General features: G+C 61.3%; 55 protein-coding genes and 1 riboswitch. Of the genes, 22 read left to right on the top strand and 33 right to left on the bottom strand.

The features are described 5' to 3' along the window. Positions 1-47: 47 nt before the first annotated feature. Positions 48-1,061 carry a DUF4424 domain-containing protein gene (locus IP76_RS02350; RefSeq protein WP_054156579.1) on the bottom strand — a complete coding sequence of 338 codons (1,014 nt, stop codon included), beginning with the start codon at positions 1,059-1,061 and terminating at the stop codon, positions 48-50. Positions 1,062-1,683: 622 nt separating this feature from the next. Between IP76_RS02350 and IP76_RS02345 the strand changes: the two genes are divergently transcribed. Both IP76_RS02345 and IP76_RS02340 read left to right on the top strand, forming a co-directional pair. Then, positions 1,684-2,538, top strand: coding sequence for a TlyA family RNA methyltransferase (locus tag IP76_RS02345; protein ID WP_054156578.1), 855 nt, complete (start codon positions 1,684-1,686; stop codon positions 2,536-2,538). After that, the gene (locus IP76_RS02340) at positions 2,535-3,785 is read left to right on the top strand and encodes a class I SAM-dependent RNA methyltransferase (RefSeq protein WP_054156577.1); all 1,251 of its coding nucleotides are present in this window, start codon (positions 2,535-2,537) and stop codon (positions 3,783-3,785) included. Before IP76_RS02345 ends, IP76_RS02340 begins: the two co-directional genes overlap by 4 nt. 41 nt (positions 3,786-3,826) lie before the next feature. Here the strand turns inward: IP76_RS02340 and IP76_RS02335 are convergent, their stop codons facing one another. The 4 genes from IP76_RS02335 to IP76_RS02320 form a co-directional block, all read right to left on the bottom strand. Then, on the bottom strand, positions 3,827-4,648 hold the full coding sequence (locus IP76_RS02335) for an alpha/beta fold hydrolase (protein ID WP_054156576.1): 822 nt from the start codon (positions 4,646-4,648) through the stop codon (positions 3,827-3,829). A 109-nt stretch (positions 4,649-4,757) separates the two neighbouring features. Next, positions 4,758-5,060, bottom strand: coding sequence for a hypothetical protein (locus IP76_RS02330; RefSeq protein ID WP_054156575.1), 303 nt, complete (start codon positions 5,058-5,060; stop codon positions 4,758-4,760). A gap of 218 nt (positions 5,061-5,278) precedes the next feature. Next, positions 5,279-6,040, bottom strand: a complete 762-nt coding sequence (locus tag IP76_RS02325) for a crotonase/enoyl-CoA hydratase family protein (RefSeq protein WP_054156574.1) — start codon at positions 6,038-6,040, stop codon at positions 5,279-5,281. Between the two features lie 165 nt (positions 6,041-6,205). After that, positions 6,206-7,984 carry an acyl-CoA dehydrogenase gene (locus IP76_RS02320; RefSeq protein ID WP_054156573.1) on the bottom strand — a complete coding sequence of 593 codons (1,779 nt, stop codon included), beginning with the start codon at positions 7,982-7,984 and terminating at the stop codon, positions 6,206-6,208. A 270-nt stretch (positions 7,985-8,254) separates the two neighbouring features. On the opposite strand from IP76_RS02320, the gene IP76_RS02315 reads away from it, so the two are divergent. The 3 genes from IP76_RS02315 (at position 8,255) to IP76_RS02305 (ending at position 12,425) form a co-directional block, all read left to right on the top strand. Continuing rightward, entirely contained in the window at positions 8,255-9,367 is a 1,113-nt protein-coding gene (locus IP76_RS02315) for a cache domain-containing protein (RefSeq protein ID WP_054156572.1), read from the top strand. 11 nt (positions 9,368-9,378) lie between these two features. Continuing rightward, positions 9,379-10,443, top strand: coding sequence for a hypothetical protein (locus IP76_RS02310; RefSeq protein ID WP_054156571.1), 1,065 nt, complete (start codon positions 9,379-9,381; stop codon positions 10,441-10,443). A gap of 74 nt (positions 10,444-10,517) precedes the next feature. Next, positions 10,518-12,425, top strand: coding sequence for a PhoX family phosphatase (locus IP76_RS02305; RefSeq protein WP_054156570.1), 1,908 nt, complete (start codon positions 10,518-10,520; stop codon positions 12,423-12,425). A gap of 108 nt (positions 12,426-12,533) precedes the next feature. Here the strand turns inward: IP76_RS02305 and minE are convergent, their stop codons facing one another. From minE to IP76_RS02275, 6 genes are all read right to left on the bottom strand, one after another. Further along, on the bottom strand, positions 12,534-12,794 hold the full coding sequence (minE, locus tag IP76_RS02300; protein ID WP_054156569.1) for a cell division topological specificity factor MinE: 261 nt from the start codon (positions 12,792-12,794) through the stop codon (positions 12,534-12,536). Further along, entirely contained in the window at positions 12,791-13,606 is an 816-nt protein-coding gene (gene minD / locus IP76_RS02295) for a septum site-determining protein MinD (RefSeq protein ID WP_054156796.1), read from the bottom strand. Before minD ends, minE begins: the two co-directional genes overlap by 4 nt. A gap of 29 nt (positions 13,607-13,635) precedes the next feature. Then, positions 13,636-14,388, bottom strand: coding sequence for a septum site-determining protein MinC (gene minC, locus IP76_RS02290; RefSeq protein WP_054156568.1), 753 nt, complete (start codon positions 14,386-14,388; stop codon positions 13,636-13,638). Positions 14,389-14,576: 188 nt separating this feature from the next. Continuing rightward, the gene (locus IP76_RS02285; protein ID WP_054156567.1) at positions 14,577-15,032 is read right to left on the bottom strand and encodes a BA14K family protein; all 456 of its coding nucleotides are present in this window, start codon (positions 15,030-15,032) and stop codon (positions 14,577-14,579) included. Between the two features lie 281 nt (positions 15,033-15,313). Beyond that, positions 15,314-16,399 (bottom strand): hybrid-cluster NAD(P)-dependent oxidoreductase, encoded by a 1,086-nt coding sequence (locus IP76_RS02280; protein WP_054156566.1) that lies wholly within the window; start codon positions 16,397-16,399, stop codon positions 15,314-15,316. A 1-nt stretch (position 16,400) separates the two neighbouring features. Further along, positions 16,401-17,645 carry an aromatic ring-hydroxylating dioxygenase subunit alpha gene (locus IP76_RS02275; protein WP_054156565.1) on the bottom strand — a complete coding sequence of 415 codons (1,245 nt, stop codon included), beginning with the start codon at positions 17,643-17,645 and terminating at the stop codon, positions 16,401-16,403. Positions 17,646-17,744: 99 nt separating this feature from the next. Continuing rightward, positions 17,745-17,947, bottom strand: a riboswitch (cobalamin riboswitch). Positions 17,948-18,251: 304 nt separating this feature from the next. Between IP76_RS02275 and IP76_RS02270 the strand changes: the two genes are divergently transcribed. Further along, positions 18,252-18,854 carry a DUF6656 family protein gene (locus IP76_RS02270; protein ID WP_054156564.1) on the top strand — a complete coding sequence of 201 codons (603 nt, stop codon included), beginning with the start codon at positions 18,252-18,254 and terminating at the stop codon, positions 18,852-18,854. 233 nt (positions 18,855-19,087) lie between these two features. Next, a complete protein-coding gene (locus tag IP76_RS02265) occupies positions 19,088-19,684 on the top strand; it encodes a DUF6656 family protein (protein WP_054156563.1) in 597 nt (198 codons plus the stop codon). Between the two features lie 30 nt (positions 19,685-19,714). On the opposite strand, the gene IP76_RS02260 is transcribed toward IP76_RS02265, so the two are convergent. Next, a complete protein-coding gene (locus IP76_RS02260; protein WP_054156562.1) occupies positions 19,715-20,794 on the bottom strand; it encodes a diguanylate cyclase in 1,080 nt (359 codons plus the stop codon). Between the two features lie 215 nt (positions 20,795-21,009). Here IP76_RS02260 and IP76_RS02255 point away from each other — a divergent pair, with 215 nt between their 5' ends. Genes IP76_RS02255 through IP76_RS02245 form a run of 3 tightly spaced genes read left to right on the top strand, consistent with a single transcriptional unit; the run spans position 21,010 to position 23,885 of the window. Beyond that, a complete protein-coding gene (locus IP76_RS02255; protein ID WP_054156561.1) occupies positions 21,010-22,029 on the top strand; it encodes an L-threonylcarbamoyladenylate synthase in 1,020 nt (339 codons plus the stop codon). Next, positions 22,026-23,474, top strand: coding sequence for an FAD-binding oxidoreductase (locus IP76_RS02250; RefSeq protein ID WP_245281364.1), 1,449 nt, complete (start codon positions 22,026-22,028; stop codon positions 23,472-23,474). Before IP76_RS02255 ends, IP76_RS02250 begins: the two co-directional genes overlap by 4 nt. A gap of 18 nt (positions 23,475-23,492) precedes the next feature. Next, complete coding sequence (locus tag IP76_RS02245) at positions 23,493-23,885, top strand: winged helix-turn-helix domain-containing protein (protein WP_054156560.1); 393 nt, start codon at positions 23,493-23,495, stop codon at positions 23,883-23,885. 6 nt (positions 23,886-23,891) lie between these two features. Here IP76_RS02245 and modC read toward each other — a convergent pair whose 3' ends face one another. The 4 genes from modC to IP76_RS02225 form a co-directional block, all read right to left on the bottom strand. Further along, the gene (modC, locus tag IP76_RS02240; protein ID WP_054156559.1) at positions 23,892-24,992 is read right to left on the bottom strand and encodes a molybdenum ABC transporter ATP-binding protein; all 1,101 of its coding nucleotides are present in this window, start codon (positions 24,990-24,992) and stop codon (positions 23,892-23,894) included. Beyond that, positions 24,992-25,693, bottom strand: coding sequence for a molybdate ABC transporter permease subunit (gene modB / locus IP76_RS02235; protein WP_054156558.1), 702 nt, complete (start codon positions 25,691-25,693; stop codon positions 24,992-24,994). The genes modC and modB overlap by 1 nt, the downstream gene beginning before the upstream one ends. A 25-nt stretch (positions 25,694-25,718) precedes the next feature. Beyond that, on the bottom strand, positions 25,719-26,465 hold the full coding sequence (gene modA / locus IP76_RS02230; RefSeq protein WP_054156794.1) for a molybdate ABC transporter substrate-binding protein: 747 nt from the start codon (positions 26,463-26,465) through the stop codon (positions 25,719-25,721). Between the two features lie 129 nt (positions 26,466-26,594). Further along, positions 26,595-28,781 (bottom strand): DUF1217 domain-containing protein, encoded by a 2,187-nt coding sequence (locus IP76_RS02225; protein ID WP_054156557.1) that lies wholly within the window; start codon positions 28,779-28,781, stop codon positions 26,595-26,597. 352 nt (positions 28,782-29,133) lie between these two features. Here IP76_RS02225 and IP76_RS02220 point away from each other — a divergent pair, with 352 nt between their 5' ends. Beyond that, positions 29,134-29,700, top strand: coding sequence for a DUF6101 family protein (locus IP76_RS02220; protein ID WP_054156793.1), 567 nt, complete (start codon positions 29,134-29,136; stop codon positions 29,698-29,700). 162 nt (positions 29,701-29,862) lie between these two features. Here the strand turns inward: IP76_RS02220 and ubiA are convergent, their stop codons facing one another. Then, positions 29,863-30,816, bottom strand: a complete 954-nt coding sequence (ubiA, locus tag IP76_RS02215; protein WP_054156792.1) for a 4-hydroxybenzoate octaprenyltransferase — start codon at positions 30,814-30,816, stop codon at positions 29,863-29,865. A gap of 79 nt (positions 30,817-30,895) precedes the next feature. Further along, on the bottom strand, positions 30,896-31,693 hold the full coding sequence (locus IP76_RS02210) for a MipA/OmpV family protein (protein WP_054156556.1): 798 nt from the start codon (positions 31,691-31,693) through the stop codon (positions 30,896-30,898). A 286-nt stretch (positions 31,694-31,979) separates the two neighbouring features. Between IP76_RS02210 and IP76_RS02205 the strand changes: the two genes are divergently transcribed. Next, the gene (locus IP76_RS02205) at positions 31,980-32,867 is read left to right on the top strand and encodes a branched-chain amino acid aminotransferase (protein WP_054156555.1); all 888 of its coding nucleotides are present in this window, start codon (positions 31,980-31,982) and stop codon (positions 32,865-32,867) included. Between the two features lie 18 nt (positions 32,868-32,885). Here the strand turns inward: IP76_RS02205 and IP76_RS02200 are convergent, their stop codons facing one another. Continuing rightward, a complete protein-coding gene (locus IP76_RS02200; protein ID WP_245281363.1) occupies positions 32,886-33,689 on the bottom strand; it encodes a polysaccharide deacetylase family protein in 804 nt (267 codons plus the stop codon). A gap of 131 nt (positions 33,690-33,820) precedes the next feature. Between IP76_RS02200 and IP76_RS02195 the strand changes: the two genes are divergently transcribed. Then, the gene (locus IP76_RS02195) at positions 33,821-35,929 is read left to right on the top strand and encodes a S9 family peptidase (RefSeq protein ID WP_054156554.1); all 2,109 of its coding nucleotides are present in this window, start codon (positions 33,821-33,823) and stop codon (positions 35,927-35,929) included. 198 nt (positions 35,930-36,127) lie between these two features. Next, positions 36,128-36,445, top strand: coding sequence for a hypothetical protein (locus tag IP76_RS02190; protein WP_054156553.1), 318 nt, complete (start codon positions 36,128-36,130; stop codon positions 36,443-36,445). A gap of 69 nt (positions 36,446-36,514) precedes the next feature. Here IP76_RS02190 and IP76_RS02185 read toward each other — a convergent pair whose 3' ends face one another. Beyond that, entirely contained in the window at positions 36,515-37,240 is a 726-nt protein-coding gene (locus IP76_RS02185; RefSeq protein WP_054156552.1) for a cation transporter, read from the bottom strand. Between the two features lie 80 nt (positions 37,241-37,320). On the opposite strand from IP76_RS02185, the gene IP76_RS02180 reads away from it, so the two are divergent. The 3 genes from IP76_RS02180 (at position 37,321) to IP76_RS02170 (ending at position 39,314) form a co-directional block, all read left to right on the top strand. After that, positions 37,321-37,734: a helix-turn-helix domain-containing protein gene (locus IP76_RS02180; RefSeq protein WP_054156551.1), complete on the top strand. Its 414-nt coding sequence runs from the start codon at positions 37,321-37,323 to the stop codon at positions 37,732-37,734. Positions 37,735-38,215: 481 nt separating this feature from the next. Further along, positions 38,216-38,704, top strand: coding sequence for a GNAT family N-acetyltransferase (locus IP76_RS02175; RefSeq protein WP_054156550.1), 489 nt, complete (start codon positions 38,216-38,218; stop codon positions 38,702-38,704). A 34-nt stretch (positions 38,705-38,738) separates the two neighbouring features. After that, positions 38,739-39,314: a DJ-1/PfpI family protein gene (locus IP76_RS02170; RefSeq protein WP_054156549.1), complete on the top strand. Its 576-nt coding sequence runs from the start codon at positions 38,739-38,741 to the stop codon at positions 39,312-39,314. Positions 39,315-39,324: 10 nt separating this feature from the next. Here the strand turns inward: IP76_RS02170 and IP76_RS02165 are convergent, their stop codons facing one another. From IP76_RS02165 to IP76_RS02140, 6 genes are all read right to left on the bottom strand, one after another. Continuing rightward, positions 39,325-39,549: a hypothetical protein gene (locus IP76_RS02165; RefSeq protein ID WP_054156548.1), complete on the bottom strand. Its 225-nt coding sequence runs from the start codon at positions 39,547-39,549 to the stop codon at positions 39,325-39,327. 82 nt (positions 39,550-39,631) lie between these two features. Beyond that, complete coding sequence (locus IP76_RS02160) at positions 39,632-40,549, bottom strand: cytochrome c (protein ID WP_054156547.1); 918 nt, start codon at positions 40,547-40,549, stop codon at positions 39,632-39,634. A gap of 94 nt (positions 40,550-40,643) precedes the next feature. Next, positions 40,644-41,087 carry a cytochrome c gene (locus tag IP76_RS02155; RefSeq protein ID WP_054156546.1) on the bottom strand — a complete coding sequence of 148 codons (444 nt, stop codon included), beginning with the start codon at positions 41,085-41,087 and terminating at the stop codon, positions 40,644-40,646. Positions 41,088-41,241: 154 nt separating this feature from the next. Beyond that, entirely contained in the window at positions 41,242-42,129 is an 888-nt protein-coding gene (locus IP76_RS02150; RefSeq protein ID WP_054156545.1) for a metallophosphoesterase, read from the bottom strand. Positions 42,130-42,212: 83 nt separating this feature from the next. After that, entirely contained in the window at positions 42,213-43,289 is a 1,077-nt protein-coding gene (locus IP76_RS02145) for an AI-2E family transporter (protein ID WP_054156790.1), read from the bottom strand. A gap of 149 nt (positions 43,290-43,438) precedes the next feature. Then, positions 43,439-44,329, bottom strand: coding sequence for a VOC family protein (locus IP76_RS02140; RefSeq protein WP_082352388.1), 891 nt, complete (start codon positions 44,327-44,329; stop codon positions 43,439-43,441). A gap of 215 nt (positions 44,330-44,544) precedes the next feature. On the opposite strand from IP76_RS02140, the gene IP76_RS02135 reads away from it, so the two are divergent. Both IP76_RS02135 and IP76_RS02130 read left to right on the top strand, forming a co-directional pair. Beyond that, positions 44,545-44,955 (top strand): universal stress protein, encoded by a 411-nt coding sequence (locus tag IP76_RS02135; protein ID WP_054156544.1) that lies wholly within the window; start codon positions 44,545-44,547, stop codon positions 44,953-44,955. 25 nt (positions 44,956-44,980) lie between these two features. After that, the gene (locus IP76_RS02130) at positions 44,981-45,301 is read left to right on the top strand and encodes a TraR/DksA C4-type zinc finger protein (protein WP_054156543.1); all 321 of its coding nucleotides are present in this window, start codon (positions 44,981-44,983) and stop codon (positions 45,299-45,301) included. Positions 45,302-45,370: 69 nt separating this feature from the next. Here the strand turns inward: IP76_RS02130 and IP76_RS02125 are convergent, their stop codons facing one another. The 3 genes from IP76_RS02125 to IP76_RS22680 all read right to left on the bottom strand — a co-directional run bounded on the left by IP76_RS02125 (position 45,371) and on the right by IP76_RS22680 (position 48,476). Further along, entirely contained in the window at positions 45,371-47,689 is a 2,319-nt protein-coding gene (locus tag IP76_RS02125; protein WP_054156542.1) for a Tex family protein, read from the bottom strand. Positions 47,690-47,857: 168 nt separating this feature from the next. Further along, a complete protein-coding gene (locus tag IP76_RS02120; RefSeq protein ID WP_054156541.1) occupies positions 47,858-48,277 on the bottom strand; it encodes a type II toxin-antitoxin system HicB family antitoxin in 420 nt (139 codons plus the stop codon). A gap of 4 nt (positions 48,278-48,281) precedes the next feature. After that, complete coding sequence (locus tag IP76_RS22680; RefSeq protein ID WP_082352372.1) at positions 48,282-48,476, bottom strand: type II toxin-antitoxin system HicA family toxin; 195 nt, start codon at positions 48,474-48,476, stop codon at positions 48,282-48,284. Positions 48,477-48,626: 150 nt separating this feature from the next. On the opposite strand from IP76_RS22680, the gene purD reads away from it, so the two are divergent. From purD to IP76_RS02105, 3 genes are all read left to right on the top strand, one after another. Next, entirely contained in the window at positions 48,627-49,898 is a 1,272-nt protein-coding gene (purD, locus tag IP76_RS02115) for a phosphoribosylamine--glycine ligase (RefSeq protein WP_054156540.1), read from the top strand. A 137-nt stretch (positions 49,899-50,035) separates the two neighbouring features. After that, positions 50,036-50,485, top strand: coding sequence for a plant virulence effector HPE1-like domain-containing protein (locus IP76_RS02110; protein WP_054156539.1), 450 nt, complete (start codon positions 50,036-50,038; stop codon positions 50,483-50,485). A 292-nt stretch (positions 50,486-50,777) separates the two neighbouring features. Then, on the top strand, positions 50,778-52,598 hold the full coding sequence (locus IP76_RS02105) for a methyl-accepting chemotaxis protein (RefSeq protein WP_054156538.1): 1,821 nt from the start codon (positions 50,778-50,780) through the stop codon (positions 52,596-52,598). A gap of 59 nt (positions 52,599-52,657) precedes the next feature. On the opposite strand, the gene IP76_RS02100 is transcribed toward IP76_RS02105, so the two are convergent. The 4 genes from IP76_RS02100 to glyS all read right to left on the bottom strand — a co-directional run bounded on the left by IP76_RS02100 (position 52,658) and on the right by glyS (position 55,968). Next, positions 52,658-53,161, bottom strand: coding sequence for a DUF523 domain-containing protein (locus tag IP76_RS02100; RefSeq protein WP_054156537.1), 504 nt, complete (start codon positions 53,159-53,161; stop codon positions 52,658-52,660). A gap of 5 nt (positions 53,162-53,166) precedes the next feature. Next, entirely contained in the window at positions 53,167-53,466 is a 300-nt protein-coding gene (locus IP76_RS02095) for a type II toxin-antitoxin system RelE/ParE family toxin (RefSeq protein ID WP_054156536.1), read from the bottom strand. Then, positions 53,459-53,710: a type II toxin-antitoxin system ParD family antitoxin gene (locus IP76_RS02090; RefSeq protein ID WP_054156535.1), complete on the bottom strand. Its 252-nt coding sequence runs from the start codon at positions 53,708-53,710 to the stop codon at positions 53,459-53,461. Before IP76_RS02090 ends, IP76_RS02095 begins: the two co-directional genes overlap by 8 nt. A 104-nt stretch (positions 53,711-53,814) precedes the next feature. Further along, on the bottom strand, positions 53,815-55,968 hold the full coding sequence (glyS, locus tag IP76_RS02085; protein WP_054156534.1) for a glycine--tRNA ligase subunit beta: 2,154 nt from the start codon (positions 55,966-55,968) through the stop codon (positions 53,815-53,817). Positions 55,969-56,124 lie beyond the last annotated feature (156 nt).

Raw genomic sequence — 56,124 nt, 5'->3', positions numbered from 1 at the left:
CGTAACCGTGTCATCGCATCGGGTGCATGACGCTCGCCGGGTCGATGTCACTGCTGGCTCGGGACCACCAGGAGGATGTCGAGATCCTTTTGCGGATAGAAGTCCGTCGCGGTCATCTCGAACGTGGTGGGGCCGGTCTTCTTCACGCCTTCGCCACAAAAGCTGACAATGTTCTTTTCACTGCCCTTGTCGACGGTCAGACGGAACTTCTCGATCGAGCCGAACCAGTTGCCGCCGGTGGTGAGAATGTAGGACAGCCAGTTCTCGAAATAGTAGATGCCCTTGTCGGCGTCCTGGCTCTTCTCGAGCTTCGCGGCAACCGCCATGAAGTCATCGTCCAGGCAGTAGCGCTGCTTGTAGTCCTCGAAATTGTCGGTCGGCTCGCCATCCTGGATGAACACCATGGCCGTCGTGCCGCCGAGACTGGGCTTGTAGTTGTGCTCGACCTTCACGTCGCGTCCGGCCGGAAATACGGTTTCCCACCAATAGACCGTATCCAGTTCCCAGGTCGGGTAGAATTCCGGCTCAGTGCTGCCATCCGGCGTGTAGTTCATGTCGACGATCAGGCCCTTGACCTGCCAATCCTTCAGGACGGCCGGATCGAGTTTTCCGATGGCCACCCTTGTCGCATCCGCAAGCGGCATCAGCGGCACGCCCTGCTTCTTCACCTCATCGGTGAAATCGATACCGTGAACCAGCGCACGCTGCTGCAGTTTGGGTTCAATTGCCGCGCCATCCTGCGTGACGGTGAAGTCCATGAAATTGTCCTGTTCCATATCCGGGACGCTGCCCATGAAGTCCACACCGCCGCCGATGCGGGGCATCGGAAAGGCAACAATGGTGGATACGGAATTGGCACTGGCATTGCGGAAGGTATAGTCGACCTTCACCTGTGTCGGCGAGATGTAGAGGTCCTCTTCTACCATGCTGATGTCATCGCTGCGGGTGAAGACAAGGCCGCCGGCACCCAGCACTGCCATGGTGTCATTGGCCACAGCCTGTCCGCCCATGCAGATGCTGGCTGCCAGTGTGAGCGTATAGATCCGTGTCCCGATAGTCATTTGCCTGTCCCCTCACACATGCCCGCGCCCCACGCGCTGTCTTGGAACAATTAGCGATGCCGCTGGCGGCTGGTCAATGGTGGCGGACAGGCCATTTCATGGTGCATTTCGATGGCAAATGCCATGCATGGATGGAAAAGGCACTCCTGCCCCAAACGGAAGCGCCTGGCTCTTTGGATCATCGGAACCACATCGACCTCAGGCGGCGCAATGCTTGGCATATACACGTGTTTGTCCGGTCGAGGCGACCAGTTTGAACTGGGCGAGAGCAGCAGCCCTCTCCTCAAGCGCTCGCTGCTGCTGCAGGACCAAGCGCTGTTCATCCGCCGTATTGGGCGCCCGAACGATGGCCTGACATGCAAAAGCCCTCCGGGCCCGAATCCGGAGGGCTTCTGCATGTCTGCTGCCAGGAAGGGTTCGGCTGCAGATATCTCGGTGCATTGCGTGTTGAGAGGAGGAGACGATCAAGCACCGACATCGTGAAATTAGCGATAATTGATTAATTCTTCTCTAATTCAATCGTTGAGAATAGAGGCGAAAAACGCAACCTGGCAGGCATTTCCGCAGACGCAATCCAAACAAAATGCTTGCACCACCTCGTGCGAGCCCTCATTGACAGGGTATGAAAAAGCTTCCCGAACCCCAGCGCCTCGACCAGCTTCTGGTCGCCCTTGGTCTCTTTGCCAGCCGGTCGCGGTCGCGTGACGCGATCCAGCGCGGTACGGTCAGGATCGACGGCAAGGTCGTCAGTAAAGCCAGCCTCGTCTTCAGCGCCGAGCACGACTTCCAGATCGACGATCCGGCCCAGGATTACGTCTCGCGCGCGGCCCTCAAACTGGTGGCAGCCCTTGACCATTTCGGGCTTTCGCCGGAAGGGCGCCGTTGCATGGATGTCGGCGCTTCGACCGGTGGATTCACCGAAGTGCTTTTGAAGCGCGGTGCCGAACACGTGGTATCCATCGATGTCGGCCACGACCAGCTGCATCCGCGCCTCGCCAACGATCCGCGGGTGACGAATATCGAGGGGCTGAACGCCCGCTATATGGAGTCCGAGGATATCGATGATGAGCCCTTCGATTTCCTCGTCTCCGACGTTTCCTTCATCTCGCTGAAGCTTGCGCTGGTGCCCGCACTCGACATGGCTGAGCCCGGGGCGCATTGCCTGCTTCTGGTCAAGCCGCAATTCGAAGCCGGCCGTGATGCGATCAGCAAGGCAGGCCTGCTCAAGGAACCGGAAACGGCACCCGCCGTTGCGGCCGAACTGGAGCGCTGGCTGACCGAAGACATGGGCTGGACGAGCCTTGGGATGATCCCCTCCCCGATTGCAGGCGGTGATGGCAACGAGGAATTCCTGCTGGCCGGGTTCAAGCCGGAAAGCGAGGCTGACGAAGCTGAAGACGAGGACATGGACGACGACGGGGACGACGTGCTCGAGGACGAATCCGAAGACGACGAAGCGGACGAGGATCGCGCATGAGCGCTGAAACAGTCACCATTTCCAGCCTCGGCGCCAAGGGCGACGGCGTGGCGCATGGCGCAGACGGTCCGATCTTCGTGCCGTTCGCGCTGCCCGGCGAGACGGTCTCGATCGCGCGTGTGAAGAACGCGGGCACGATCATGTCCTTCGCCTCCACCTCGCCAGATCGCGTAACCCCGCCTTGCAAGCATTTTGGCCCGGATGGGGTCGGCGGTACCTGTGGCGGCTGTTCGATGCAGCATTTGGCTGCCGCACCCTATAATGCGTTCAAGCGCCAGATCCTGATCGACGCCTTGAAGTCCAAAGGCATCGATGCGCCCGTGGCCGAGATTTTCGAGGCGCATCCGCATCAGAGGCGCCGTCTGGTGTTTTCGGCGCGGCGACGCGACAACGACATGGTCATCGGCTTCATGCAGGCGGAAACCCATCATGTCGTGGTCGTCGAAGAATGTCCCATCGCGTCACCGGGGCTGGTGTCCCGGCTCGACGCGCTGCAGATCATTGCCAGAGCCGCCGGCGCCGATCATTTCCGCATCACGGTGACGGAAACCCTGACCGGACTTGATATCTCGCTCGACGGGCTGCCCGGCGGGCTATCCGATCGCGCCCGGCGCGACGTGACCAATGCCGTGCTGAAGCTCAAGGACATTGCCCGCGTTTCGGCCAATGGCGAAATCATCATCGAGCCGCACAAGCCGCTTTTGGATTTTGACGGCGCACGCGTCGTTCTGCCGCCGGGCGGCTTTACCCAGGCGACGCTGGAGGCCGAAGCGCATATGGCAGCACTTGCTGCGGCGCATATTGGCAAGGCGAAAAAGATCGCCGACCTGTTTGCAGGCATTGGCACATTTGCGCTGCGACTGGCGCGCAAGATGGCCGTTCACGCGGTCGAATCCGACGAGAAGGCGATCAAGGCACTGGATTTCGCCGCCCGCAATACGCAAGGGCTGAAACCCGTGACGGCCGAGCGGCGCGACCTCTTCCGCCGTCCTCTGATGACCTCCGAGTTCAAGGCGTTTGATGCCGTCGTCTTCGATCCGCCGCGCGCCGGTGCGGAAGTACAGTGCACGGAGCTTGCGAAATCGCAGGTGAAGAAGGTGGTGGCGATCAGCTGCAATCCGCTGACGCTGGCGCGGGATCTCTCGATCCTGGTGGCCGGCGGCTACCGCGTGGACCAGGTGACGCCGATCGACCAGTTCCTCTGGTCTCCGCATGTCGAGGCGGTGGCTTTCCTGAGCAAGAAGTAAGGGTAAGCCCCTCTCCGTGAAACAGGAGAGGGGCAAGCCGGTCAGTGACGCAGGAACGCGACGACATCTTCGATGAAGCGCTGCTTGTGCGTGGCAAAGAGACCATGCGGTGCGCCGTCATATTCGAGCAGCGTTGCCTGTCGGATGCCGGCAGCGGCGGCGCGACCGGCCGCATCGATCGGCACCGTCTGGTCACTGGTGCCATGAATGATCAGGGTCGGCACCTCGAAGGCGGCAAGGTCCGGCCGGAAGTCGGTGCTGGAAAATGCCTTGGCGCAGGCAAGCGTCGGCTTGAGGCCAGCCATCATCGCCTGGCGTTCCGACCATTCCAGCACTTCATCGCTGACCGCCTTGTCGAACATGCCGACGCCATAGAAGTCCTTGAAGAAGCCAGCAAAGAAATGGGCGCGGTCGTCCTGCATGCCCTGTGCCATCTCGTCAAAGGTGGATTGGGGCGTGCCTTCCGGATTGTCATCGGTCTGCAGCATGTAGGGCACCACCGAAGCAACCAATGCGGCCGAGCGCAGATTGGCGCCGCCATGGCGGGACATGTAGCGCGCCACTTCACCGCCGCCCATCGAGAAGCCAATGATCGTCGCATCATTGCCGCCAGCCCATGCCAGCACATCCGCCAGATCGTCTGACAGGGTGTCGTAATCATAGCCATCAAAGTGCTGCTCGGAGCGGCCGAAACCGCGACGGTCATAGGAGATTGCCCGCATGCCGGCATCGGCGATGGCCAGCGACAGATCGTCAAAGGTGTCGGCGGTCAAAGGCCAGCCATGCAGCAGAACAACAGGGCGTCCCTGCCCCCAATCCTTGACGTAGAGTTCGACACCATCACGGGTCTTGATACGGGGCATGGGCAAGAACCTTTCTCTGTTTTAGGAAAGGTCAAAACGAGCCGAGACGTATCAAGTTCCCGAGAAAGCCGTGCGGCGGCATTGCCGCCACCCGTCGCATCCAGGCTCATCAATAGGTATAGAGCGTGCCCGATCCGGTGACATTGGCGCAGCGGCATCGCCCGCCGACACGGGCAGGCTTGGCCGGGCAAGACACCTGACCACCGCCGCCAATATTGCCCGACTGGTCGACAACACAGATATAGCGCTGTGGACGGACATGCGACTTGTTCGGCTTGCCAGCCTGCTCGGTAATGGCATCGTTGCTATCATTGATCAGCACATAGGGCGCGGCATCGGACTGACCGGCTTCCGCCTGGACGGAAACGCTGCTGACGAGAAGGGTGAGTGCGACACAGAACAAACGCAACATGGAAGCCTCGATCAAACGAAATGGTCCCGGTCAAACGGCCGAGACACGCAATGGTTTCGGACACTAGACCCAAAAGACTGAACGGAGACTGAACTCACATCCTATGTTGCAATGGAAAACGGCGCCGCAGCGGGCGCCGTTTCAAATCTCGTGGGGAGCATGCCGTGTCAGGCGGCGTAGCCGGCCTGTTCATCAGCGATGGCTGCGCACTCGGCAGTTCAGCCGCGCCCCTTCATGAAGCCTTCGAAGGCGGCCCTGGCTTCAGCGCTTTGCAGCTGGGCGACGAAGTGCACGAGCTCTTCCTGCATGCGAGCGCGCACCTCATCCGGGCTGCCCTTGACCAGCGCACGGGCGATCTTCATCGCCGCCGGTGGCTTTGAGGCGAGCGAGGAGGCGATCTTCAAGGTTTCGGCTTCCACCTGATCGGGCGCGACCACCTTCCAGATCAGGCCGGCCTCGCGCGCCTCAACTGCGGAGAAGCCTTCGCTGGCGGCAAGCATGGCAAAGGCGCGCTGGTGGCCCATGACACGCGGCGCGATCAAGCTGGAGGCGGCTTCCGGGACGAGTGCCAGATCGACGAAGGGGGTCTTGAACAGGCTGCGGTCGGAGGCAACCGTCAGGTCGCAATGCATGTTGAGCGTTGTGCCGATGCCGATGGCGAGGCCATCGACGCCTGACACGAGCGGCTTGGTGACATCCGTCAGCGCCCTGAGCAGGCCAAAGGCGGCGGGTTCGCCGACCGCGCCGGCCATGGCGAAGCCCAAGAAATCCGCCATGTCATTGCCGGCGGAGAAACAGCCCTCGGTGCCGAGAAAGACGATGGCACGGATGGTTTCATCCGCCTCGCCTTCGCGCAGCCCCGCAGTGAGTTTTTCGTACATGGCTTGCGTGATGGCGTTCTTCTTGTCCGGGCGATTGAAGCGCAGGACAAGCACGCCGGGATGGGCTTCTGGGCGGGTGATCTGGATGTGGTCGGTCATGCTTGTCCCTCTTTATCTGTGTCCATCGCTGCTAAGAGCCCCTCACCCCGCCTCCGCTTCGCTCGGCGCACCCTCTCCCCGTAAACGGGGCGAGGGTAACCGGAGACGCTGCGGCTTTCGCCCTTCTCCCCGCTTGCGGGGAGAAGAGGACCCGCGGCCAGCGTCTTATGCGAAAAGTGCCCGTGCCGCTTCAAGGCTTGCCGCGCCATACACGACGCGATCCTTGAGGGCGGCCGTTTCGGCGATCATGTTTTCGGCGGCAAAGCGGCAGAGTGCCAGGCGGTTGTCGCGGCCATGCGCTTCGTCCGCCAGCGCGCCCTTGGCGAGGTAAACGCCGGTGAGCACAAGACCGAAGAGGCGCTGATAGGGCGTGGCACCGGCCAAGGCTGCGGCGGCATTGCCATCTGCAAGCTGCGACAACAGCCACTCGGTCGTTTCCTCGAGATCGTCGAGGCTTGCTTCGAGGCGGTCGCCGGTTTCGCCGAAACCTTCGAGGTTGGAGGCGCGGACGTGGGTCACGATCTCCTTCAATTCGGCGATGAAGCCGCGCACCTGCGCGCCGTTCGACAGCGGCAGCTTGCGGGTGACGAGGTCGGCGGCCTGGATGCCGTTGGTGCCCTCGTAGATCGGAGCGATGCGGCTGTCGCGCCAGTAGCGGGCGGCACCGGTTTCCTCGATGAAGCCCATGCCGCCATGGGTCTGGATGCCAAGCGAGGCGACATCGACGCCGGCATCGGTGGCGAAGGACTTTGCGATCGGGGTCAGGAGGGCGGCGCGCTCGGCCCAGTGGCGGGCCTCATCGCCGTCAGCGTGGTGGCTCATATCGGTGGCATGGGCGCAGACATAGCAGATGGCGCGGGAGCCTTGTGTCAGCGCCTTCATCGTCACCAGCATGCGGGCGACGTCCGGATGCTCGATGATCGGCGACATGCCGGAGCCGGTCCAGCCGGGAGCTTTGCCCTGCGTGCGGTCCTTGGCGTATTGCACGGCCTTCTGGGTGGCGGCCTCGCAGATTGCGACCCCCTGCATCCCGACCGCAAGGCGGGCATTGTTCATCATCGTGAACATGCAGGCGAGGCCCTTGTTTTCCTCGCCGATCAAGTAGCCGATGGCGCCCGGCTCATCGCCATACTTGCCGTCGCCATAGATCATGGTGCAGGTCGGCGAGCCGTGAATGCCGAGCTTGTGCTCGAGCGAATGACAATGGAGATCGTTGCGGGGTCCAAGCGAACCGTCGTCGTTGACGAGGTATTTCGGCACGAGGAAGAGCGAGATGCCGCGCGTGCCGGCCGGCGCATCGGGAAGACGCGCGAGAACGAGATGGATGATGTTCTCGGTGATCTCGTGTTCGCCCCAGGTGATGTAAATCTTCTGGCCGAAGATCCGGTAGGTGCCGTCATCGCGACGCTCGGCGCGGGACTTCATGACGCCCAGATCGGAGCCGGCATGCGGCTCGGTCAGGTTCATCGTGCCGGTCCATTCGCCGGAGACCATCTTCGGCAGATACTTCGCCTTGAGGTCGTCCGAGCCGTGGGCGGTGACGGCATCGACCGCACCCATGGTGAGCGTCGGCCCCAGCGCGAAGGCCATGGAGCCGGAATTCCACATTTCGAGGGCGGCGACGTTGAGCATATGGGGAAGCCCCTGCCCGCCGAAGTCTTCTGACGCCGTCAGCGAGTTCCAGCCGCCTTCGGCCCAGGCGCGGTAGAGCGTATCCCAGCCCTCGGGCACGACGACTTTGCCATCGACCATGCGGGCACCCTGTTTGTCGCCGATCTCGGCAAGCGGGGCCACTTCATCGCTGGCAAAACGGCCGGCTTCTGTCAGGATGGCATCGACGAGGTCGTCGCTCAGGTCGCCAAGTTTGCCCTCTTCGATGGCTTTCGACAGGCCCGCGACGTGTTTGAGGGTGAACGCGATCTCTTCAACAGGCGCCTTGTACATAACGTGCTCCTCCAACTGGCGTATGCTCGTGGCCACGCCCAGTCTCCACCCAGGAGGCGCGGCTCATTCCCATTTCTGGCTAATTGATTTTTACGTAAACGTCAAATTATTTTGGCCATGGCCGCCCCCCTGGCATCTAGCCCAGCCCTTGAGACGAGGCCTGTGGGGCAGACGGGAGCCGAGCGAATTATGCGCCCAACTTTGGGCGATACAAGCGGGACTGCACTGGCTTACCACCTTGGAAAAGCCACCATCTGGAAAACTGCCGCCATGACGCTCGATCGCACCCTCGCCCTGGTCACGGCCACCTGCCTGACATTGGTTCTCGCTGCCGCCGCCACTGTGGTCATATCCGGCAGCCGACAACAGCTGGCGGAAGGCAAACGGCAGGAAATGCAGGCAACCGCCCTCCTCCTGACCTCGTCCATGGGCCAGGCTGCCAGTCTCTCGGCCACCCAGGCAGTCCAGATCGGGCGCGACGCGCAGGTGATTGCCCTTCTCAAGGCCCAGGACCGGGCCGCCCTCGCCGCCTATCTGAAGCCGAGCTATGAGGCGCTGGCGAGCGAGGCCGGCGTCAACATGCTTCACTTCCATACGCCCGACATCAAAAGCTATCTGCGCGTCCAGGACCCCAAAAATTTCGGCCAGGACTTGTCCAGCATCCGGCCGATGATCCTGGCCGCCAACCGCAGTCGCAAACTGCAGAAGGGTCTCGAAGTGGGGCTGGCGGGCCTCAGCCTGCGTGCGGTGGCCCCCGTCATGGACGGGGAAACGCTGATCGCCACGTTCGAGGTGGGCGTGGAATTGAAGACCCTGATGGATCTGGCCAAGTCCGCCTCGGGCGCCGACTTTGCGCTGTTCCTCAGCCCGGCCATGTCCGGCTATGTGCCGAAGGACAAGGCGGTATCGAAAGACAGCACCGAATTGCTGATCGAATCCTCGACCGATACCCGGCTTTTCGAAAAGCTGCAGGCTGCAGGCGAGATCGGCTTGCAGCGCGAGCCCGTCGAGGGCGATGTGACGCTGGATAGCCAGCGGTTCGGCACGCTGTCGCAGCCGCTTCTCGATTATTCCGGCCGCATGATCGGCACCATCGTCATTGCCCGCGACATCACCAATCTGGGAAGTCAGTTCAATCGCTCGCTGGTCACGGCGCTGACGGTCTGCATCCTCGGCTTTGTGCTTTGCTATGGCATGGTCATGGTGACCATTCGCGCTCTGGTTCTTCGGCCCATCGCAGACCTTGCCCGCTATGGGCAGGCCAATACGACCGGTCCTGCAGCGGCCATGGAGGCGGATGGCGATGGCGAGGAAACCGCCCTTCGCCAGGTGATCGGCCGTCTGTCGGCGCTGTCCTCCAGCTCGTCCGGACGGCTATCGTGAGGGGCGCCGCCATGCTGAAGCCTTTGGCGATCCTGCTGGTCATCGGCCTTGCTCTTTGCCTGCCACGTGCAACAAGCGCCGCAACGCCTCCTCCGCCGCCTTTGCCCGAGGGCGTCTTCCTGCCCATCCAGGTGCATGTCGGGGTGAGGATCCTCAACGTGTCGCGGATCGCGGAAACGGAGGGCGAGGCGTCGATGATGATCGAGCTGACGGAACGCTGGAGAAATCCGGCGCTTGCCTTCGATCCGAAAGTGAGCGGCTTTGGCCGCGTCGACACGGTCGGCGACCAGGCGGCGGACACGCTTTCGCGCATGTGGACGCCTGGAACCGAGATCGAGAACCAGATCAACAAGGCACGCACAGAGGCCATCGCGGTGTCGATCCGCGCCGATGGAACCGTCACCCGCATCCGTAAGATCGATGCCGACTTCCGCGTCGATATCAACATGACCTCCTTCCCCTTCGACCATCAGAACCTGACGCTGTCGATGGTCTCGCCGCGCCATCCGGCCGATGAGGTTATCTATGTGATGAACGATATCGACCGGGAGCTGTCGTCGATCGAAACCGATGTCTCGGCGTCGAATTGGTCGGGGAAGCGCCTGTCCGTTGTGATGGAGCGCTTTCATGGCTGGAACGCACGACCCTTCGTGCGGGTCAAGGCGACGGCTGCGGTCGAGCGTGCCTGGCAATATTATGTGCTGCCGCTGTTCGTGCCGTTTCTGGCGGTGACTTCGGTTGCGGTCTTCATCCTCTGGGCGCGGGTCAGCCTGATCGGTGATAAGGCGCCAATCACCTATTCGGCGCTTCTGGCGCTGGCAGCCCTCAGCTTCACCTATGAATCGAGCTTTCCGGGCTCGATCTCGATGAACTCGCCAATCGCGGTTATGGTGTCGCTCGGCTATTTCTATCTGATCGCGGTGCTCCTGATTGATATCGTGCTGATCTATGCCGATTATCCCGGAAAGCAGCGCTATCCGCATCTAGAACCCGAAATCCGAGCCTATATCCGGATCGGCATTCCGGTCGTCTTTCTCGCCGTCTGCCTTTCGGTGGCGCTGAACGCGCTGACCTGAGCCTCAGCGTCACAAGACTGTAATGCGGGCCGACTACCTCACACCCTGGAATTGTCCAAACCAAGGAGTGATCGATGACCGACACGAACAAGAACCATCTGTCGTGGGACGAGTGGGACGAATTGCAGAATCCGCCGCCTGCCGTCACCGACTTTGACCTCGTCGTTGAGCGCGCGGTCTCCCGTCGTGGCTTCCTCGGTATCCTCGCCATGGGCTCGGCAGCAGCTGCCATGGGCACCGTCGGCAACCTCCTGAACTCCACCTCGGCCCAGGCACAGGAAGCTGCATCGCGCTTTCCGTTCAAGCCGATCGCGATTGCGACCGATAACACCGTGCATGTTCCGGAAGGCTATAGCTGGCAGCCGCTGGCCAAGTGGGGCCAGCCGCTGTTTTCAGGCGTCGCCGATATCGATCCGGTCAACGGCGTGTCGCTCGAAGCCTCCGACAAGGTTTTTGGCGAAAACACCGACGGCATGGAACTGTTCATGGTCGGCAATAGCCAGCTCATCGCCGTCAACCATGAGTATGTGAACAACGAGACCAACCTGCCCCACAATGAAAAGGGCATGCCGAAGAGCCTCGACGACGTAAAGATCCTGCAGCACATGCAGGGCGTCACCGTCATGGAAGTGACCGAAGGCGAGAATGGCTGGCAGATCGTTGTCGACAGCAAGTTCAACCGCCGCATTCACCACAACACGCCGATGAGGCTGTCCGGCCCCGCCGCCGGCTCGGATCTGGTGAAGACCGCTGCTGATCCTGCCGGTATTGACTGTCTCGGGACCTTCAACAACTGCGGCGCCGGCAAGACGCCGTGGGGTACGTATCTGACCTGCGAAGAAAACTTCAACGGCTATTTCGGCACCACCACCGCCGACTTCAAGCTGCCTGACGACTACAAGCGCTACGGCATCGTCGCCGAGACCCGCTACGGCTATGAACTGTTCGACGAGCGCTTCGACGTGTCGAAGAACCCGAACGAGCCACGCCGCGCCGGTTACGTCGTCGAAATCGATCCGTCGGACGCCTCTTCGACCCCGATCAAGCGCACAGCACTCGGCCGCATCAAGCATGAGAACGCTGCCGTGGTGGAGGCCCGTGACGGTCGCGTGGTCGTTTATATGGGCGACGACGAGCGTGGCGAGTTCCTCTACAAGTATGTCTCCAACGGCATCTATGTTCCGGGTGGCGACACCTCGAAGCTGCTCGACGAAGGCACGCTTTACGTCGCCAAGTTCTCCGACGAAGGCACCGGCGAATGGCTTGCACTGACGCCTGAGACCACCGGCATGAAGCTGGACGAGATCTATGTCTTTACCCGCCAGGCAGCCTCCAAGGTCGGTGCCACCACCATGGACCGTCCGGAATGGGTTGCCACCAACCCGGTTGCCATCGAAGCCTATTGCTGCCTGACCAACAACAGCAATCGCGCTGTTCTGAAGGACGGCAAGATGAAGACCAATGCCGGCGGCGACGTGCTGGAACTCAACGCCGTCAACCCGCGCGAGGCCAATGAATACGGCCAGATCGTGCGCTGGTATCCTGAAAACAATGACCATGCCGATGGCAAGTTCAAGTGGGACCTGTTCCTGATGGCCGGCAACCCCGTTGTCCACAAGGACGCCTATGCCGGTTCTTCGAACATCAACGAAGGCAACATGTTCAACTCGCCTGACGGCATGATGTTCGATTCGACCGGTCTTCTGTGGATCCAGACCGATGGCGAAGACTCGAACGAAGGCGACTATGCCGGACAGGGCAACAACCAGATGCTGGCGGGCGATCCGGTGACCGGCCGCATCGAGCGCTTCCTGACCGCGCCGAAGGGTGCCGAAGTCACCGGCCAGACCTGGTCGGCCGACAAGCGCACGCATTTCGTCGGCATCCAGCATCCCGACGCGCCGTTCCCGGATGGCGAAGGCAAGCTGCCGCGCTCGACGATCATTGCCATCAAGAAGGACGACAACGCCCGGATCGGCTGAGATTGACAGGCGGGGGGCTAGCCTCCCCCGCCATCATCCAGAAACAGAAAGGCCGCCGACGGGATATCGTCGGCGGCCTTTCGATTTCGATCGGTCTGCGAGCCTTGGTCAGGCAGCCATTCGTGTCGCGTCGAGTGGAATTTCGACATCGATTTCGAGGATCGACATGTGCTCGTCGCGGTCCATCTTCACCTTCACGCGGTCGCTGTCGACCTGAACGTGTTTGGCAATGACAGCCAGGATTTCTTCGCGCAGCACAGCCACAAGATCTGTCCCCATACTGGATCGTTCATGGGCAAGCAGGACCTGCAGCCGCTCTCGGGCCATGGGCGCCGATTGCTGCTTGCGGAACAGGGAGAAAATGCTCATGCAGCCCTCCGGGCGAAGATCTTGTCGAACAGACCACGCTTTTCACCAGGCATGGTGATCGGTACCTGCTCGCCAGCAAGGCGTCGAGCGGCTTCGAAGTATGCCAGTGCCGGTGCGCTGCGGGCGTCCGCAAGGGTGACCGGCGCGCCGATGTTCGATGCGCGCAGCACATCCATGCTTTCCGGGATGATGCCGAGAAGCGGGATCGACAGGATATCGAGGACGTCCTCGACCTTGAGCATGTCGCCGCGCTGGGCGCGGTTGACGTCGTAGCGGGTGAGGAGCAGGTGCTTCTCCATGCGCTCGCCGCGCTCCGCCTTCAGGGTCTTGGAATCGAGAAGCCCGATGATGCGGTCCGAATCGCGGACAGACGAGACTTCCGGATTGGTGACGATCACGGCGACATCAGCGTGGCGCATGGCCAGCGTTGCACCGCGCTCGATGCCAGCTGGGCTGTCGCAGATGATCCAGTCAAAATACTTCTTCAGCTCGTTGATCACCTGCTCGACGCCTTCGGCGGTCAGGTTGTCCTTGTCGCGGGTCTGCGATGCCGGCAGCAGGAACAGGGTTTCGAGCCGCTTGTCGCGGATCAGCGCTTGCGGCAGCTTCGCGTCGCCCTGGATGACGTTGACGAGATCGTAGACGACGCGGCGCTCTGCACCCATCACCAGATCGAGGTTGCGCAAGCCCACATCGAAGTCGACGACCACGACCTTTTCGTTGCGCTTGGCCAGCGCAGCACCGAGGGCTGCGGTCGAGGTCGTCTTACCGACGCCGCCCTTGCCTGATGTAACAACGATCACCTTACCCATGTTCGTCTCCTGTTGATCCCCGGCATGTGTCACGTCATTTTCTCCGCCTTGATGGCATCGCCTTCCAGCCAGAGCTGGACGGGATGACCCCGCAGTTCAGAACTCATGTCGTCGGCCATGGCATAGACGCCGTCGATCGCCACGAGTTCAGATTCGAATTTTCGGCAAAAGATCCGCGCATCGGCATTGCCGACACAGCCGGCCAAAGCCCGACCGCGCAGCGCGCCATAAATGTGCACAGATCCGCCAGCGATGATTTCCGCGCCGGAGGCGACCGAACCGATCACGGTCACGTCGCCCTGCGTATAGATGACCGACTGGCCAGACCGCACCGTCTCGCGCACGATCAGCGACGGTGTCGCCTCACGCGCTTCGACAACAACGGGCGTCGGCGCGGCCACCGGCTTTTCCGAACGCCCGGCGGATTTGGCCGGGACCGGATCGCTCTCCGGCACTTCGTAGTCAGCTGCTGCGCGGCCACCCTTCAGGGCGGGCGGCATGCCAGGCTCAATCAGCGACGGGCGACCACCCTCGATACCCATGACGCTGACATTGCGTGCTGCAAGCTCTGCAATCAGCGACTTCAGCTGCGGGCGGTCGGTGTCGATCTCCGAAATGTCGAGAACGACAGGCCTGCCAAGGAAGAAGCCGGCCGAGCGTGCCGCCAGATCGTCGAGGCGGGCCAACCAGTCGTCGAACGGAAGGTCCGGCGTCAGGACGACGGCCAGGAAGGATCTGCCTTTGATGCGGATAGAGCGAGGTTCGGTTAGCACTTTGGTCATCTACGTAAACAAATCGTTGACCATGACTAACTGCGTCGTGGTTAACAAATGGTTAATGCCGGGCGAATGCCGTTAGGGAATGGCCTTGTTCCGACGACGAAAAAGCCACCTGCGGCAGTTGCTGCAGGTGGCCTCGTAGAAGACATCATCAAGCCTGTGCCGGGCTTACGCCCGCCACATCAGACCACTCAATAATAAGGGGACAGGCACTGCTGACGCGGGCCGTTATACGGCTGGAAGGTGTTGGAGTAGCGGTCGTAGGACCGGTACCGGACCGCACACCAGTCGTAGTGGCGCGGATTGAGACCAGCAGACGGCGCCACCGGACGCGGCTGGCTGGCAATGGCGCCACCGATGATCGCACCAGCCGCAAAGGCTGCCAGCGGATACCAGTAGCCATTGTGATAACGATAACCGGCGCGGCGATCACGATAGCCGCGGTGACCGCGATAATAGCCGTGACGTTCGTAACGATCATAACGCTCGTAACGGTCGCGACGATACTGAACCTGCGTTGCTTCCGAGCTGACGCTGACCGGTGCGTTTGGGCGAACGACGGTCGCTGCCTGAGCCGGCACGAGGCTGCCCAGCGCCATCACGGCTGCGAGCGCGAGGGTTGCGGTATGCTTCAATGCAGTCTTCATGATATTTCTCCCTGCATGTTTTCGAGATCTCTACGCTTGCGAGAGCTTCGCGCTGATCTTGACCCGAGGTTATCGGCCACCGCCTGAACTGAGGATTAACATCCTATTCACCAGTTTTCACGGTGGATCACGAAACCTGGCGTGCGCCAGCCCTGTTCAACGGCGAGAACAGCCGGATGTTCCATGCATATCGGGAGAAACATGGAGGGCAGCAGCCCTCCAGTCAGGCGTATCGAAGGCGGCGATGCCGGACCGCCGCCTTCACATGAAGGAATCTTGTCTCAGGCCTCGATCTCGATATCGCCTTTCGGGCGGGAACAGCAGGCAAGGATGTAGCCCTCGTCGATCTCGTCGTCGAGAATGCCGCCATTGTGGTCCATCTCAACCTCGCCGGACAGCTTCATCACCTTGCAGGTGCCGCAAAGGCCAGACTCGCAGGCCGCGCCGATGCGAACGCCGGCGGCACGCGCCGCCTGCAACACGGTATGGCCCGGCGCACAAAGACCGTCCTTGCCCGACATGGCAAAGGTGACCTTGGTTGCCGCTTCGCCGTCCGAATGGTCGGCGACCACGATCGGCAGTTCCGGCTTGACTGGCTGGAAGGCTTCCTCGTGATACTGCTTCATGTCGAAGCCGGCGCCTTCGAGCGCTTCACGAACGGTTGCCATGAAGGGCGCCGGTCCACAGCAGAACACGGTGCGCTCAAGGAAGTCAGGCGCCAGGAGTGCGATTTTCGCCTTGTCGATACGACCCTTCAGGCCCGACCAGAGCTGGCCGCGCGAGACTTGCTCGACAATGAAGCCGAGCGTGAGATGCGGCATCTCGCGCGCCTTGGCCTCCAGCTCCCAGCGAAAGATGATGTCATCAGGGGAGCGGGCACAATTGAGGAAGGTGATATCGCTATCGGGTGCCCGATCTGCCATATCGCGCGTCATCGACACCATCGGCGTGATGCCGGAGCCGGCGGAGATGAAGAGGTATTTCCTGCCCGGGTGCTTTGCGTAGGAGAAGTCACCCAGCGGCCCGATCGCCTTCAGCGCCATGCCCGGCTTCAGGTGATCGAACATCCAACGCGTGCCGATACTGTCGGCCTGCGCCTTGACCGTGACCGCCACCGTATAGGGACGAGACGGGCTCGACGACAGGGTATAGGTGCGCATCACCGGCTCGGGGCCGACAGGGATTTCGAGCGTCACGAACTGGCCGGGCAGATAACGGAACCAGAGGCCGGGCTTGTTCGGCTTGAAGGTGAAGGTCATCACGTCGGGGGCTTCCGGCGTGACGGCAACACACTCAAGGAGATGCTCCCGGTCGGACCAGGGGCGCATCTCATCGACATGGCGATACTGGGTGACGGCGATATTCATCTCACGCCACCGCTGTGATGCGGGCCTTGTCGCCCTGCAAACGGTTGATCATGAAGGTCGTGTACCATTCGACGAACTGCATCACACCGCCTTCGTGGTCCACCGAGTAAGGACCGGGCTCATAGGCCGGCGAGCGGATGCCAAAGGCATTTTCTTCGACGATCGACCGGTCCTGATCATTGGTCATGTTCCAGACATGGGTCAGTTCCTCGAGGTCGTAGTCAACGCCTTCGACTGCATCCTTGTTGACCAGCCAGGTGGTGGTGACGGCGGTTTCCTCAGCCGAGAGCGGCAGCACGCGGAAGGAAATCGCATGGTCGCCAAGAATGTGGTTCCAGGTCGTCGGATAGTGGAAGAGCAGCATGGTGCCGATATGGCTGATCGGGACCTCGGCCGAGAGCGGCTTCTTCACCGCACGCTTGCCGGACATGGTGTAGCTTTCGGCATCCTGGATCAGAGGCATGCGGGCGGTGCGGAATTGGCCGGACGGGTCCATCTTGAACTCGGACGGCAGGCCTGCAGCTTCGCAGCGCGCCCAGTGTTCGGAGATGAACGGGTCGTCGCCTGCGCCCTGCACGCCGGTTGCGGTCGGGGCTTCCGGATAAGTGCGGCAGAGCTCCGGGTGATTGCCGGCGCAGTGATAGCACTCGCGGTTGTTTTCCCAGACGAGCTTCCAGTTGCCCTTCTCGATGATGGTGTTCTGGTGGGCGACCTTCGCCTCCCACAGCCGGTGCGGCTTCATGTAGGGCTCGATCGAGGCGCGGACGGGGGCGAAATCGGGGGCTTCATTGGCCAGGCAGATGAAGATGTAGCCGGCGACGCTTTCGCAATGCACGGTCTTCAGGCCGAATTCGCTCTTGTCAAAGGTTTCGCCCATCTGGCGGGCAAAGACGAGCGAGCCATCGAGATCGTAGGTCCACTGGTGATAGGGACAGACGAGCTTGGCAGATGCGCCGCGATCCTGGGTGCAGACGCGGTGGCCGCGATGGCGGCAGGTGTTGTGGAAGGCGCGGATGACCTGATCCTTGCCGCGCACCATGACGACGGGATAATCGCCGATCTGCGCGGTGAAATAGTTGCCGGCGCGCGGGATTTCGCAATCATGGCCGACAAACAGCCAATCGCGATACCAGATCTGCTCCATATCGAGCTTGAAGTAATCCTGGTCGATATAGAAGGGCTGCTCGAGGGAGAAACCCTCGCGGCGGTTCTTGAGCTGTCGCAGTATCGTCGCCTGCAGGTCCATGTCGTCCTCGTTTAAGCGCTGGCGGAGAAGAGCGGAGAAGGATCGCCCCGCTTCCTTGGGAAACGGACCTGACGCATCTCCGGCCGCCCTCCGCGACCTTGAATGTTCGTTTCCCGAGGCTGGTTTCCGGGCTAAGGAGTGGTCCATTCACGGACCGCGCCGGCGCCTTCCCAGGGTTGCCCCCAGTGGCCTTTTGCCGAAGCGCATTCTCCACCACCGTTGCGGGGGCAGCGCCGGATTTTGACCGGCTTCCCGATTTCCACCCTCCCTAGCTGGGCGGCACCTCGAGCTTGGGTTCATCTAATCACACGGTCGAAATTCTCGCCGCACTGCGAAACGACACGGCCGGAAGTGTTTGCGACATGTCGCAACTTCGCTTGTCCAGCGCCCGTGGAGAAATTTTCGTTACTTTACTTGCGTCTAAGCAATGCCGCATTCCGAACGACAGGTCACGATGGCGCAAAATGGCCAACGGCGGAGATCTTTTGAGCTTTTGCGAATGGCAAGCTTCGGGAAACGTGTTTCAGCGATACTATCTGCAAATCGCCATCAATCAGGCTGCGTCGCGCTTTTCTCGCGCGCGTCTGTCAGGGCCGGGATATCGATATGCAGAAACTCAGATATTACGCATCGCCAAAGAAAAGCGACGCGAAGGCGCTGGCAAAGGCACAGCATACCGAGTTCTTGCGCACAGGTCGCATTTCGCGCAGCCGCGAAGACTGGCTGGCCGACGAACGACGCTATCTGACCTATGAAGAAGTTGCCGAGCGAACCGGCAAGCGGCTTGAGGCAGCAGCCGAGACGACCCATGCGCGCATCAATGCGGTGCACCGCGACATCCGCTTTCCAAAACTCATCTTCCACCGCACGCTGAACAACAGTCCGCATCTGGGCTATTGCCATGTGACTGCAGCACGGACGAACTTCGCGCAATATGCCGATGTGCGCTGGGCCTTCTATATCGCCAACTTCGTGGCAGAGCTCGGCGGCAGCGATTCCTTCTTCGACCAGATCCGGCAAAGCTATGCCCGTATGTATTTTGCCGTCGCGATGAAGCCGGAGGCGGAAACCAAGGCGATGGCGATCGACCGGACGGTGCGCGAGAATGGCCTCTTGTTCACCACGCAGGACCCACAGGAAGCTCTGCGCAACGTGTTGATGCTGGGCGCCCGCAACGCGGAATTGCGCAAAATCATTCAAAAGCTCTGAGCGACGGAACAGCCGCATTCGCAGCGGCGGCTCCCTGTTCACCACCAAACATCCGAATTCCGTGGACGTCCGGAGATCCGGACGGCGCCCGTGCGCAAATTTTCACCACAACGGAAATCGCTCACTTTTTCAGCCCTTTTTATCCGAAAATTCCAATAACCGAAAATTGCAGTTAACTGTGAAAAGTTACAGTTGCCACCGTTACAGAGGCATCCAAGGGGACACTCTTTCCCATGCAAAAGCATATATATTTCGAGACGGCCCGGACATCGCAACCCGCACGCAACAACAAGGCTTCCGACTACCTCAGACACGGTCCTTTCGCGCAACATCTGGAAGACTGGGTTCCAGACGAACGCCGCTATCTGACCTATGAAGAAGTCGCTGAGCGCACGGGCCGCAGGCTGGAGGCAGCGGGGGCAAAGACACACAAGCAGATCAACAGCTTCCACCGTTCGATCCAGTTTCCGAAGATGATCTTCCACCGGACGCTCGATGAAATTCCCCATCTCGGCTACTGCCACGTCACGGCAGCACACACGTCATCCCGCAAGTTTTCCAAGGTCCGATGGGCGTTTTACATTGCCAATTTCCAGGCGGAAATCGGCGATGACCGGCAATTCTTTCGTCACATCAAACCGAATTATGACCGGATGTATTTCGCTGTCGCTATCCGCCCCGACAAGGAAGCGAGTGCCATGACCCTCGACAAGAGCGTGCGCGACAACGGGCTGCTGTTCAACACACGCGACCCCAAACAGGCGCTGAAGAACGTCCTGATGCTCGGAGCCCGCGACGAGGCTCTGCGCGCCATCATCGCAAAGATGTGAGCGGAGCCTCGGTGCGCTGATCGGGCTCGATCATGCGCCGAAGCCGCCGACCGGCTTCTTCTTGTAGAGCAGCCAGTCCTTGGACACATAGTCATTGGCGCCGTAGATGGTGACCGCATCGCCGCCATTGGTGCGCGACGTGGCCAGCGCCTTGTCGGCGAAATTGGTGAAGTCGAAGGCGTTCGGGGCCTGCTCGGAGAAGCAGATGCCGAAGGACATGGTGAGTTGTCCGAGGCTTCGGCCGCCGTTGGAGCCGACGAGCGAACTGGCCTTCAGCTTGGCGCGGACCAGATCGACGACGCGGGAAACCTCGTCACGGTCGGATGTATAGAGCAGAAGACCGAAACGGCCACCGTCGAAGCGGCAAGCCAGGTCGCCACCGCCCGACACGGCCTCCAGCACCTTGCCCACCTGAAGAAGGAAGCGCTCGGCCACAGCCGGGCCCATCTGCTCCTGAATGCGGACATAGTCATCGATTTCACCGATTGCGACGCCACACAGCACGGGCATATCGGCATTGGAATAGATCTTGGCGACCGCCTTGTTGAAGGCGCGGCGGCTGGCAAGCCGGGTGACCGGATCGACGAATTTTGCGGCCTCTGCCTCTTCAGCCTCGCGCTGCATGTCGGCCAGCGACGCGGTCTTGTCGACCACGGCCCGCACAACATTGCTGTTCTGATGCGCGCGTTTCTCGGTTGCGGCTTTCAGCATCTTGATCGACTGGCCGAGCGGCGTGCCTTCCAGCTCGACCTCGGTCATGATCGACTTCGAGGCATGGCCGATAACGCGACCATAGTCCGTCAGGGAGATCTTTTCCTCGTTGAGCAGCGTGATGAAGTTGCTCATCTCGGCGCGCACCTGGCCGTTCTGGCGGGCCAGCAGGCCATCTTCGTGATGGTGGGGCAGATAACGGCGGCCCAGTTCGTCGAGCGCTTCCTGCGTCTTGACCTTGCCCAGCGCGATGAAATCGCGAACCAGTTCCGGATTGTTGCCCGAATAGGCTTCATAAACGAGTTCGTAATTGCGCGGCAGGCCATCGATGCCCATCTGGTGCATGGCGGTGGCGACCCGAAGCGCAATGCTGGTGGCAGGATTCTTGACTTGCTGCATCTGATGGTTCCCACTTGAGGCATTCTTGTCCCTTGCATGCCACCTAAACAGAAGACTTCTTTCTTTCAGTTACATCGACAGCTAAAATTGTAAGGAATTCTGCTCCCTTAAATTTCAATGGGCTAAAATTCGTCGGATCACCGCGACAAAAACCCATTTGATCCTCAGGAGCCGAACGCGCTAAGGACGGTGGAAACAAAGCCCGGACGGTGCGAATGGCCAAGATGATTGCAATCGGCGATGTGGGAAGTGAAGCACGGGCAGCGGCAATCGGTGCTGCGGTCACGGTGCTTTCGCACGCGCGACCAATCGCCATACCTACCGAGACGGTCTATGGACTTGCAGCCGATGCCTGCAATCCGGCGGCCATCACCGCAATCTATGAAACGAAGGGACGGCCGCGCTTCAACCCGCTGATCTGCCACATGGCCGATCTTGCCATGGCGGAGACGCATGCGGTCTTTGATCCCTTGTCGCGGCGGCTGGCCGAGCAATTCTGGCCGGGACCGCTGACACTCGTCCTGCCGCTTCGTTCCACCACCCCCATTCATCCGCTGGCGACCGCCGGTCTCGACAGTGTCGGCATCCGCGTGCCGGAGGGCTTTGCCGGCGAGCTGATCGCCCGCTTCGGTCGACCGCTTGCCGCCCCCAGCGCCAATTCCTCCGGCCGGATCAGCCCGACGACTGCGGCGCATGTCGAGGCAGATCTCGGCGAGAGGATCGAACTCGTCATCGATGGCGGCCCCTGCCCAGTCGGCGTGGAATCGACAATCCTCAAGGTCGAGGACGGCCGCATCCGCCTGTTGCGACCGGGGGGCATTTCGGTCGAAGCGATCGAAAGCGTGACGGGCATGTCGGTTGAGCGGCCGAAGGCGGCGGGTACGGCGGCCATTGAGGCCCCAGGCATGCTGGCCTCCCACTATGCCCCGAATGCCCCTGTTCGTCTTGAAGCCGACAGGATCGAGGCCCGTGAGGCGTTGATCACGTTCGGCGGGCGGCGGATCGAGGGCGACGACACGGCGGCCCTGGTGCTCGACCTTAGCCCTGCCGGCGACCTTGCCGAGGCAGCAAGCCATCTCTTTGCCTATCTGAAACAGGCCGATGCATCGGGCTCCTCTGGCATTGCTGTCGTATCCATCCCCGACACCGGCCTCGGTGAGGCGATCAACGACCGGCTGATGCGGGCGGCGGCCCCACGCGACATGCCTCTGGAACAGGACGAGAGCCTCGGATGACGCTTGCGAAAACGGATATCAAGACGGACACCATGACTGCAGAGCTGTTGCAGGCCTTCATCGACATTGTCGGCGCCAGCAATGCGCTGACCTCAGCCGAGGACATCCGCCCATACCTCACGGAAAATCGCGGGCTCTATCATGGGGCTTCGGCGCTGGTGCTGAAGCCCGGCACGACAGCGGAAGTCTCGTCGATCATGGCACTGGCAAGCCAGAGCGGGACGCCGATCGTGCCGGTCAGCGGCCGGACCGGCCTTGTCGGTGGGCAGGTGCCGCGCGAAGGCGGTCAGGACATTCTTCTGTCGCTTGAACGGATGAACCGGATCCGCGAAGTCGATCCCGTTGCCGATGTGATGGTGGTCGATGGCGGGGCGATCCTTGCAGAGGTCCAGAAGGCCGCCGAAGCACATGACCGGCTCTTTCCGCTGTCGCTCGGTTCGGAAGGTTCCTGCCGGATCGGCGGCAATCTCGCTACCAATGCCGGCGGCACGGCAGTGCTTGCCTATGGCAATATGCGCCAGCTCTGCCTCGGGCTGGAGGTCGTTTTGCCAACCGGCGAGATTTGGGATGGCTTGCGACGGCTGAAGAAGGACAATAGCGGTTATGATCTGCGCGACCTCTTCATCGGCGCGGAAGGCACGCTGGGCGTGATCACCGGGGCAGTGCTGAAGATGGTGCCGCGTCCACGCGGGCGGCAGGTCGCCTATGCCGGGCTTGCGTCGCCGGAGGCCGCCCTTCACCTGTTCGAGACGGCATCGCAGCGCTGTGGTTCGGCGCTGACCGGTTTCGAGCTGATGCCACGCATCGGCATCGAGTTCACCACGAAACATATTCCCGGCGTGCGCGATCCGCTCAACTCGATCCATCCCTGGTATGCGTTGATCGATATCTCGACCTCGGATTCTGCCGAGACCGCAGAAACCATGATGCAGGATCTGCTTGCCGACGCCTTTGAGGCGGGGCTTGTGGCGGATGCGGCCATTGCCAGTTCGATCGCCCAGCAGGACGCCTTCTGGCATTTGCGCGAAAGCATGTCCGAAGCCCAGCGACCCGAGGGCGGTTCGATCAAGCACGATGTCTCGGTGCCGATCTCGCGCATTCCGTCCTTCCTGGCAGATGCGGATCTGGCGGTGCATGCGCTGATGCCCGATGCGCGGATCTGCGCCTTCGGCCATCTCGGCGACGGCAATATCCATTACAACATCAGCCAGCCCGTTGGCGCCGACAAGGCCGCATTCATCGCGCGGTGGCGGGACATGAATGCCGTTGTGCATGCAGTCGTGCACCAGCATGGCGGCTCGATTTCCGCCGAGCATGGAGTTGGACAGCTGAAGCGCGATGAGCTTTCGGCCAGCCGGCCGGCGATCGAGACCGCGTTGATGCGTCGGATCAAGCAGGCCTTCGATCCTGCCGGCATCATGAATCCCGGCAAGGTGATCTCCTGAGATGAGCACTGTTCTGACATGACCGGCAAGACGCGCCTGACGCTCCGGATCGATCTCGACAACGGCGCGCGGCTCGGGCCGGGCAAGGCGCAATTGCTGGCGCTGATTGCCGAGCATGGGTCGATCCGGGCGGCGGGTTCGGCGATCGGCATGTCCTATCGGCGCGCCTGGCTGCTCGCCGACGAGATCAACCGGATGTTCAAGGAACCCTCCATCTTTACCCGGCATGGGGGAAAGAGCGGCGGCGGCGCGGGGCTGACGGCTTTCGGCGAAGCGCTGCTTGCGCGTTGCCGGCAAATGGAATTGCTGAGCCGTGCGGCACTCGCCGACGACATCGCCTGGCTCGAAGACAAGCTCGACCCCGGCTTCAACGCGGCACGCGCGCCGCATCCAGCGGATGACGAGGGCTGACCCCGCTCAGGCTTTTACCCGTTGCGGCTGTCGGAACAGGCTTTCCGGGGCAAGCGACACCGTCTTGAAGAGAAGCTGGACCGCCATCCCTGGCACAAGTCCCAACTGGTCGGCGGAGCGCCGCGTGACGTCCGCCAGCACGGGCTGTCCGGCACAATCGACGGTCAGCCTGATACTCGCTTCGCCACGATCCTCCGCCCGTATCAGCGTGCCGGCCAGCCGATTGAGTGTCGAGAGGCCCTCGGCCGATCCCGTTGCGACGACGATATCGGACACCGGAACGAAAACACGCAGGCGCGTGCCGGGGGCGAGATCGGCCTGTCGGAGGAAGATCGGGCCCGCGGGCGATTGCGCCTCGGTCAGCCGATCAACCGGATGATGCCGGGTGATCACTGCCTCGATGAAGTTACCGGCCGGCAGTTCGCCTGATCCTTTCGACACCATGGCCAGAACGGCGTCGGGTTCACCAATGGCGGTCGTCCGGCCGCTGCCGAAGGTCACGAGCGCCGTGGCGAGACGTGCCACCTCTTCACGCGCGTGGCTGACATAGAGGATGGGGACTGAGAATTCGTCGCGCACGCGCTCGATGTAAGGCAGGATCTGCGCCTTCAGGCCGGCGTCCAGGGCCGACAATGGCTCATCCATCAACAGCAGCTTCGGGCTTGCCATCAGTGCCCGGCCAAGAGCGACGCGCTGCTTTTCCCCGCCGGAGAGGGCTGCCGGCGCGCGGTCGAGCATCGTCTCGATGCCGAGCATGGCGGCAATGCGGTCGAGATTTTCACGGCGCTCTGCCTTTGGCAGAAGCCGCTCGCCATAACGCAGGTTCTGGCGAACGGAGAGATGCGGGAAAAGGCGGCTCTCCTGGAAGACATAACCGATACGGCGGCGATACGGCGGCAGATGGATGCCCTTAGCCGTATCGCTCCAGATCTCACCGTTGAAGCTGACGCGACCCTCGCCTGGCCGGATGAGGCCGGCAATGATGTTGACCAGCGTCGTCTTGCCGGAGCCGGAGGGGCCGAAGAAGGCGGTGAGCCCTGCTCCGACGGCAAGATCGGCTGCAAGGGTGAAATCCCCCTGGCGATGGTGGATGGAGATTTCGAGCATCACGTGGCTCCCAGGCGGGCAGCGAGCCGTCGCGACAGGATTTCGGAGGCGATGAGGGCGGCGAGCGAAAGCGCAATCGAAATCAGCGTCAAACGCATGGCGGCCAAATCGCCGCCGGGCACTTGCGTATAGGTATAGATCGCCGAGGCAAGCGTCTGGGTTTCGCCGGGAATGTTGGAGACGAAGGTGATCGTCGCGCCGAATTCGCCCATGGACTTGGCAAAGGCGAGGATTACACCGGCAGCGATACCGGGCAGAACCAGCGGCAGGGTCACCGTCAGGAACACGATCGGCGGCGGCGCGCCAAGCGTGCTGGCTGCCGCTTCGAGCCTCTGATCGACGGCATCAAGCGACAGGCGGATGGAGCGGACCAGCAGCGGAAAACCCATGACGGCGGCGGCAAGGGCCGCACCGGTCCAACGGAAGGAGAAAGTGAGGCCCAGCGTTTGCTCAAGGAAGGCCCCGACCGGTCCACGCCTGCCGAAGGAAATCAGCAGAAGATAGCCGGTGACGACAGGCGGCAGGATAAGCGGCAGATGCACAAGCCCGTTGAGCAACGTCTTGCCCCAGAAATCGCGGCGCGACAAAAGCCAAGCCACGACGATCCCGAGCGGCAGGGAGAAGGCCACGGCGACAGCCGCGACCTTCAGGCTCAGGAGCATGGCGGTCCATTCTTCGGCCGTCAGCGTCAACAGGGGCATCCCGGTTCAGGGTTCATCGGACGGATCAATTCGTGTCGGCGAGCACCGAAAAACCGGCAGCGCTGAAGATGGCACGGGCATCCGCACCCCGCAAGTGCGCAAGGAAATCCGCCGCCACCGGGCTCTTGCTCTCCGTCGTTATTGCCGCCGGGTAGACGATGGCCGGATGGCTGGTCTCAGGGAAACGATCGATGATTACAACGCCCGGATCGACCTTCGCGTCCGTTTCGTAGACGATGCCGAGCGGCGCTTCATGGCGCGAGACAAGCAGCAGCGCGGAGCGCACGTTTTCGGCCTGCGCCACCTTGTCTTTGACGCTGTCCCAGACGCCCAGGCTCTCAAGCGCTGCCTTGCCATAGGTGCCGGCCGGAACCGCATCGACATTGGCCATGGCAAGACGGCCGTCACCCAGCAGTGTGGCGAGCGGGAAGCCATCGGCTATCGTCGCCGTGATGCCAGCGTCCTTGGGGGCGACCAGCACAATACGGTTGCCAAGAAGGTTGACGCGCGTGTCGCTCCTCACCTCTCCTGCCCTGTCGAGATGGTCCATCCATTTGAGGTCTGCCGAGATGAAGATATCTGCCGGCGCGCCCTCCTCGATCTGTTTTGCGAGCGCCGAACTGCCGGCGAAGGACAGAACAACCGCGTTGCCGGTCTTTGCTTTCCAGTCTGCGGCAATCTTTTCCACGCTCTCCTTGAGGCTGGCGGCGGCGAAGACCGTAACCTTGTCCGCTGCGGCGGCCGGCAGGGCGAGGGTCGCCAGTGCGAGCATGGCAAGCACCGGAGACAGGACAAACTTGAGACGACGAAACACGGAGAGCTCCTATCGATATATTCCAACGGATACATCGATAGCCAAAACAAAACCCGCCGACAAGGGTGCGGCGGGTTTGAAACCGGATCAGGCCTTCAATTGGGCCAGGCTCATCAAAAGATCAGCGGAAATACCCGTGCTCCCGCCGCCTGTCAGCACGGTGAGTGCCGAGGAGCTCACATCGGCATTCTCGACATCATACATGGCCGTGAAACGCTGGATGAAGCGCTCCATCTTCTCCGGATCCTGCAGTTCCTGGAGATCGAGATTGTCCTCGATGACCTTTGCCTGCATGTCCACGTCCATGTTGGAAAACTCATCCGAGTATCCAAAGGTGATGCGGAAGACTTCCATCAGGGCGTCATCGGCAATCAGGCTGTAGGCGTCGGTCACGTCAGGTGCGGCGCGCTGGAAGTAGAGGGCAAGACGCACGGCTTCGTTGCTTTCGCCTTCGGTTTCTTCAAGCGTCTGGCGGAGATAGGCGTTTACCGTTTCCATCGTCTCGCCGCGCTGCTGCACGGTGCCCGCAGTATCACGGGTCAGATTGCCCTCGGCGTCGAAGTTGAAGGAGGCAACCATCTCGGCCCAGCGGCTCTCCGTCTGGGTGAAGACGAAGCTCTTGGGATCGGAAAGATCCGAATTGAAGATCTGCTTCAGGAAGTCGTCGGTCACCTCCTCCGGATCGAAGCCGAAGGCACCGAGGACGACATCAACGACGTCCCGGTCGGCCAGAAGCTCGTCGACGGTGGTAATCGTCTGGATCTTCTCCTGATAGGCCTCGGCCTTTTCCGTCGCCGCAGTCTGCGCAGCCGTCTTTTCATCGCCCTCTAGGAAACGGATCTGGCTGATGATGTATTCCTTGGCGATCAGGGTCGCGCTCAGGGTATTCTGTGCCTGGATCGGGATCGAGGCCTTGCCTTCGCTGTCGAAGTTGAAGAGCTTCGACATCTCGATCAGGCGACTGTCCTTCGACTTGTTGGCATAGCTGTTCGGATCGGTGAAGTCGCTGGTCAGCGCCTTCTTCAGCTCGCTATTGGTGAATTCACCGGCTTCAAAACCGAAGGTGCGCTGAAGGACGAGGAGCAGCGTCGTGTCCTTCAGAATGTCCTCGACCTTTTCGACCTCGGCCATATTGGTGGTGAAGAGGTCGGTCAGCGCCGTTTTCTTGGTTTCGTCCTCATCGTCGTAATACGTGGAGAAGCCCGAATTCGTCGTGGCGAGCTGGGTGCTGCTCTGAGCGTTGCCAGCAGTCACCGTACCGTCGGTCGCGAAATTGAAGGCATCCGCGACGGCGACCCATGCCGAACCGCCATTGGTAATCGCATAATTACCGGATGCGCTGGTATCGCTGGTGACGATCTGCTCGAAGGTCGACGCCGAAACCGACGTGCCGAGCTGGAAAGCGGTTTTTACGTAGGAGAACAGCCGTGCATCGGAGGTCAGCTCGCTAACGCTGGTGATGGTCGCGATTTTCGATTCGTAGTAGGCGCGTTCGCGCTGTCGGTAGTAATCCGTGACATAGATCTGCTCCTCCTCGACATAGAGGGAGACCGTGGATTCTTTCTGAGCTGCCGTCTGGGCGGTCGCACCCGACAGGGTACCATCCGCATTGAAGCTGAAGGCCTTGGCAAGCGCGAGGAAATTGGCGGCGTCTGCAGCACCGTTGGTGACGAGCTGGTTGACGTAGCTGTCCGGATCCGAGGTGTCGCTGGTCAGGATCTGCTTCAAATGATCCTTGGTGTAATAGGTGCCGTCGATCCCGTAGGCGTTCAGCGCCACATCCATGAGGCGGCTGTTGTTGACGAGACCGGAGACATTGGTGATCGTGTCGATGACGTTCTCATAATAGTAGCTTTCGGTCGCCAGCGTATCGCTCTGGGCCGTCAGCGAGGCCTCATACTTCTCGAGCATCAGCTTCTGCTGAGCGTCTGTCTGCGAATCCGCTGTCTGGGAATTAAACTGGAAGGCGGCGGCGAAATCGCGGTAGCGCTCGTCGCTCAGCTGATTGGCGAAGCTCTCATCATCCGACAGGTCGCTTTCCAGCACCTTCTTCATGAAGGCCTTGGCATAGGTCATCTCTTCGAGACCATGCGCCTTCATCGCGTAGGAATAAAGCTGGTAGTCGTCGAGGAATTCGTCGACCGAGGTCACGTTGCCGATATTCGCCTTGAAGTACTCTGTCTGGCGCGCCACGACGCTGTCCGAAGCCACGCGGTTGATGGCCGCTTTCAGGTCGCGATTGACCAGATTATAGCTCAGATAGGTGGAGACCATGACGTTCCTCGACAGGTGGACAGGCTTCTGCGAGTGGCAGTATGCGCCCAAATCCTTGCGCCAAGCTTTATGACTTCATGAAAACTGCCGGGAATGCTGGGTTCGGAGATCCGGCCGCGGCGGGCTCCGGGCGTGGATGCGTTCCGCAGTGGAACAAGGCGGACAGGTTTTCACATTTTCGAAACCTTGCCCGGTACGACAATGCTAACCATCTGGCCGTGCAAGATTTTCTTTACTGCATCTTTTAAGCGGTCTCCAACGGCCGCTCGCTATCTTGAGGCCATAGAGGACGAAAAGTCCCGATGAGGCGGGCTCATGAAGAGCCTCTCGGTAAAACAAGGGTAGCATGAAGATGACGAACACGGTTTTGAAGCCAGCCTGGGCAGGCGCAACGTTGCGACTTGACCCTTCGCGGTTCCCCCAGCAGGTAACCTATGCATTGCGTGGAGCCGCCGGCGACGTCACGATCACCATCGACGATCGCGGCGCCGTTTTGCGCAAGATCCTTGCCGGAAGCGGTCTGCCGCTTTCCTTCGCACTCCCCGCCCGCGCCTTTAAAGGCGTTGCAGCCCGCGCCATAGATCATGGCGACGGCGAAGTGACCGTGACGCTGGAACTGCATCACGACGACCCGGAACTCTGCATTCCGCTGCTTGTGGCGCATGACCTCTGCGACATCGCCGCTGACTGGCGCAACTGGGCGGAAGCCTTCCGCATTCCGATGCTGATGGTCGAGGCCGATGGCATCGCCCGCCCGCTTGAAGAACATATCGGCGATGTGCGCAGCCGCGAGACGCAGCCGCGTCGCCGCCACTCCTATTTTGCCGAGCGCAGGCCGCGTTTCCTCGTGCGCCGCTCGACCGGCAAGCTCGGCGTAACCATGAAGATTTCCGGCAAGGAAATCATCGCCCGCAACTGATTGCCGTCCCAGGACTGAACAACGAAAGGCCCGGATGGCGACATCCGGGCCTTCATTCGTTTGTCAAACACACAATTTAGATGTGCCGCAGCGGGACGATCCTGCGGTTTTCCACAGGTCAATCCTCATTCTTTCGGCGTCAGCCGCGAGGGCAAGACCGCTTCAGGCAAAGGGCAGCGAGACCACCAGTCCGACGAAAAGGATGAGGCCGATGCGGCCGTTCGACTTAAACAGCGACAGGCACTGCGCGCCATCATCGATATCGAGCACCCGGATCTGCCAGGCAAAGAGGCCGACTGCCACAAGAAGTGCGAGGATCGCCGGGAAAGCGACACCGGCTGAGATGAAGGATGCGAGCAGCAGGATCAGCGTCAGCCCGTAGAGGCCGGCGAGCCAGATCTTGGTGTCGTCGCCGAACAGCCGTGCGGTGGAGCGAACGCCAACCAGGGCGTCATCCTCCTTGTCCTGATGGGCATAGATCGTGTCGTAACCGATCGTCCAGACGACAGCGCCGCAATAAAGGAGGACGGCCGAGAGCGAGAGCGTGCCGTGAAGACCGGCCCAGCCCATCAACCCACCCCAGGAAAAGGCAAGGCCGAGAAAGAATTGCGGCCAGTCGGTAAAACGCTTGGCGAAGGGATAGATGGCGACGATCGCAAGCGACAGGATGCCAAGCACGATCGAGAAGCCGTTAAAGCAGAGCAGAACCGCAAGCCCCACCAGTGCCTGAAGGAGCATGAAGATCTTGGCATCGCGCCGGGTGACGCGACCAGAGGGGAGTGGCCTCGAGCGTGTGCGCGCCACCTGATCATCGATCTTATGGTCGACCAGATCATTATAGGTGCAGCCGGCGCCGCGCATGGCGACCGACCCGACAAAAAACAGGACAAGGTGGAAGGCGAAAAGTGGCAGACTGAGACGACCTTCGGCGGCAAGCACATTGGCCGCCAGGGCAGACGACCAGAAACAGGGCCACATCAACAGCTCCCAGCCGATCGGGCGATCCCATCGGGCGAGCTGCGCATAGGGCCAGATCCATCGCGGCAGGGCGCGATAGACGAAATTGTCGGACGGGGCGTCACTGACGCGGTCAAGGTTCGGATCAACTGTGCTCATGGCCCAGTGATAGGCCATGGCCCAACGGAAGAAAACCGTTCGCCCCGTCAGCAAGATGAATTTCGGCTGCGACAGATGGTCAGTCGAAGCTGACGCCGAACTTGTAGCTGGCCGACAGACCGAACATCAGCTGGTTCTTGCTGCCACGTTCCTGAACCAGGCTGGAATCGGCGACAGGGCCGGCAAGCCGCTTGTATTCGGTAAAGGCGCTGACCTGCAGTTTGTCTGTGGCATCCCAGGTGATCGCACCGCCCGCACCATAGGAGGTGATTCCGCCCTCCGGATCATATTGCGAAAGGCCGGACGCTGCGGACTCCGTGGCGTTCACGCCATAATAGGCCTCGGTATAGCCGCTGGTGGCATAGCTCATCCGCGGGCCAGCGGAGACGCGAAGATCCGGCGCCATATCGGTAAAGGCATCAAGCGCGACATCGGCAACAAGGCCGTCATGCGCACGGAAGCCCTGGCGGATTTCGGCACGGGCGCGCAGGTAGTCTGTCATGTAGAGATCGGCAAAGGCACCGACTTCACCACCCCACTTGACCTCGGAGAGGCCACGAAGCGCATCATCGGTATCGGCATCACGACCGGGCACGAACTTGCCGACGACACCGGCGCGCAGGACATCGGTATCGTAGATGGCAAAGGAGGGATTGTCATTACGCGAAGAAAAGCGCGGTGCGCCGCCACGGCCGACCGAGATGATCGGTGAGAAGAAAAACTTGCGATCCTTCGAGCCCTCGAAGGTTGGCGCGGATATGCCGGAGCCGCCAAGTGTCAGATACCAATTGCCGGAGAATAAGCCTTCGGCGACAGCGGGCGTTGCTGCAAGCGCCAATGCAATTGTCAGCACATGGATTGATGGGCACTTGCGCATGATAACCCCCCGATAACGCGATACTTGGGCACCGGCAGGAGACGGCGCGATGCCTCAATATTGCCTGAATTCGTTACGGGAACTTTAACCACGTCGTGACCCGCCCGGCGCATGCTGGATGCATCATCAACATCGGTGATTGATCCATCAGCCAAGTTGCTGATTTACAGAGTAAATGGGCTGATTCTTGCGCGACCGGATACAAGCGCTGGTTTTCCGCCGGTTTTGCCTTGACCTTGCTCGCCGAGCGGCATTTGCTGCAAGGCAACAAGAACAGGAGATCCTCATGGCCGTCGACACGTCCCCCCGCAGCACCACATTCACCTATGTCGAGGGAGACTGGTTTACCGGCAATCCGCCGCTGATCGGTCCGACCTCGCACGCCATGTGGCTGGGCTCGACCGTGTTTGACGGCGCACGCTGGTTCGACGGCATTGCACCGGATCTCGATCTGCATTGCCAGCGCGTCAACCGCTCCGCCGTCAATATGGGCCTGAAGGCGACGATGGCGGCCGAAGAGATCGAGCGGCTGGCCTGGGAAGGCATCGCCAAGTTCGACGGCAAGTCGGCCATCTACATCAAGCCGATGTACTGGGCTGAACATGGCCAGATGGGCTCGGTCGTTGCTGCCGATGCGGAATCGACCCGGTTTGCGCTCTGCCTGTTCGAGGCACCGATGCATACCGCCAAGCCTTCGTCGCTGACACTCTCGCCCTTCCGTCGCCCGACGCCGGAATGCGCGATGACCGATGCCAAGACCGGCAGCCTCTACCCCAATTCCGGCCGGATGATCATCGAGGCACGGTCGCGCGGTTTCGACAATGCGCTGGTGCGCGACATGAATGGCAATGTGGTCGAGACGGCATCCTCCAACGTCTTCATGGTCAAGGACGGCGTGGTCTACACGCCCGCCGCCAACCGCACCTTCCTTGCCGGGATCACCCGCGCCCGCATCATGGGTCTGCTCAAAGGGGCAGGCTTCGACGTGCGCGAGGCGACGCTTTCGGTTGAAGAGTTCATGAATGCCGACGAAGTCTTCCAGACCGGCAATTATTCCAAGGTCGTGCCCGTGACGCGTCTCGATGATGCGCAGTTCCAGGAAGGACCGGTGACCCGCAAGGCGCTGGAACTCTACATGGACTGGGCGAAATCGACGGCGGGGACGGACGGCTGAACCTTCGGCAGCGTCGGCTCAGAAACTTCTGGCAGTCGGGTCTTCCGCCCGGTCCTTCAAGCGGACGAAGCGGAAGCCCCGGCTCTCAAGCTCCATAATGCCTTTGACGACACCCTCGCCTGCCTGGTGGCTGGGCTGATTGATATAGGAAATGATGACGTCACCGTCCTTTGCCCTGGCATATTGCCGTTCGACCGCCCTGGCACCGAGCAGAGAGCCCCCATCGCCATTGATGGAATATCCTGCGATCCGGTAACCAAGACCTTCGATCTGGGTGACGGCACTCTCAGTGTATTTGGCAGTCGCTCCGCGGAACCAGAGGGGATGTTCCGCACCCGCAGCCAGGATGGCCGCCGCGCCACCCTCGACCTCTGCCGCAACGGCCTCAGAGGAGCCGGCGGCGGCAATACCGAAAACCGTCATCGGCCGATCGATGGCCGGCACATGGTTTTCCCCATGATCCTCGATCTCGAAGAGCTCGGCATTGGCCAACATGAGCGCCAAGGCATCGGGATTGCGCTTGATCCAGCGGGCGGTGACGAAGACGGTCGAGGGGATGTGGTGATCGATCAGGAGGCTGAGGATTCGTTCATCCACCTTGCCCATACAGGCGTCGAATGTGAGGGCGACTGTCGGAACATGATCTAACGACGCTTCAAGTGTCAGCTTGGGTTCCAGAAGGCGCGGTTCATGCCGGACGCCGGAGGCCGCCGCGCTTGCCGCATGCGCCGAAACTCCCAGAACGACAGCAAGCAAGGTGGATGCGGTCACAATTGCGGACAGACCCATTCCACCACGGTTGGTTTTCGTCTTAACCACCATGTCGTCGTATCCTCTATCCAGTCCACGATTCACCGTCTTGGCCCCGCAAGCTTGAACTCGCCGGGGCGCGGCTTTATTTCTCAAAGCCGGGAAGCAGGCAACCTGTCTTCCGCTGAAGAAGAGGTAAAACCTTGTCCGTTTTCAAAAACCTGCCCACACCGCCCGCTGTTGCCAAGAAGCCCGTATCCGACACCCGCCACGGGATCACCAGAACGGACGACTATGCTTGGCTGCGGGCCGACAACTGGCAGCAGATGTTCAAGGACACCTCCATCCTCGACCCGGAGATCCGCACCTACCTGGAGGCTGAAAACGCCTATATGGACGCGGCGATGGCTGACACGAAAGAGCTGCAGGCCCAGCTCTTTGCCGAGATGAAGGGACGGATCAAGGAGGACGATTCCTCCATCCCGATGAAGGATGGTCCGTTTGCATACGGCTCGGCCTTCGTCACCGGCGGCGAACAGCCGCGCTATTTCCGCATCCCGCGCGACGGAAATCCGCAGGACGAGTCGATCCGCGAACTGCTGCTCGACGGCGACAAGGAAGCTGCGGGCAAGGACTATTTCCGCCTTGCGGGTATCGACCACACGACCGACCATGCCTTCGGCATCTGGGGTTACGACGACAAGGGTTCGGAATACTACACGCTGCGCATTCGCGATCTCGCCACCAAACAGGATCTCGACGATGTGCTCGAAAACACCGCCGGCGGCGGGGTTTGGGCGCCTGACGGGAAGAGCTTCTTCTACACGCTGCAGGACGAGAACCACCGTCCATCAAAGGTCTTCCACCATATCGTCGGTCAGCCGCAATCCTCCGACCGGCTGGTCTATGAGGAAAAGGATCCCGGCTTCTTTATGGGCGTTGGCGGCTCGCTGCTCGACGACGTGATCTATATCGACATCCACGACCACGAGACCTCGGAATACCGTATCCTCTCGACCAAGGATCTTCTGGCTGAGCCGCAGTTGGTGGCCGAGCGTGAGGAAGGCGTCGAATATTCGATGACGGAAGGCGGCGATGTCTTCTACATCCTGACCAATGCCAACGGCGCAAAAGACTTCAAGATCGTCGAGGCGCCTGTCACCGCACCAGGCAAGGCGAACTGGAAAGAAGTGGTGCCGCACGAGCCGGGCCGGCTGATCCTGAACCACATGGCCTTTGCCCGCCATCTCGTCTGGCTGGAGCGCCGCGAGGGCCTGCCGGTCATCATGATCCGCGACCGCAAGTCCGGCGAAGAGCATTCAATCGCCTTTGCCGAGGAAGCCTATTCGCTCGGGCTGCAGGGGGCTGCGGAATACGAGACCGACGTCATTCGCTTCTCCTATTCGTCGATGACAACGCCGTCCCAGCTCTTTGACTACAACATGGCGACGCGCGAGCGCACGCTTCTGAAGACCCAGGAAGTGCCATCAGGCCACAAGCCGGAGGATTACGTCACCCGCCGCGTGTTTGCCGAGGCGCATGACGGCGAGAAGGTGCCGGTCACCCTGCTCTATCGCAAGGATACGAAGCTCGACGGCTCCGCGCCCTGCCTGCTCTACGGCTACGGTGCCTATGGCATCACCATTCCAGCCGGCTTCAACACCAATTGCCTGTCGCTGGCCGATCGCGGCTTTGTCTATGCGATCGCCCATATCCGCGGTGGCAAGGACAAGGGCTTTTCCTGGTATGAAGACGGCAAGATGGAAAAGAAGGTCAATACCTTCAAGGACTTCATCTCGGCCGCCGATCATCTGGTGAAGGAGAGGTTCACATCCTACGACCGGATCATTGCCGAAGGCGGATCTGCCGGCGGTATGTTGATGGGGGCGGTCGCGAACATGGCTCCGGAAAAATTCACCGGCATCATCGCCGCCGTGCCCTTTGTCGATGTGCTCAACACCATGCTCGACGACACCCTGCCGCTCACCCCGCCGGAATGGCCGGAATGGGGTAATCCGATCGAGTCGGAAGAGGAATATCGCTGGATCGCCGCCTATAGCCCCTACGACAACATCGAGAAGAAGCCCTACCCGCCGATTATCGCGCTCTCAGGTCTCACCGACCCGCGCGTGACCTATTGGGAGCCGACCAAGTGGATCGCCAAGCTGCGCGCCACGGCACCGGAGGCTGGCCCCTTCCTGCTCAAGACCAACATGGCCGCCGGGCATGGCGGCAAGTCGGGACGCTTCCAGCGGCTGGAGGAGATCGCGTTTGAATATGCCTATGCGATCAAGGTGGCGGGCGGCAACTGATCGACCTATCAGGTTTCACTGGTACAAATTGACGGTTGCAAAGACTGATCGCCTTTCTGCGGCGCCCGTGATTCGGGCGCCGTATTCATTTGCGGATCTTTCCACAAGCCTCAAAATCGATGTTGCGATGCAAGGCACAAGCTTCGCGCAAGGTTGAATGGTTAACAAATGGTTAACTTTTCAACCGAGGTTCACGCCATGAGGATCGAGTCCGGCCTCAGCAGCAATTCCTACCAGAGCCGTCACGTGCCCAGCACCGTGTCGCTGGAAGAGGCTGCGCCAGAGGCAACAGCGAACAACTCCGGTCGTTTGATGAACCCCAGCACCTTCTCCAGCACGCTTTTGTCGACGCAGTTGTCGGCGGCGCTGTGGACGGTCGAGGGTTCGCGCACCAAAGGCACCTCGCCGACGGCCGTTTCCGCCGCGTCGAAAGACTTTTCCGAAATGTCCCGCATCCAGATGGTCGAAGCAGCCTATCGGGAACATGATGTTCCCTCTCCCTACGGGGAGTTCTGACCTCGTTCGATGCGGTGCAAGGCCGGCCGGCATGATGCCGCGCCGGCCTTCTTTTTTTCCCCACAAGCCTCAATGATGGGCGTGATCCGCATGCCCGTGATCATGGCCATGCGCGGCGACCTTTCCAGTCGCTGCCGGATTGCCGTGGCCGCCGCAGCAACTTGCCGACAGCGTTGCCGGCGCGCCTGCACGCCATTCGGCGAAGCTCTGGGACAGGATCTGCACAGAGGAACTGAGGAAGAGGCCTGCCATGATCGCGGCGACGATGAGATCCGGCCACGCGGTCGCTGTGCCCCAGACGCCGACTGCGGCGATCATGACGATAACATTGCCGACTGCGTCATTGCGCGAGCAGAGCCAGACGGAGCGAACATTGGCATCACCGTCCTTGTAGTTCATCAGAAGGAAGACGCTGGCGAGGTTGGCAGCCAGCGCCAGGAAACCGATCACACCCATGACAGGCGCTTCCGGCACCCCGCCATAAAACACCCGCCAGATCGTCGAGCCGAAAACCCAGAGCCCCATGACAAACAGGCTGATGCCCTTGGCGCCCGCAGCGAGACTGCGGGTCTTGAGCGAAGCCCCGATCACGGCCAGCGAAATGCCATAGGTGACGGCATCGGCGAAGAAATCGAGCGCGTCAGCCTGCAACGCCTGGGAACGGGCAAGCTGGCCGGCCGTCATCTCGACTGCAAACATGCCGGCATTGATGGCGATCACCAGCCAGAGGCGACGCTTGTAGGTTTCGGACATCCCGTCAAACGGGGCGTGGCTATGGCCGCAGGAGGCACTCATCTCGTTTTTCCTTCACGTCTTGATGTGGTCACGACTCGACCCTAGGATCTCTAGTGACTAGAGGTTCAAGAGGTTTTTTGATGTTTTCGATCGGTGACTTGTCCCGACGGGCGGGCGTGAAGGTGCCCACCATCCGTTACTATGAACAGATGGGCCTGATTGCCGCCCCGGATCGTACCGAGGGCAACCAGCGGCGCTATGAGAAGACCGATCTCGACCGGTTGACTTTTATTCGCCATGCCCGCGACCTGGGCTTCCCGATTGAGGCGATCCGGGAGCTGCTGACACTCAGCCGCCATCCGGAAGAGCCTTGCGCACGGGCGGACACGATTGCGAAGGTCCAGCTCGACGAGGTCAGGGAAAAGATCGCCAAGCTGCGCAAGCTGGAAGACGAATTGGCCCGAATTGTTACGCAGTGCAACCACCATACGGTGGGTCAATGTTATGTCATCCAGTCGCTGGCCGATCACGGGTTATGCGAGGGGGAGCATTGAGGAGGGTCAAGAGCCGCCGCCAGGTCTCGATGCGGCGCCTGATCACCAGCTGCTTAAAATCGACATTACATCCCGCATAGTGGACCCATAGACCAAAACACTGTCAGCATTGACGACAGAGGCAATGCCGAGGGTCCGGCGATAGCCGATAATCCTCAGGGCATTGCTGCTCGATTAGCTTTTCGTCCTTCTCAGTGAGCGCCAGATTGCGTTCATCCCTGTCTCCTGGCGACGGCCGCTCTATAGTATGCGCAGGACGAATTGCATGCGTGTGTCGGGAGGCCGTTGACAATAGCTCGAATTCGGGGCATCAAACGCGCCATGATCGACGCACGCGCAACCATTTCCTGCACGTATTTTTGGGCCTACCGGTAACCGGCGGCCTGACAAGATCTCATTGTCAACAGGCCGCCGTCAGGCGGCCTTGTTGTTTTCCGGACGACTTTCCCCTGACGGCGCAGATGAAACCAAGGGAAAGCACATGACCGAAGATACCGACCTCACCCTGCCCCGCCCGCCTGTCGTGGCCATTCGCCACGCCAAGCCGCGCGACCTGCCCGAGCTCAACCAGATGATCGCAGCCCTTGCGCTGCATCAGGGCGATGCCTCTGCGATGACGGCAGAAACCCTCGAGCGCGACCTGTTCGGCCCGGCACCATGGATTCAGGCGCTTGTCGCCGATGCCGGCGAAGGCCTGATCGGCTACGCCATTCTCGTGCCGCTCTACAGGGCGCAGGAAGGCAAGCGCGGCATGGACCTGCACCATCTCTTCGTGCGTGACGGCCAGCGCGGCAATGGCATCGGCCAGCATCTCGTCGATCGCGCCCGCCAGATTGCCCGCGCCTCGGGCTGCGACTTCCTCTCCGTTTCAGCGGCCACCGGCAATGTCGCCGCCCACCGGTTCTACGAGAACATGGATTTCGTGCCGCGCCCCGTCACCGGCATGCGTTACCTGCAGGCCATCGCCTGAGCCCCGCATTCCCCTTTTGCCGAGGAGAAGACCGATGCCACGTCTCGCGATTGCCCTGCAGGACGACTATGCCGACTGGGAGCCCGCGCTCCAGATGGCGGTTGCCCGCTATTACCTTGACTGCGAGGTGCTGACGGCAACGCCCGATGGCCGTCCTGTCACCTCGATGGGTGGCCTCAAGGTGACGCCCGATATCGGCTTTGCAGCCATCGACGCCGATCGTTTCGATGCGCTGGTGATCCCCGGTGGTTACGCCTGGGAACGGGGTACGACATATGACTTCACAGCCCTTGCCACGGCGTTCCGAGACAAGGGCAAGGTCGTGGCCGGCATCTGCGCGGCCGCAAGCGCGCTTGCCCAGACCGGTATCCTTGATAGCGTAGCCCATACCGGCAATTCGCTGGCGTCCCACCAGAAATATCCGCGCTATCGCGGAACAGCACACTATCGCGATCAAGCGGCGGCGGTGCGTGACGGCTTGATCGTCACGGCAGCGGGTGCGGCACCGGATACGTTTGCCATTGAAGTGCTGAAGGCGCTTGGCCTCTATGGGCCGGAGGCCGAGGCCGAACTGTCGGCATTTTCCGCCGAGCATCGCAGCCCGGCCTGAGGCTTTCGCCTCAATGCCGAACGGGCGGGTTTTCCGACCATTTCTGCAGGGTCGTCTTGATCAGGATGAGCGCTGCCTGCTGGGCATGGTCGCGCTCTCGGGGATCGACAATGGCGGACAGGCGTTTTTCGAATGCCCTTACGGTTTCCACCACCCAGCGATGCAGGGCCGGGTCCGGGTAATTGTCGAGCAGCGACTGGAGTGCATTCTCCATCCGCCGACGTTCGATGCTCATGGCTCCTCCACCATCGTTGAGAGGCTGCACCATGCCGGTGCAGGCTTGCGCGATGCTGGATGGCTGAAACTATCTGACCCGTTCACTCGACAGATGGGATCGCCTTCAGATAGGCGGCAATCGCCTCCCGGTCTGACGCCTTCAGCTCCGCCATATTCTTCTGCACCTCGACCATCGAGCCGCCGACACTGTCATAGTCCGGCGTGAAGCCCGTTTCGAGATAGGTGACGATATCGCCCTCGCTCCAGGAGCCCATGCTCTTTGAGGCCGGCGTGATGTTCGGAATCATGCCTTCGCCTTCCGGATTGGGACCGCCGGCCAGCCATTTGCCGCTCTGGAATCCACCGAGCGCATTACGCGGTGTATGGCATTCGCCGCAATGGCCGGGGCCTTCGACGAGATACTGACCACGCTTGACCATGTCGGAGGCATCGGCGAGTTCGACACGGGGTGCCGCATTGAAAAAGAGGAACTTCCAGCCGCCGAGAGCGAGGCGCTGATTGAAGGGGAAACCCAGTTCATGCGCGGGCGCTTCAACATCGCTTCCGGGCAAGGTCTTCATGAACCCGTAGAGGTCGTTGATGTCGGCCGGCGTCATGCGCGCATAGGAGCCATAGGGGAAAGACGGATAGAGATGTTCGCCGTTACGCCCAACGCCCCGGGTCATCGCATCGCCGAATTCGGCAAGCGTCCAGGCGCCAATGCCTTTCTCCGGATCGCTTGAGATATTGGGGGCATGGAAGGTACCGAAATCGCTTTTCAACGGCGCACCACCTGACAGCACAAGGCGCGCATCGCCGGTGGCGCCCGCAGGCGCATGGCAACTGGTGCAGCCACCGGCAAAGAAAACCTCACGTCCATGGGCGAGATCCGGTTCGCCGAGACCGGTCCAGACTGCAGGGTCCTGTCGATGGGGGGCCGTCACCACCATGTATGCGGCAAAGCCGATACCACCCAGGACGGCCAGGCCGGCGATCCCCTTGAAAAAAGTCGATGCCATCCGGCCCTCCGTCATGCAGGCAGGGGTTCGCGAGCGAACCCGAATAGAGCGGGCCTTGCCAAAACAGATCTGGTTGTGGAGGCCCGCCCGAGGCTCACTTCTTCAGGCGGTAAGTCTGGTGACAGTCGCCACACGTGGCGCCAACAGCCTTCATGGTTGCCCCAACGGCGGCCTGATCGGCGGGCATGGCGGCGAGCTGTGCTTCGGCAACCTCGGCGAGCTTGGCAGACTTCGCCTTGAAGTCCTCCATGTTCTGCCAGATCGCAGGGGCCGCTTCCGAATCCATTCCGGTCTCGGTCCCGGCGGGGAAGTGATCCGGGAAGGTCTTGCCAACGTCCGCCATGGTGGTCAGTGCCGCCTTGATGGCTTCGGCGTCATACGGCTTTTCGCCCTTGGCAATCGCGCCGATCGCACCCATGGCGCCACCGACCTTCTTCATTTCTTCCTGACGCACGACCTGGGGCTCGCCTGCAGCGATTGCTGCAGACACGCCAAGACAGATCGCCGCAGCAGCGGACAGAACGGTTTTCAACTTCATCTGGTCTTCTCCCGGGGCTCAGCCGGACATGCCGGCGCATATTGACGCAGTCATGTTTGCAGTGTCCCCGCAGATGAATGAAGTCACAAAGGAGTGAAAACCGGGGGCGCCGCCAACTTTCGGATATCTAACGGAAATTTCGGACGAAAACCTGTCAGGAAACTGTCAGTAAACCGGCAGTGCGTCGTCGTTTTTCGGGCGAAAGCGACAGACTTCGGCTTGGCTCGCGGCCGTGGCCGACGATCTCGATGCGATCGGAATAGACCGTGAGTACGGCAAAAGCGTTGTCGCTCTCCGTGTCGACCATGCCGCAGGCATTGATGAAATGCACTCCCCCACGCTCGGCGCAGTTGCCCCGGTGATCGTGACCGCAGAGATAGGCAAGCGCTGCCGGCGAGGACGCAAGCAGTGCTGCGATCTCTTCGGCGTCCCACAGGCAATGGTCGGTAAAGGGATGAAGCGGATAGTGGCCGAGAATGATGACTGGCTCTCCAGCCTTGTCCGCCTCGTCGAGCTGGCGGCGCAGCCAGTCTTTCTGCTCGATGCTCATGCCGGCATTCCAGGCCTGCGCATTGGCGGCACCGGATGCCTGCATCTCGCTCAGACGCCGTTCGGCTTGGCCACGCCTGGCATCACCGACTGGGGGCGCAAAAACCGAGATCTCGTTGCCGTCGATCACGATCAGCCGCAATCCCTTGATACGGCGGTGGTGGTAGGGTGCGGGCATATCGAGGGCGTCGTAGACCCCCATCAAAAGATCCGGCCGAACCATGAAATCATGATTGCCCGGCAGGAGGATGCGCGGTGCTTTCAGCGCGTCCAGCCTTGCGAGGACCGGCGCCAGGTTCTCGAAGCCGCGATCGATGAGATCGCCCAGAACGACGACCGCATCGAGAGACTGCATGTTGAAATGCGCGACCGCCTCTTCGAGCTTGGCCAGCGACTGGCGAAAGTAGCGCCCCTGCGCCGGATCGGGATCGCGATCATCATACTGCGGGTCGGCGATGATGCCGAGCCGCAAATGGGAAATGTCCTCGTGCATTCTGTCTGGCCTCTTTACTCTGTAGCGCGAGCGATAAAGGCCGGATACGACGTCGGGATGACGCCGAGATGACGGAAGGCGCATCATCCCGGCAGATTGGGCGTCACCTTGGATGAGGGAATGATGCCGGCATAGAGGGTCATGCAGATTAGCGTCAGCGGCACGGCGAGCATGGCGCCGACGGCACCCCAGAGCCAGGTCCAGAAGACGATGGCGACGAAGAGCATGAAGGAGTTCAACTCCAGCCGCTTGCCCATCAGAGCTGGAATCATCAGGTTTTCGAAAACACCGTCGAAGACGAAAAAGACGATGGCTGGGAGCAGGCCAAGCAGGATGCCGTCGTGAACCAGAAGCCCGGCAATCGCCATGGCGCCAGTCACAAGTGCAATGCCGAGAAAGGGAATGAAGCTCATCAGGAAGGCAGCGACGCCCCAGAGGAGCGGACTGCCAAGGCCACCGATCCAGGCAACGAGGGCGGCGATGACGCCGAATAATCCGTAGACCACGACCGCCGTTGCAAAATAATAGCCGAGCGCTTCCTCGACCTCGTTCAACATGCGGATCGCCTTCAGCCGCTTCTCCCTGTCGGAAAAGGCCCGGATGAGCGCGCGGCGCAGCTTCAGCCGGCTGGACAGGAACAGCAGCAGGGCCGAGATGAAAATGAAAACCTGAACCAGGGCAGGTGTGACACCGGCGGCAAGCGTCGACAGGATCGTCCCTGAGTTCTCCAGCATGGCCTGCATATTGTCCTGTCCGCGCGACAAAGCCGCCATCGGACGCTCCAGCCACGGGATCTCCGCGAGATAGGCGATTGCCCGCTCGATCATGCCGGGACCGTTTTCGACGAGCATATTGACCGGTGTCCAGATGACGCCAATCAGGAAGAGAAGGATGATCAGGAACAGGCCGGACAGGATCACTGCCGTCAGCGTTGGCGGGATTCCGAGCCCGCCCATTCGATCTGCCGCGATGCCGAGGATCAGGCCGACGACAATGGCCATCGTCAGTGGGATCAGCACGAACGACGCGAGATGCAGTGCGATCAGCGCGAAGATGGCGAAGAGGCCGATGACGGACCAGGACACAGAGTAGTCGAGGCCCGTTTTCTGGAAACGCACCTTGCGGGTCGGCGTCTCCTGATGATGCACCTGGAGGTTCACCGGCATCCCTCCGACTGAGAGGCGGGCGGCAAAGCGAAGTGCGACATGGATTGTTCCCCGGTTTCGACGCCTCTCAACGTTCGGGAACAATTTCCGTTCCAAGGGATTTTGGCGACCTTGTCGATCCGCCGATCGCGTCGGAAAGCCGCTCAGGCATCCGGCGCGACAAGGGTGATGCCGATTCCCCATGGATCGAGAAGACGATAGCCCTCTGCCGTCTTGTCAGCCTTGATTTCAAGGCCGTCGAGCACGGTCAGGACCTTGGCCAAGGCATCACGGTCGGTGAAGGCAAGCGCATAGTCCTGAAGGCCTGTCATCCCGCCGGTGCGCTGGCCGGCATTGCGGCTGTTCCAGATATTGGCGGCGACGTGGTGATGATAGGCCCCGCTGGCAAAGAAACTGGCACCCGGGTAACTCGCCATCTTCTTCAGGCCGAGCACGCCCTCATAGAAACGGTCTGCCTCAGCGACATTGCCCACCTGCAGATGGATATGGCCCAGCGCCGTTGTGTCCGGGGGGCCGGCCCAGCCGGTCTTGGCAGCTTCGTCATAAAGCGCCTGCAAATCGAGATGATCGGTGGCCATCTCGACCGTGCCATCGCCGCGATAGGTCCATTCCGAAGGCTGGCGATCGCGGTAGACCTCGATGCCATTGCCTTCCGGATCAGACAGATAGATCGCCTCGCTGACCAGATGGTCGCTGGCGCCATCGAAGCGGACGCCGAGATGGGCGGCATGGGCGAACCAGTCGGCGAGTTCCTGGCGGTTTGGCAGGAGGAAGGCGGTGTGGAACAGACCGGCAGCGGTGCGGGGTGCGGCCGCCACGTCACCGCGGGTCGACAGCGTCAGCAGCGGCTGGCCGCCGGCGCCGAGCACGATACCGCTTTCGCTGCGCTCAAGGACGGCAAGGCCCAACACGCGCTGGTAATAGGCGCTCACCGTGTCGAGATCCTTGACGACGAGATGGGCACGTCCGACGTGAACCGGGCGGGTCAGGGCGAAGGATTGTTCCGCCAATGCGGCTTGCTGTGCGTTGATCATCGTCCAATCTCCAATCGGGTTCTCGATCATGTTGACCCCAATCTAAGGACTCACAGTCGTTCACAAAAGATGCAATTTCTTCGATATATCGTTCGACGAACGTTGACAGAGACCCGGGCCCGCAACTTGATCCTGATCAATGCAGCGGGACCACCAAGCTCGCATTCTGTCCCCCATAAGAGGAACATCCGTCATTCCATAAAAAGGAGACCAGCATGTACAAGAAGATCATCGTTCCGGTCGATACAGGTGCCCTCGACAAGGGAGAAAAGATCCTGAAGAAGGCGGCGACGCTGCTGGACCTTGGCGGCGAAGTGGTGCTGGTGACCGTGGTCGAGGACATTCCAGGCTATCTGGCCATCGACGTGCCGGTCGACCTGATCGAGAACTCGATCAAGGATGCCAAGGCCAAGCTCGTCGAACTGAAGGAAAAGACCGGCATTGCCGGGCGCGTTGAGGTGCGCAGCGGTTCTCCGGCCCGCGAGATCCTCGCCTGTGCTCAGGAGCATGGAGCGGACCTGATCATCATCGCCTCGCATATTCCGGACATTTCCAACTACTTCATCGGCGCAACGGCCGACCGCGTGGTGCGCCATTCGAAGATCTCCGTACTGGTAGACAGGTGATCCCATGGAAAACCCAACACAGGCGATGGACACGGCCCATTTCGAGCATGTGCTGATTGCGCGCAAGGTGGAGATTGAAAAGCGGCTAAGCAAGATCGACGACGATCTCGGGCGGCTGAAAAGCGCCGACAGCGCCGAGCGCGCAACGGAATCGGAAAATGACGAGGTGCTGGAGGAATTCGGCCAGGTTGGCGAAGAGGAATTGCGGGCGATCGATGCCGCCCTCGACCGGATTGCAGCCGGTACATTCGGCACCTGCGTCAAATGCGGGGAGCCGATCTCTGTCGAGCGGTTGACCGCAGTTCCGCATACGCCCTTCTGCAAGGATTGCGCCGCAGGGCTTTGAGGTTGAACAATCCGTCACATTGAAAAGGCCGGGGCGATGAACCCCGGCCTTTTGCAGTGCGACGAAGGCTTACTTCTTGCGCATGGCTTCGGCCAAGGCAGCGCCCAGACCGCCCATCGACGACTGCTCGGTTTTGGGCGGGCGCGCATTGGCGTTCTTCATGGCGCTGGCATTGCCCTTGGCATCGCCCCGCATGGATGGCTGTTGCGCCTCGCCGCCGTCTTTGCGCATGGTCAGCGCGATGCGCTTGCGCTTGACGTCAACCTCGACGACGCGGACCTTCACCACATCGCCTGCTTTCACCACTTCATGCGGATCCTTGACGAAACGATCGGCAAGCTGGGAGACGTGGACCAGACCATCCTGGTGCACGCCGATATCGACGAAGGCACCGAAGGCGGCGACGTTGGTGACCGTACCTTCGAGCGTCATGCCGATCTTCAGGTCAGTGATCTCGTCAACACCCTCGGCAAAGGTCGCGGTCTTGAAGCTCGGGCGTGGGTCGCGGCCGGGCTTTTCCAGTTCGGCGATGATGTCCTTGACCGTCGGCAGACCGAATTGCTCATCGATGAAGCGCTTGGGGTCGAGGCTCTTCAGCGTGGCGCTGTCGCCCATCAGGGAGCGCAGGTCGCGGCCGCAGGCAGCGACGATCTTCTTCGCCACGCCGTAAGCTTCCGGGTGGACGGACGACGCATCGAGCGGCTCCTTGCCGTTCGGGATACGCAGGAACCCGGCGCATTGCTCGAAGGTGCGGGCGCCGAGGCGCGGGACCTTGAGGAGATCCCTGCGGCTTGCGAAGGGACCGGTCTCGTCGCGGTGTGCAACGATGGCTTCCGCCGTTGTCTTGCCGAGGCCGGAGACGCGGGCGAGCAGCGGGGCCGAGGCTGTGTTGACGTCGACGCCGACGGCGTTCACCGCGTCTTCGACCACGGCATCGAGCGAGCGGCCGAGGCGGCCCTGGTCGACGTCATGCTGATACTGGCCGACGCCGATCGACTTCGGCTCGATCTTGACGAGTTCGGCGAGCGGATCCTGCAGGCGGCGGGCGATGGATACGGCGCCACGCAAGGAGACGTCGAGATTGGGGAATTCCTTGGCCGCCGTTTCAGACGCCGAATAGACCGACGCGCCAGCTTCCGAGACGATGACCTTGGTGGGCTTCGGCGCGGTCGAGGGGAACTGGGCGAGCATGTCGGCCACCAGCTTTTCCGTTTCGCGGCTGCCGGTGCCATTGCCAATCGAAATCAGCTCGACATTGTGCTTGCGGATCAGCGAGGCGAGCTCGGCCTGGGTGCCCCGGATGTCGTTCTTCGGCGGGAAGGGATAGACAGTCGTCGTTTCAAGCACCTTGCCGGTGCCATCGACCACGGCAACCTTGACGCCGGTGCGGATGCCCGGGTCGAGGCCCATGGTCGGACGCGAGCCTGCGGGGGCGGCCAGCAACAGGTCCTTGAGGTTACGGGCGAAGACATGGATCGCTTCTTCCTCGGCCCGCTCGCGCAGTTCGCGCATCAGGTCAAGCGAGAGCGACACGGAGAGCTTCACACGCCAGGTCCAGCCGGCAACCTCCAGCAACCACTGGTCGGCCGGGCCTTTGCCAGCCACCTGATAGGCGGCGGCAATCATGCGCTGGCTGGTCTTGATCGGCGACGTGTCGTCGCGATCGACTTCGATGGAGAGCGACAGGAACTCTTCGTTCCAGCCGCGCAGCATGGCAAGCGCCCGGTGACCGGGCACGGTTGCCCAGCGTTCGAAATGGTCGAAGTAGTCCGAGAACTTGGCGCCGGCCTCGGCCTTGCCGTCGACGAGCTTCGAATAGAGGATCGCGCGATCCTTCATGTCGTTGCGCAGGCGACCGATGAGATCGGCATTTTCCGAGATCTGCTCGGCGACGATGTCGCGCGCGCCTTCAAGGGCTGCTTTGACATCGGCCACTTCGGCAGTGATGTAAGCTTCGGCCAGCTTCTGTGGATCACTTGTGCGGTCGGCGAGGATCGCATCAGCCAGCGGCTGCAGACCCTTCTCGCGGGCGATCTCGGCGCGGGTGCGGCGCTTGGGCTTGTAGGGCAGATAGATGTCTTCGAGCTCCGCCTTGGTCGTGACCGAGGCAATCTTGCGAGCCAGCTCGTCGGTCATTTTGCCCTGGCCGTCGATGCTTTCGAAGATCGATTTGCGGCGGGCGGCGAGTTCTCTGAGATAGATCAGCCGTTCGGCGAGATTGCGCAGCTGCGTATCATCGAGACCGCCTGTCACTTCCTTGCGGTAGCGGGCGATGAAGGGGACCGTCGCGCCTTCATCGAGCAGGCCGACGGCCGATATGACCTGGTCGGGCCTTGCGTTGATCTCGGTGGCAATGAGGGCGGCAATGCTCTTAATGTCGTCGGCCATGGGATACCCGTCTTGTGCCGAGCAGACTTTCGTTGGCAAGCCAACGTTTCATCCGCTTGGCGTCTTTGTTTTGCCGCAGGTTCTCATCGCAAAAACCGTGGAACACTTTTGCGGAACCTGCTTGGTGGAGGCGGACCATAGCGAGGGAATGCGGCAAGGCAAGTCTCGTTAACCCGCCAGTTTCCGCCTTACAGCCTCCGCAATGAAGCCGGAGCGGGTGTAGCCCTGACGCTCGGCCGCCTTGTTCAACCTCATTAGCAGGTGTTCTTCCATGGTGATGGTCACCTTCACGGCACGACCAGGGATATCCACAGGCATAAGGGTCACGAGGTCGGCTCCGGCAAAGTCCTCGGCGAATTCCGGATCGGCGCGGAGGGTATCGAGACTGCGAAACTCCGGCAGCGGCTCACCGTCCTGAACCATCATCTCGACATGCAGATCCAGCGCCTCCTTGCCGTCCAGCAGCAATGCGTCAAGCGAGCTGGACGCAGAGATACAGCCCGGCAAATCCGGAAAGGAGATGCCGTAGCTTTCATTGTCTTTGTGAATCAGCGCGACAATCTGCATGGTCTGATGTCTCATCTTCATGGGGTCACTTGGGAGGCCAGGCCCAGCCGGCCTGCCTCCATATCGAGCGCAGCGTTCCAATTGGAATGTCGCGCTTTGGATGGGGCACCGTCACCCGGCCAGGCTTCATCGGGTGCCGGTAATGTTTGTGGCTACCCTTCTGGCCGACTTCGGACCATCCCTCGGCCTGCAGGCGGCGCACCACCTCTTGGCTGTTCAACGACACCTCCCACTGTATGTATTTATAGGTATAGCATCAGACCGACGCAAGCGGACCTCTGAAATTCCCGGGGTAGCCTCCGAAAAGCTTGACCTTTGCCCCCTTCCCCCTTAACCGCCGGGCATTCCCCTGTGGCACTGGAGGCTGGTGATGAAGGTTTTGTTGATCGGGTCGGGTGGACGCGAACATGCGCTGGCCTGGAAGATTGCCCAGTCGCCGCTGCTGACCAAGCTCTATGCCGCGCCGGGCAATCCGGGGATCGCGGAAGAGGCGGAACTCGTTTCGCTCGACACCGAAGACCATGCGGCCGTGGTCTCCTTCTGCCGCGACCGGGAGATCGACTTCGTCGTGGTCGGGCCGGAAGCGCCGCTGGTCGCCGGGATTGCCGACCGTTTGCGCGAGGCCGGCTTTGCCGTCTTCGGGCCATCTGCCGCCGCCGCCCAGCTTGAGGGCTCCAAGGGCTTTACCAAGGATGTCTGCGCCCGCTTCAACATTCCAACCGGTGCCTATCAGCGTTTCAACAATGCGCCGAAGGCAAAGGCCTATGTGCGCGAACAGGGCGCACCGATCGTCATCAAGGCCGACGGGCTTGCCGCCGGCAAGGGCGTGACGGTTGCGATGACTCTGGATGAGGCGCTGGCTGCCATCGACGACTGCTTCGAGGGCGCGTTTGGGGCGGCTGGCGCGGAAGTCGTGATCGAAGCCTTCCTTGATGGTGAGGAAGCTAGCTTCTTCTGCCTCTCCGACGGCAAGTCGCTCCTTCCGCTCGCCACCGCACAGGACCACAAGCGCGTTGGCGACGGCGATACGGGTCCGAACACCGGCGGCATGGGTGCCTATTCCCCGGCTCCGGTCATGACGCCTGAGATGGTCGAGCGCACGATGAAGGAGATTATCGAGCCGACCATGCGCGGCATGGCCGAGATGGGCCACCCCTTCCAGGGCGTGTTCTTTGCCGGACTGATGATCACCGAGAAAGGCCCGGAACTGATCGAATACAATGTCCGCTTCGGCGATCCGGAAACCCAGGTCCTGATGATGCGGCTGAAGAGCGATCTGCTGCCGATCCTCCATGCGTCTGCCACCGGAACGCTGGACCAGGTTTCGGCTGACTGGAGCGACGACCCGGCGCTGACCGTGGTGCTCGCCTCCAAGGGCTATCCGGGGACTTACGAGAAGGCGACTCCGATCGCCACCCTGCCGGAGGCGGAAGACGGCGCCAAGGTGTTCCATGCTGGCACCGCATTGAAGGATGGCCAATTGGTCGCGACCGGCGGGCGCGTGCTGAACGCAACTGGACGCGGTGCGACAGTGGCGGAGGCCCAGGCCGCCGCTTACAGGCTGGTGGACAGCGTGGAGTGGGAGAACGGGTTCTGCCGGCGCGACATTGGCTGGCGGGCGATTGCACGCGAAGACGGCTGATCCCAGCTGATCTGAGAGGGTCAATTGCCCTGCACGCGACCACAATCGTCACGTTACGTCAAATTTTACCAATCTCCCTGACCGGATCGAAAGAAGTGCTGCGGTAAGGTCGTTCCATAGAATGAGGAACGACCCCCATGCGCAGCTTTCTTTCGACCCTTGCCGTGTTCGCACTGACCGCTTCGGCCCTGCCAGCCGCAGCCGCGTCAATCGATAAGGTTCACGGTGTCGATGCCAGCCAGCCCAGCATCCTGTCCGTCTCCTGCAGCCAGTGCCCGCCTCTGGTGAAGCGCGAGCGCAAGGGCGAATATCAGGTGCCGACCCTGCCTGAGGGTGGCGAGTTTGCCGAAGTGATCCAGGAGGGGGAAACTCGCACGCTGAGGCGCATCGAAAACATGATGGGCGGTTCGCCTGTGGTCGTCATGAGTTCGGCCAACGGCTGGGAAACCCGAGGCAGCACGATCATCGCGAGCAGCGCCGCCACGCCGAATGAGATCGATAGCAGCACGACCACGGCGGCCGTCATCGACGGCACGGCCGGTACAGACGATCTCAAGCAGGCCACAATCGACCTTAAACTGAAGTAATTCCGTTCCCTGCCCTGCCCGGCTACACGATCCGAGCCGATAGGGCCCTCCGCGTAAATGCGGACGAAGCGCTCCGGCTTGCCGGAGCGTTTCGTTTTTGATCGGCGCAATCGACAAACGGCATGCGTGCCTCGGGCCCGAGCGTTTGCAACGCCAAATTGCCTGCATTTTCATTAATATTTAGAGGCTATCATTCGCCTCAAGCGCGATGCAGCGTGAGGGCCCCGGCTCTTTCGTCATGACCTTTTCCGCAAAATGACGACTTTGCGTTCCTGCCCAATCGCGAGGCCCCATGAACCGCTTGAAAATTTCCCTCCAGTTGATGCTGCTGGTGGGTGGCCTGATGGCTGCCTTCGCCGTTGCAACATTCTTCCAGATCCGCGCGTCTTCCCAGGCGATTTATACGCAGCGCTACGAGTTGCTGCGGACCCAGGTTGAAACTGCGCTTTCGATCGTCAAGGACTTCAATGATCGCGCGGTTGCTGGTGAATTTACCGTCGACGAGGCCAAGGCGAAGGCCTTCGAGCTGCTGAACAAGACCCGCTTCGAACCGGATGGCTACTTCTTCGGTTACGACTACGACGTCGTCATGACGTTCCATCCGACCTCGAAGGACGTCGGCAAGAGCAACAAGGGCAAGGCCGATCCGAATGGCTTTGCCTATCGCGACGAACTTGTACGCCTCGGTCAGCTCGGCGGCGGTTTCGTTGAGTTCATCGGCCCGAAGCCAGGCAAGGATCCGGAAGACCGGACCTATCCGAAAGCATCCTACGCCAAGGCCTTCGAACCCTGGAAAATGGTCATTGTCACTGGCCTTTACACTGATGACCTGAAGGCGGAAATCCGCGCCAGCGTGATGAAGACTGTCGGCGTCTCGGTCGGCATTCTGGTTCTTGCCTTGCTCGCCGCCTTTGTCGTCGTGCGTGGCATCACCGGTCCGCTCAAGGCCATCCATGACGCACTGGGCGCCGTCGCCAATGAAGACGTATCGGCCAAGGTGCCGCATACCGACATGGCCAATGAAGTGGGCATGATGGCGCGGGCGACCGAAAGCCTGCAGCAGAAGATCCGCGACCGTCATGCCATGGCGGCACGCCAGCAGGAACAGCAGCGCGAACTGGATGCCGAACGTAGCCAGAACGCAGAGATGCAGGTTTCCGAGGCCCGCCAGCAGGCGCATGTCGTGTCGACCATTGGTCAATCGCTGGAGAAACTTGCCAATGGCGATCTCACCGTGCGCTGCGCCGATCTTGGCGTGAAGTATGCAGGCCTGCGCGACAACTTCAACGAGGCGCTTTCGCGCCTTGAGGAGGCCATGGCCCGCGCCAATCTCAAGGGCAATGACATCGCCATCTCGAAGGAAGAGATCCGCCGTGCATCCGGCGAGCTTGCCACCCGCACGGAACGCCAGGCGGCCAATCTGGAAGAAACCTCTGCGGCCTTGGACGAACTGACCGTTGCCGTTCGCCAGACGGCAGACGGTGCGCGTGAAGCGGCCAGCCGAGTCGGCGCCGTCAGCGGCGAGGCCAAGCAGAGTGACGAGATCGTCACCCGCGCGATCAATGCGATGAGCGGTATCGAACAGTCGTCTGCCGAAATCACCAAGATCATCGGCGTGATCGACGAGATCGCTTTCCAGACCAATCTTCTGGCGCTGAATGCCGGCGTCGAGGCGGCCCGCGCTGGCGAAAGCGGCAAGGGCTTTGCGGTCGTCGCCCAGGAAGTGCGCGAACTGGCGCAGCGTTCTGCGGCTGCGGCCAAGGAAATCAAGGATCAGATCGCCCGCTCCTCGCAGCAGGTCGAACAGGGCGTCCAGCTCGTCGGTCAGGCCGGTGAAGCGCTGAAGCGCATCTCCGACCAGATCGCCGGTGCCAACGCCATCGTCTCGAAGATCTCGCACAGCGCCCAGGAACAGGACTCGACCCTGCGTTCAATCTCGACTTCGATGAACCAGCTCGACCAGGCGACCCAGCAGAACGCCGCAATGGCGGAAGAGACCACGGCATCGGCCGAGGTTCTTGCCAACGACACCGGCGATCTTCTCGACCTTATCCGCAGCTTCAAGACCAGCCAGGCCGGCGCCGGCCAGCAGCAGTATCGCATGGCGAGCTGAGCCACGACCGCAATCGAAACGACAGGGGCCGTCGGAGCGATCCGGCGGCCTTTCTCGTTTCAGCTGGCTCTATCGATGTGGGCCGCGAGACGATCGAGTTCGCGATCGGAAAAGACCGCGATGCCGGCCCGGCGCATGAGGGCTGCGGTAACGCCGAAGCCGGGGTGGCGGGTGCTGGAAAACGAGCCATCATAGATAAAGCCGGATCCGCAGGACGGGCTGCCATCAATGAGGAGCGCTACGGCGCATCCCTGCTCGCGGGCGAAGGCCACGGCCTTTTCCCCACCCTGGATGAACTCCTCGGTCACATCGCCGCCCGTGACTTCCAGCACCCGAGCGCGACCGGCCAGTACATCCTCTCCATTCATGCGGCCTTCGATCTCGGCGGGTGGACGGGGTGTCGGCAGGCCACCGGCCTGTTCGGGACAGTAACCGACGAGCCGTCCCTCGGCCTTCCAACGTTCAATCAGCGGATCGTGGAGGAGTTTGCCCTTGCCGTCGTAACGGACGGGGCGGCCGAGGAGGCAGGCACTGATGAGGATTTTTGGGGGCATCGACGGCATTGCTATCATTCGTCCCGCAGGCGTGAGACGTCTGCTCGCTCGTGGATAATACGGACGACTTCCACCGTGCCGTCCTCCAGAATGACATAGAAGATCAGATGCGAGCCGGACCGGCGGCGACGGTACCCGGGCCGCAACGACTTCACCTCACTGCCTGACAACGGATAGGTTCCGATTTCCGTAATCATCGCCAGGATCTGTCTCAGGTATCGTTCGGCTTGAGCCTCAGACCACCGATCCAGCGTGTAGTCACCGATCTCCAGAAAATCCTGGCGTGCGGCGGGACTGAGCCGGATCTCAGCCACGGCTTTCCCATCTTTCGCGAACGGACGTCATCAGGTCTTCAGGATCGAATGGCACGGACGGCCCGCTATCTTCGCCCTCGATCAGCGCATTGCGCAGCCACTCGATCCGAGCCTGCTCTTCTTTCAGTAGCTGAAGGCCGGCTTCGACCACTTCTTGCGCCGACTTGAAGTGGCCGCTTTCGAGCTGAGCGTCGATGAAGCTGTCAAAGGGCTCAGCGATGGTCACCTGGACGGGCTTGTTCATGCGGATGGCTCCCGGTCTCTTCATGTCCACGATAACACAAGAGACGAAGGTCGGAAAACGGTCTCGGGAAACGAAAAACCCCGCCGAAGCGGGGTCTCAAATCGTCAGCCTGTGATCTTGGAGAAATCCGCGACCGTGGCTGTGGCCTCGCGGATCGCCTTCAACAGCGCCAGGCGGTTGGCGCGGATTGCGGCATCCTCGTCATTGACAAGCACATCGCCGAAGAAGGTGTCGACCGGGGCGCGCAGCGTCGAGAGCGCCTGCATGGCCGAGCGGAAGTCTTCCGCTGCCACAGCGTCAGCGGCCGATTTCGAGGCGGATTGGATGGCGGCGAAGAGCGCCTTTTCAGCATCGAGCTTGAGCAGCGCTTCCGAGACGCCATCGGCGACGACAGTGCCCTTCTTCTCTTCAGCGGCCAGCAGCTGCGTGGCGCGCTTGGTGCCGGCGAGCAGGTTCAGGCCGTCTTCCGAGGTGATGAAGGCGGTGAGCGCTTCCGCGCGGCGGGCGACCATCAGCAGGTCGTCGGCCTCGGGCGTCAGCACGGCATCGATGATGTCGTGGCGGGCGCCCTGGTCACGCAAGTAGACCTTCAGGCGGTCGTGGAAGAAGGAGAGGAGGTCGGCATCCTTGGCGACGGACACCAGCGGCAGACGGATGCCCTTTTCCAGGATCATACGCACGACACCCAAAGCCGCACGACGCAGCGCATAGGGATCCTTCGAACCCGTGGGCTTTTCATCGATGGCCCAGAAGCCAACGAGCGTATCCAGCTTGTCGGCGAGCGCGACTGTCAGGCCGACCTTGTCTTCCGGCAGGCGGTCGGAGGGGCCGTTCGGCTTCCAGTGGTCTTCGATGGCGGCAGCCACAGAGGCATTTTCGCCCTGCAGGAGCGCATATTTGCGGCCCATGGCGCCCTGGAGTTCGGGGAATTCGCCGACGGCTTCGGTGCGAAGGTCGGCTTTCGCCAGCACCACGGCGCGGTCAACAAGGGCCAGATCGGCGCCAACGATCGGAGCAAGCACCTTGGCCAGTTCGCGGATGCGCGCAACGCGCTCCCCTTGCGTGCCAAGCTTGGCGTGGAAGGTCACGTTCAGCGCGTCGAGCTTCGCCATGCGCTGGTCGAGCGGCTTCTTGAGGTCGAGGTCGAACTTGGCAGCCGAGGCTTTCAGCGTATCGAGGTCCGGCAGGTCGCCCTGATCGCGCTTCCAGAAGTGCAGTGCATCCGACAGGCGGGCGCGCACGACCTTGCCATTGCCATGCATGATTTCCTTGCCACCGTCGGTGGCCTGGATGTTGGAAATCAGGATGAAATGGTTGGAGAGCTTGTCGGTCTCGCCTTGCGGGCGCACGACAAAACACTTCTGGTTGGTCTTGATTGTCAGGCGGATGATCTCGGCCGGGATCGAGAGGTAATCCTCTTCAAACGTGCCAAGCAAGACCTGCGGCCATTCGACGAGGCCGGAGACTTCTTCCAGCAGGCCCTCGTCCTCGACCAGTTCCAGGCCATTGGCGAAGGCGATGTCGCGGGCGTCGTGCAGGATCATGTCCTTGCGGCGTTCGGCATCGAGGATGACCTTGGCACGCTCCAGGTTCGTCACATAATCGTCGAAGCGACGGACGGTGATGGCGTCCGGTGCGTGGAAGCGGTGGCCATAGGTGACGTTGGATGCGGTGATCCCGTCGATCTCGAAGGGGATGACCTGGACTTCGTCGTGCTCGGGGCCGAAGGTGCAGACGATCGACTGCAGCGGCCGCACCCAGCGCAGGCTTTCCGAACCCTTGCCCTCGATGCCACCGAAGCTCGCGCCCTTGGGCATGGAGGCATAGCCGGAGCGCATCGACTTCGGCCAGGGGAAGGCGCGGATGATTCCCGGCATCACATCGGCGATGATCTCTTCGGCAGCGCGACCGGGCTTTTCCATATAGGCGACATAGAAGTCGCCCTTCTTCGGATCGGTCTTGACGATGGCCTGGTCGATGGAGGAGAGGCCGGCACCGCGCAGAAAGCCATCAATGGCACCTTGCGGTGCGGAGACGCTTGGGCCCTTTTTCTCTTCCTTGATATCGGCGGAACGGGCGGTCAGGCCTCTGATATCGAGCGTCAGGCGTCGCGGCGTCCAGTATTCGCGCGCGCCCTCATAGGTCAGCCCCGCATCAACAAGCGCATCGGTGACCATCTTCTTCAGCTCGCCGGCCGCCTTGCGCTGCATGCGGGCCGGGATTTCTTCGGAGCGGAGTTCGAGCAGGAGATCGGGCATCGATTGAGACTTTTTTCGCTGGTTGCAGAGGGCTGCGCCGGACTTAGCAAGCCACGCGGCAAAAGTCATCCATGGATCAGTGCAAAATGGGGAGGATCAGGCGGCAGACCGTGGGATCATCGCGGTGCGGCCACGGATCACCCCCACCCGCCGCTT

Origin of the sequence: Rhizobium sp. AAP43, assembly GCF_001296045.1 — a bacterium.
Classification (GTDB): Bacteria; Pseudomonadota; Alphaproteobacteria; order Rhizobiales; family Rhizobiaceae; genus Allorhizobium.
This window is presented reverse-complemented; position numbering and strand designations above follow the sequence as displayed.

What these genes read in the sequence shown, in the direction of transcription:
- IP76_RS02350 (WP_054156579.1), bottom strand. Translation starts at nt 1,061, where the DNA reads ATGACTATCGGGACACGGATCTATACGCTCACACTGGCAGCCAGCATC.
- IP76_RS02345 (WP_054156578.1), top strand. Translation starts at nt 1,684, where the DNA reads ATGAAAAAGCTTCCCGAACCCCAGCGCCTCGACCAGCTTCTGGTCGCC.
- IP76_RS02340 (WP_054156577.1), top strand. Translation starts at nt 2,535, where the DNA reads ATGAGCGCTGAAACAGTCACCATTTCCAGCCTCGGCGCCAAGGGCGAC.
- IP76_RS02335 (WP_054156576.1), bottom strand. Translation starts at nt 4,648, where the DNA reads ATGCCCCGTATCAAGACCCGTGATGGTGTCGAACTCTACGTCAAGGAT.
- IP76_RS02330 (WP_054156575.1), bottom strand. Translation starts at nt 5,060, where the DNA reads ATGTTGCGTTTGTTCTGTGTCGCACTCACCCTTCTCGTCAGCAGCGTT.
- IP76_RS02325 (WP_054156574.1), bottom strand. Translation starts at nt 6,040, where the DNA reads ATGACCGACCACATCCAGATCACCCGCCCAGAAGCCCATCCCGGCGTG.
- IP76_RS02320 (WP_054156573.1), bottom strand. Translation starts at nt 7,984, where the DNA reads ATGTACAAGGCGCCTGTTGAAGAGATCGCGTTCACCCTCAAACACGTC.
- IP76_RS02315 (WP_054156572.1), top strand. Translation starts at nt 8,255, where the DNA reads ATGACGCTCGATCGCACCCTCGCCCTGGTCACGGCCACCTGCCTGACA.
- IP76_RS02310 (WP_054156571.1), top strand. Translation starts at nt 9,379, where the DNA reads ATGCTGAAGCCTTTGGCGATCCTGCTGGTCATCGGCCTTGCTCTTTGC.
- IP76_RS02305 (WP_054156570.1), top strand. Translation starts at nt 10,518, where the DNA reads ATGACCGACACGAACAAGAACCATCTGTCGTGGGACGAGTGGGACGAA.
- minE (WP_054156569.1), bottom strand. Translation starts at nt 12,794, where the DNA reads ATGAGCATTTTCTCCCTGTTCCGCAAGCAGCAATCGGCGCCCATGGCC.
- minD (WP_054156796.1), bottom strand. Translation starts at nt 13,606, where the DNA reads ATGGGTAAGGTGATCGTTGTTACATCAGGCAAGGGCGGCGTCGGTAAG.
- minC (WP_054156568.1), bottom strand. Translation starts at nt 14,388, where the DNA reads ATGACCAAAGTGCTAACCGAACCTCGCTCTATCCGCATCAAAGGCAGA.
- IP76_RS02285 (WP_054156567.1), bottom strand. Translation starts at nt 15,032, where the DNA reads ATGAAGACTGCATTGAAGCATACCGCAACCCTCGCGCTCGCAGCCGTG.
- IP76_RS02280 (WP_054156566.1), bottom strand. Translation starts at nt 16,399, where the DNA reads ATGAATATCGCCGTCACCCAGTATCGCCATGTCGATGAGATGCGCCCC.
- IP76_RS02275 (WP_054156565.1), bottom strand. Translation starts at nt 17,645, where the DNA reads ATGGACCTGCAGGCGACGATACTGCGACAGCTCAAGAACCGCCGCGAG.
- IP76_RS02270 (WP_054156564.1), top strand. Translation starts at nt 18,252, where the DNA reads ATGCAGAAACTCAGATATTACGCATCGCCAAAGAAAAGCGACGCGAAG.
- IP76_RS02265 (WP_054156563.1), top strand. Translation starts at nt 19,088, where the DNA reads ATGCAAAAGCATATATATTTCGAGACGGCCCGGACATCGCAACCCGCA.
- IP76_RS02260 (WP_054156562.1), bottom strand. Translation starts at nt 20,794, where the DNA reads ATGCAGCAAGTCAAGAATCCTGCCACCAGCATTGCGCTTCGGGTCGCC.
- IP76_RS02255 (WP_054156561.1), top strand. Translation starts at nt 21,010, where the DNA reads ATGGCCAAGATGATTGCAATCGGCGATGTGGGAAGTGAAGCACGGGCA.
- IP76_RS02250 (WP_245281364.1), top strand. Translation starts at nt 22,026, where the DNA reads ATGACGCTTGCGAAAACGGATATCAAGACGGACACCATGACTGCAGAG.
- IP76_RS02245 (WP_054156560.1), top strand. Translation starts at nt 23,493, where the DNA reads ATGACCGGCAAGACGCGCCTGACGCTCCGGATCGATCTCGACAACGGC.
- modC (WP_054156559.1), bottom strand. Translation starts at nt 24,992, where the DNA reads ATGCTCGAAATCTCCATCCACCATCGCCAGGGGGATTTCACCCTTGCA.
- modB (WP_054156558.1), bottom strand. Translation starts at nt 25,693, where the DNA reads ATGCCCCTGTTGACGCTGACGGCCGAAGAATGGACCGCCATGCTCCTG.
- modA (WP_054156794.1), bottom strand. Translation starts at nt 26,465, where the DNA reads ATGCTCGCACTGGCGACCCTCGCCCTGCCGGCCGCCGCAGCGGACAAG.
- IP76_RS02225 (WP_054156557.1), bottom strand. Translation starts at nt 28,781, where the DNA reads ATGGTCTCCACCTATCTGAGCTATAATCTGGTCAATCGCGACCTGAAA.
- IP76_RS02220 (WP_054156793.1), top strand. Translation starts at nt 29,134, where the DNA reads ATGACGAACACGGTTTTGAAGCCAGCCTGGGCAGGCGCAACGTTGCGA.
- ubiA (WP_054156792.1), bottom strand. Translation starts at nt 30,816, where the DNA reads ATGAGCACAGTTGATCCGAACCTTGACCGCGTCAGTGACGCCCCGTCC.
- IP76_RS02210 (WP_054156556.1), bottom strand. Translation starts at nt 31,693, where the DNA reads ATGCGCAAGTGCCCATCAATCCATGTGCTGACAATTGCATTGGCGCTT.
- IP76_RS02205 (WP_054156555.1), top strand. Translation starts at nt 31,980, where the DNA reads ATGGCCGTCGACACGTCCCCCCGCAGCACCACATTCACCTATGTCGAG.
- IP76_RS02200 (WP_245281363.1), bottom strand. Translation starts at nt 33,689, where the DNA reads ATGGTGGTTAAGACGAAAACCAACCGTGGTGGAATGGGTCTGTCCGCA.
- IP76_RS02190 (WP_054156553.1), top strand. Translation starts at nt 36,128, where the DNA reads ATGAGGATCGAGTCCGGCCTCAGCAGCAATTCCTACCAGAGCCGTCAC.
- IP76_RS02185 (WP_054156552.1), bottom strand. Translation starts at nt 37,240, where the DNA reads ATGAGTGCCTCCTGCGGCCATAGCCACGCCCCGTTTGACGGGATGTCC.
- IP76_RS02180 (WP_054156551.1), top strand. Translation starts at nt 37,321, where the DNA reads ATGTTTTCGATCGGTGACTTGTCCCGACGGGCGGGCGTGAAGGTGCCC.
- IP76_RS02175 (WP_054156550.1), top strand. Translation starts at nt 38,216, where the DNA reads ATGACCGAAGATACCGACCTCACCCTGCCCCGCCCGCCTGTCGTGGCC.
- IP76_RS02170 (WP_054156549.1), top strand. Translation starts at nt 38,739, where the DNA reads ATGCCACGTCTCGCGATTGCCCTGCAGGACGACTATGCCGACTGGGAG.
- IP76_RS02165 (WP_054156548.1), bottom strand. Translation starts at nt 39,549, where the DNA reads ATGAGCATCGAACGTCGGCGGATGGAGAATGCACTCCAGTCGCTGCTC.
- IP76_RS02160 (WP_054156547.1), bottom strand. Translation starts at nt 40,549, where the DNA reads ATGGCATCGACTTTTTTCAAGGGGATCGCCGGCCTGGCCGTCCTGGGT.
- IP76_RS02155 (WP_054156546.1), bottom strand. Translation starts at nt 41,087, where the DNA reads ATGAAGTTGAAAACCGTTCTGTCCGCTGCTGCGGCGATCTGTCTTGGC.
- IP76_RS02150 (WP_054156545.1), bottom strand. Translation starts at nt 42,129, where the DNA reads ATGCACGAGGACATTTCCCATTTGCGGCTCGGCATCATCGCCGACCCG.
- IP76_RS02140 (WP_082352388.1), bottom strand. Translation starts at nt 44,329, where the DNA reads ATGATCAACGCACAGCAAGCCGCATTGGCGGAACAATCCTTCGCCCTG.
- IP76_RS02135 (WP_054156544.1), top strand. Translation starts at nt 44,545, where the DNA reads ATGTACAAGAAGATCATCGTTCCGGTCGATACAGGTGCCCTCGACAAG.
- IP76_RS02130 (WP_054156543.1), top strand. Translation starts at nt 44,981, where the DNA reads ATGGACACGGCCCATTTCGAGCATGTGCTGATTGCGCGCAAGGTGGAG.
- IP76_RS02125 (WP_054156542.1), bottom strand. Translation starts at nt 47,689, where the DNA reads ATGGCCGACGACATTAAGAGCATTGCCGCCCTCATTGCCACCGAGATC.
- IP76_RS02120 (WP_054156541.1), bottom strand. Translation starts at nt 48,277, where the DNA reads ATGAAGATGAGACATCAGACCATGCAGATTGTCGCGCTGATTCACAAA.
- purD (WP_054156540.1), top strand. Translation starts at nt 48,627, where the DNA reads ATGAAGGTTTTGTTGATCGGGTCGGGTGGACGCGAACATGCGCTGGCC.
- IP76_RS02110 (WP_054156539.1), top strand. Translation starts at nt 50,036, where the DNA reads ATGCGCAGCTTTCTTTCGACCCTTGCCGTGTTCGCACTGACCGCTTCG.
- IP76_RS02105 (WP_054156538.1), top strand. Translation starts at nt 50,778, where the DNA reads ATGAACCGCTTGAAAATTTCCCTCCAGTTGATGCTGCTGGTGGGTGGC.
- IP76_RS02100 (WP_054156537.1), bottom strand. Translation starts at nt 53,161, where the DNA reads ATGCCGTCGATGCCCCCAAAAATCCTCATCAGTGCCTGCCTCCTCGGC.
- IP76_RS02090 (WP_054156535.1), bottom strand. Translation starts at nt 53,710, where the DNA reads ATGAACAAGCCCGTCCAGGTGACCATCGCTGAGCCCTTTGACAGCTTC.
- glyS (WP_054156534.1), bottom strand. Translation starts at nt 55,968, where the DNA reads ATGCCCGATCTCCTGCTCGAACTCCGCTCCGAAGAAATCCCGGCCCGC.